The organism is Streptomyces sp. V2I9, from assembly GCF_030817475.1.
Taxonomy (GTDB): Bacteria; Actinomycetota; Actinomycetes; order Streptomycetales; family Streptomycetaceae; genus Streptomyces.
The window spans coordinates 1-56,848 of the sequence record NZ_JAUSZJ010000001.1 but is presented as its reverse complement, the minus strand read 5'-3'; the positions used below and the strand labels follow the sequence as shown (position 1 = coordinate 56,848).

Sequence of the window (56,848 nt, the reverse complement as noted above, 5' to 3'; positions counted from 1 at the left end):
CGTCGGCGAAGCGGACCGGCTGCCGTACCTGTCCGACCCAGTAGGCGGGGGTGTCGATCTGCCCCGGCGCGGTCGTCACGATCGGGATCTGCGGGGTGTGGTACGTCAACGACTCGGCGACCGTGGTGAATTCGTCGAGCATGGGTTCCATCAGGTGCGAGTGGAAGGCGTGGGAGACCGCCAGCCGCTTGACCCGGACCCCCTCCCCGCGCAGCCGCTCCTCCAGGACGGCGACGGCCGCGGCATCGCCGGAGACGGTCACCGAGGTGGGGCCGTTGACGGCGGCGAGGTCCACCCCGTCGGGAAGTACGAGGTCCTCCTCGGCCGTCTCCACGGCGAGCATCGCACCGCCCTCGGGCAGGGCGTCCATCAACCGCCCGCGCGCCGACACCAAGGTGCACGCGTCGTCCAGGGAGAGCACCCCGGCCACATGCGCGGCGGCCAGCTCACCGATCGAGTGCCCCACGAGCACGTCCGGGGTGACCCCCCAGGACTCCAGGAGGCGGAAGAGGGCCACTTCCAGGGCGAACAGGCCCGCCTGCGTGTAGACGGTCCGCCCCAGCAGACCGGCGTCGTCACCGAACACCACATCCCGCAACGGCCGTTCCAGGTCCACGCGGGCGCAGACAGCGTCGAACGCGTCCGCGAACACCCCGTACGCCTCGTACAACTCCCGGCCCATGCCCAGCCGTTGCGAGCCCTGGCCGGAGAACAGCAGGGCCAGGCCGCCGTGCACGACCTTGTCACACACCGTGTCCGGGGTGGGTTCGCCGAGGGCGAGGGCGGTCAGGGCGGCCGTGTGGGGGGCGAAGACCACGGCGCGGTGGGCCAGGTCGGCGCGGGTGGCGGCCAGGGAGTGCGCCAGGTCGGCGGGGTCCGCGTCCACTCCGGCGAGCAGGGCGGCCTGCCGGGCGAGTGCCTCGGGTGTAGCGCCGGACAGCGGGAGGGGCAGCGGGAGGTCCGGGCGCTCGCCTCGTGCGGCGGCGGGGGCGTCGGCCGGGTGCGGAGCCTGTTCCAGGATGGTGTGCGCGTTGGTGCCGCTGATCCCGAACGAGGAGACGCTGGCCCGGCGTGGCCGGGTCGTCCGCGGCCAGGTGCGGTTCTCGGTGAGCACTTCCACCGATCCGGAGGACCAGTCCACCTCCGGGGTCGGCTCGTCCGCGTGCAGCGTCGCCGGGAGGACCCCGTGCCGCACCGCCATGACGGCCTTGATGACGCCGGCGACGCCGGCGGCGGCCTGGGTGTGGCCGATGTTGGACTTCACCGAACCCAGATAGAGGGGTTCGGAGCGGTCCTTGCCGTACGTGGCGAGAAGCGCTTCCGCCTCGATCGGGTCGCCGAGCTTCGTGCCCGTGCCGTGCGCCTCCACCAGGTCGACGTCGGCCGCCTCCAGGCCGGCCGAGGCCAGCGCGGCGCGGATCACCCGCTGCTGGGAGGGGCCGTTGGGCGCGGTCAGGCCGTTGGAGGCGCCGTCGGAGTTGACGGCGCTGCCGCGGACCACGGCCAGGACCTCGTGCCCGTTGCGGACGGCGTCGGAGAGCCGCTCGATGAGCAGGACGCCGACGCCTTCTCCCCATCCGGCGCCGTCGGCGTCGGCGGAGAAGGCCTTGCAGCGGCCGTCGGCGGCCTGGCCGCGCTGCTTGCTGAACTCGGCGAAGACGGACGGTGTGGACAGGACGTTGACTCCGCCGACCAGGGCGAGGTCGCTCTCCTGGTACCGCAGCGACTGGCAGGCCAGGTGGAGGGCGACCAGGGACGACGAGCAGGCGGTGTCCACGGTGACGGCCGGGCCCTCCAGTCCGAAGGCGTAGGCGATCCGGCCGGACAGCACGCTGGGGGAACCGCCGGTGACGAGGTAGCCTTCGCCGGCCTCGGGGTCGCCCGCCAGCACGGTCAGGTAGTCCTGGCCGCCGGTGCCGGCGTACACCGCCGTGCGCGAGCCGGCCAGTGACCGGGGGTGGATGCCCGCGCGCTCCAGCACCTCCCAGGAGGCTTCGAGGAGCAGGCGCTGCTGGGGGTCCATGGCCAGTGCCTCGCGCGGCGAGATGCCGAACAGCTCGGCGTCGAAGTCGGTGGCGTCGGGGAGGAAGCCACCGGTGTGGGGGTAGTCGCCGCCGGGTGCGTGGAGGTCCCAGCCGCGGTCGGCGGGGAAGGGGCCCATGGCGTCGGTGCCGGATTCGACCAGCTGCCACAGGTCTTCCGGGGAGCGGACGCCGCCGGGGAAGCGGCAGGCCATGCCGACGATGACGACGGGGTCGTCGGTGACGGGGGCGGTGCCGTCGTGGGCGGGCGCCGTCGGGGCGGTGGCCTCGGGGGTTCCGTCGGCTGCGGCGCCGGTGATCTCGGTGGCCAGGAAGCGGGAGAGGGCCAGCGGGCTGGGGTGGTCGAAGACGACGGTCGCGGAGATGCGCAGCCCGGTGGTGAAGGTGAGGCGGTTGCGGAGTTCGACGGCGCCCGCCGAGGTGAGGCCGAGTTCGCCGAGCGCCCGTCCCGGCTCCACCTCGGAGCCCGATTCGTAGCCGAGCACCAGGGCCACCTGGTCGCGGACCAGGTCGAGCAGGAACCGGTTGCGCTCCGCCTCCGAGGCGCCCGCCAGCCGCTGGGCCGGTGGCAGGCTCTCCTGGTCGGCGGCGGGGTCCGGGGCGGGGTTCTGCTGCGCGGTCTGCCGGAGCCTGCGCACGTCGGGGAGTTCGTCGAGGAGGTGGCTGGGGTGGGTGGCGGTGAAGAACCAGGAGAAGACCTCCCAGCGGATGTCGGCGAGGGCGAGCGTGGTCTCGTCGCGTTCCAGCGCCGTACGCAGTCCCGCCAGGGCGAGTTCGGGCTCCATCCGGAAGATGCCGTGGCGCTCCAGGACGTCGCCGAAGTCGCCCTCCGCCATTCCGCCGCCCGCCCATGAGCCCCAGGCCACGGAGGTCGCGGCCAGGCCGCGGGAGCGGCGGTACTGCGCGAAGGCGTCGAGGAAGGCGTTGCCGGGGGCGTAGTTGCCCTCTCCTGCGGAGCCGAAGACGCCGGCGAGCGACGAGAAGAGGACGAAGGCCGACAGGTCCAGGTGCGCGGTGGCCCGGTGCAGGTTGAGGGCGCTGGCGGCCTTGGCGCGCAGGGCGGTCTCGACGCGGTCCGGTGTGAGTGAGTCCACGATGCTGGAGTCGACGACGCCTGCGGCGTGGAAGACGGAGGTCAGCGGCCGGTCGGCGGGCAGGTCCGCGAGGACGGCGGCCAGCGCGTCGTGATCGGCCGCGTCCACCGCGGCGATGGTGACCTCGGTGCCCGACTCCTCCAGTTCGGCGGCGAGTTCCGCCGCTCCGGGGGCGTCGGGGCCGCGCCGGCTGAGCAGCAGCAGGTGTTCGGCGCCGGAGGCGGCGAGCCAGCGGGCGACGTGGGCGCCGACGCCGCCGGTGCCGCCGGTGACGAGCACGGTGCCGGAGGGCTGCCACACCCGTCGGGGCGGGGTCGGCTCGGCGCGGCGCAGGCGGGGCACGAAGATCCCGGTGGCGCGTATCGCGGCCTGGTCCTCGTCGGTGCCGGCGAGGACGGCGGCGAGGCGGGCCAGGGCGCGCGGTTCGGGGGTGGCGGGCAGGTCGACCAGCCCGCCCCACTGGGTGTATTCGTGGGCGGCGACCCGGCCGAGCCCCCAGGTCAGGGCCTGTTCGGGGTGGGTGACGGTGTCTCCGGGGCCGGCGGCGACGGCGCCGGAGGTGGCGCACCACAGGCGCAGCGTCCCGCCGGTGTCGTGCACGGCGTGCAGCAGGGTGATGGTGGTGGCGAAGCCGGCCGGGGTGGCGGGGTGGCCGGGGGCGTGGCCGTCGGTGAGGAAGAGGAGTGAGAGCACGCCGTCGGCGCCGCGCAGCCGGTCGGCGAGGGTGCCGCGCTCGTCCTGGTGGGAGACGGGCAGCAGTTCGGGGGTGGCGCCGGCTTCGGTGAGGGCTTCGGTGACGGCGGTGACCAGCGGGTGTGCGTGGTGGTCCGGTGGTACGGCGATGGCCCAGCGGCCGTCGAGCCGTCCGGCGGGGAGTTGTGCGGGGGTCCAGGCGGTCAGGTAGCGCCAGTTCTCGATGCGGCTGCGTTCGCGGTCCCGCCGGTGCCAGGAGGAGAGCGCGGACAGCGCCTCCTCCAGTGGGGTCCGGCCGCTCACGTCGAGCATGCGCTGGAGGGCGGGCAGGTCCTCCTGCTCGACGGCGGACCAGAACCAGTCCTGTGAGGTGTCCGCGGCGGGTGGTTCGAATGTGATGGTGTCCAGCCAGTAGCGGCGGCGCTGGAAGGCGTAGGTGGGCAGTTCGACGCGGGTGCCGCCGCGGCCGGCGTAGAGCGCGGCCCAGTCGACGCGGACGCCGTGTACGGCTGCTTCGGCGACCGCGGTGAGCCAGCGCCGGACTCCGCCCTCGCCGCGGCGCAGGGTGCACAGGACGGAGGCGCTCAGGCCGAGGGCTTCGACGCTCTCGCCGATGCCCATGCTGAGGCCGGGGTGGGGGCTGATCTCCAGGAACAGGGTGCGCCCCTCGGTCAGCAGGGTGCGGGTGACGTCCTCGAACCGCACCGTGTTACGCAGATTGTCGAACCAGTACCGCGCGTCCAGCCCCGCCGTGTCCTCCCGCAGACCACTCACCGTCGAATAGAACGGCACCGACGAGGACACCGGCACCACCGGACCCAGATCCTCCAACAACCGCTCCCGGACCCGCTCCACCTGCACACAGTGCGAGGCATAGTCCACCGGCACACGACGCGCCCGGACCCCCTCCTCCACGCAGTACGCGAGCAACTCCTCCACCGCACCCGCATCACCGGACACCACCGTGGAACCCGGCCCGTTCACCGCCGCCACCGACAACCCCGCCCACCGCGCCACCAACTCCCGCGCCCGCGCCACCGGAACCGCCAGGGACACCATCCCCCCCAGCCCCGACAACTCCCCCGCGATCGCACGAGCCCGCAGCGCCACCACCCGCGCCCCGTCCTCCAACGACAGACCACCCGCCACCACCGCCGCAGCGATCTCCCCCTGCGAATGACCCACCACCGCCGCCGGCACCACACCCACCGACGCCCACAACCGCGCCAAAGACACCATCACCGCCCACAACACCGGCTGGACCACCTCCACCCGCTCCAGCTCCGCACCCTCCCCCCGCACCACCTCCAACAGGGAGAAATCCGTGAACGGCTCCAACGCCCGCCCACACTCCGCCATCGCCCCGGCGAACACCGGCTCCCGCTCCAACAACTCCCCCGCCATCCCCACCCACTGCGAACCCTGACCGGGAAAGACGAAGACGGTGCCGCCCTGTCCCGGTTCCTGGGTGCGGGTGATCACTTCCGCGGTCTCCCGGCCCTCGGCCAGCGCGGTCAGGCCGCGGAGGAACCCGGCGTGGTCCTCGGCCAGCACCACCGCGGAGTGCTCCAGCATCGCGCGGGTGGTGGCGCAGGAGAATCCGATGTCGAGGGGTGCCGGGCTGTTCTCCTCCCCGATCTCCTGGAGGTGGCTGAGCAGTTGCCCGGCCTGGCCGCGCAGTGCCTGCGGGGTGCGTCCGGACAGGATCCAGGGGAGGGCGGGGAGTTCGGGGCGTGCGGGTGCGTCGTCCGGTGCGGGGGTGGCGGTGGGCTCCGGTGCGCGGTATTCCTCCAGCACGACGTGGGCGTTGGTGCCGCTGACGCCGAAGGAGGACACCGCGGCCCGGCGGGGCTGCTGTCCGCCCGGCCACGGGCGGGCCTGCGTGAGCAGTTCGACGGCGCCGGAGGACCAGTCCACGTGGGGGGTGGGCTCCTGCGCGTGCAGGGTCTGCGGCATGACTCCGTGCCGCAGCGCCTGCACCATCTTGATCACACCGCCGGCACCGGCCGCGGCCTGGGTGTGCCCGATGTTCGACTTCAGCGACCCCAGCCACAGCGGCTTGCCGGCGGGCCGGTCCTGCCCGTAGGCGTTGAGCAGCGCCTGCGCCTCGATCGGGTCACCCAGCGTGGTACCGGTACCGTGCGCCTCCACCACGTCGATGTCGGCGGCGGTCAGCCGGGCCGAGGCGAGCGCGGCGCGGATGACGCGTTGCTGGGAGGGGCCGTTGGGGGCGGTCAGGCCGCTGGAGGCACCGTCCTGGTTGACCGCGGAGCCGCGCACCACGGCCAGGACGTCGTGGCCGTTGCGTACGGCGTCGGAGAGCCGCTCCACCAGCAGCACCCCCACGCCCTCGGCCCAGCCGGTGCCGTCGGCGTCCGCGGAGAAGGCCTTGCAGCGGCCGTCGGAGGCGAGGCCTCCGGACAGGGCGAAGTCGACGAAGGTGTTCGGGGTGACCATGACCGCGACGCCGCCGGCCAGGGCCAGTGAGCTCTCGCCGCTGCGCAGGGAGCGCATGGCCAGGTGCAGGGCCACCAGGGACGAGGAGCAGGCGGTGTCCACGGTCAGGGCGGGGCCCTCCAGCCCCAGGGTGTAGGCGACCCGGCCGGAGACGACGCTTCCGCTGTTGCCGGTGCCCAGGTGTCCGGCGACCTCGTCGGGGACGGACATGACGCGCGAGGCGTATTCGTTGTACATGACACCGGTGAAGACGCCGGTGCGGCTCCCGCGCAGGGACAGCGGGTCGATGCCGGCGCGTTCCACGGCTTCCCAGGAGGTCTCCAGCATCAGCCGCTGCTGGGGGTCCATGGCGAGCGCCTCGTGGGGCGAGATGTTGAACAGCGAGGGGTCGAAGTCGGCGACGCCGTCGAGGAAGCCTCCCTCGCGGGAGAATTCCGCCTCGGCGGCGATGCCGGTGGTGAAGGGCGACATGTCCCAGCCGCGGTCGGTGGGGAAGTCGCCCATCGCGTCGACGCCGTCGCGCACCAGGCGCCACAGTGCCTCGGGTGAGTCGACTCCGCCGGGGAAGCGGCAGGACATGCCGATGATGGCGATCGGCTCGTGCTCGGTGGACTCCGCGGCGCGGAGCCGCTGGCGTACCGAGGCGAGGTCGGTGGTGACCCTCTTCAGGTAGTCCCGCAGCTTGTCCTCGGTGGACACGGCACGTGCGCCGACTGTCTCGTCCGGCATCGCCTCAGGCTCCCAGTTCGTTGTCGATGAAGGCGAAGAGGTTGTCGTCGTCCGCCGTGTCGAGGTTTCCGGCGGCGGTGACGAGGCCCGAGTCGTCCGCGGTGTCGTGCCGGGCGAGCAGTGCGTGCAGCCGCGAGACCACGCGGCTGCGGGTCTCGTCGCCCGGGCCGGCCGCGGCGAGGGCGGCGTCGAGCCGGTCCAGGTCGGCCAGGAGTGCGGCGGGGCCGGTCTCGGTGTCCTCGACCACCAGGTGTTCCAGCAGGTGGTCGGCGAGGCGGTCGGCGTTCGGGTGGTCGAAGACCAGGGTGGTCGGCAGCCTGAGTCCGGTGGCGGCGCTGAGCTGGTTGCGGATCTCGACCGCGCTGAGTGAGCTGAACCCCAGGTCGGTGAAGCCGAGTTCGGGGTGGATGGCCTCGGCGGAGGCGTGTCCGAGGACTGCGGCCGCGTGGCCGCGGATCAGGTCGAGTACGACCTGTCGCCGCTCGGAGGGGTCGAGGGGGGCCAGGCGGGCGCTGAGCGAGGATGTGTCCGGCCGCTCTTCCCCGGCCGTCCGCCGGGCCGGCGGGGGGACGAGGGTGCGCAGCAGCGCGGGCACCGGAACGCTGCCCGCGTGGGCGCGCAGGGCGGTCAGGTCCAGGCGTGCCGCCACCACGTGGGAGCGGCCGGTGGTGAGGGCGGCGTCGAGCAGGGTGAGGCCGTCCTCGTCGGACAGAGCGGTTCCGCCGCCGGCCGCGTCCTCGCGTGCGGTGTCGGCGAGGTGGCCGGTCATGCCGGTGCTGGTGGCCCACATGCCCCAGGCGATGGAGAGGGCGTCGCGGCCGCGGGCGCGGAGCTGGGCGGCCAGTGCGTCCAGTGCCGCGTTGGCGGCGGCGTAGTTGGCCTGGCCGGGTGCTCCGAAGGTGCCGCTGACGGAGGAGAAGAACACGAACAGTTCGGCCCCGGCCAGTTTGCTCAGGTGGAGTGCCGCGTCGGTCTTGGGGCGCAGGACGGCCGCGGCGCGCTTGGGTGTCATCGACTCGAAGACACCGTCGTCCAGGACGCCTGCCGCGTGCACCACGGTGGCGATCCGGCGGCCGGTCAGCACCTCGGCGAGGCGGTCCTCGTCGGCCGCGTCGCAGGCGACGATCTCGGCCCGGGCGCCGAGAGCGGCGAGGTCGGCGGTGAGGTCGGCGGCTCCGGGGGCGTCCGGGCCGGAGCGGCTGAGCAGGAGCAGGTCGGTGACGCCGTGGGCGGTGGCGAGGTGCCGGGCGACCAGGCCGCCGAGTCCTCCGGTGCCGCCGGTGACCAGGACGGTTCCGGCGGGCAGTGCGGGCTCGCCCGCCGGCCGGGCGCGGACGAGGCGGGGCACCAGCAGGGAACCGCCGCGCAGGGCGGTCTCCGGCTCGCCGGGGACGAGTGCCTCGGCGAGGCCGGTGAGGTCGCCGTCGGTGTCGACGAGCACGAACCGGCCGGGGTGTTCGGAGTGTGCCGACCGGAGCAGTCCGCGGGCGGCCGCGCCGGGCAGGTCGGTGATGTCCTCACCGTCCCGTACGGCGACGGAGCCGCAGGTGAGGAGCGCGATGCGGGTCTCGTCGAAGCGCCGGTCCGCGAGGAGGGCCTGTGCCGGTTCGAGCACTTCGGCGACCCGGCGGTGCACCGCCTCGACGTCGTCGTCCGGTGTCGCCGCTCCGGAGAGGAGGACGACCTCGGGCACGTTCATGCCCGCGTCGACGTAGGCGATCAGCGCGGCGGTGTCGGCGTGCCACTCGACGGCGAAGTCCTCCTCGGCCAGGTGGTCGGCCGCGCCGAGGATGTCGCCGCCGACCACGGCCCAGGTGGCGGGGAACGGGCCGGGGGCGGCGGATGTCCAGTCGGTGGTGAACAGTGCGTCGCCGGGGCCGTTCGCGGAGGTCAGCTGGGCGGCGGAGACCGGACGGAGCTCCAGCGACTCGACATGGATCACCGGGGCGCCGGTGGTGGTGACGGCTTCCAGGCGTATGGACTCCCGCTCGGTGGAGCGGCTCAGCCGGACCCGCAGTTCGGTGCTGCCCGCCGTGTACGCGGTGACGCCCTGCCAGGCGAAGGGGATGTGTACGCCGTCGGCGCCGGGGAGGAGTCCTCCGGCTCCGATGGCGTGCAGGGCGGCGTCGAGGAGGGCGGGGTGCAGGGAGAATCCCTCGGCGCCGGTGCGGGCTTCGGAGGGGAGCGTGACCTCGGCGAACACCTCGTTGTCCCGCCGCCGGACGGAGCGCAGGCCCCGGAAGGCGGGGCCGTACCCGTAGCCGCTGTCGGCGGCGGGTTCGTAGAGCCCGGTCAGGTCGACCGGTTCGGTGTCCGCGGGGGGCCACGGGAGCGGTTGCGGGACGTGGTCGGCGGGGTCGGCGGCACGGACGGTGCCCCTGGCGTTGCGGGTCCAGGCTCCGTCGTCGCCCTCGATGCGGGAGTAGACGGTGAGGGCGCGGGTGCTCTGGTCGGGGGTGCTGTCCGCGACGACGACCTGCAGGACGACCGCCCGTCCCGTGGGCAGGGTGAGCGGGGTCTCCAGGGCGAGGTCGTCCAGATGCGGGCAGCCGGCCGACGCGCCGGCCCGGAGGGCGAGTTCGACCAGGGCGGTGCCGGGGAGCAGGGTGGTGCCCAGCAGGACGTGATCGGCGATCCACGGGTGGGTGTCCGCGGCGATGCGTCCGGTGAGCAGCACTCCGTCCGTGCCGGCGACCGGTACCGCCGCGCCGAGCATCGGGTGGTCGGCGCGGTCCAGGCCCATGGCGGAGACGTCGGCGGGCAGTGCCCGGCTCTCGGGCCAGAAGCGTTCTCGCTGGAAGGGGTAGGTGGGCAGGTCGACGCCGCTGCCGGTGCGGTCCTCCAGGACGGTGCGCCAGTCGACGGGGATGCCGTGCACGTGGGCCTCGGCCAGTGCGGTCGTCCACCGCCGGCGGCCGCCCTCGCCACGGCGCAGCGTGCCCAGCACCGCCCCGGAGCGGTCCGCGGCCTCCATGCTCTCCTGGACCCCGACCATCAGCACGGGATGGGCGCTGATCTCCAGGAACACCGACCGGCCCTCGGCCAGCAGGGCGTCCGTGGCGTCCGCGAACCGTACGGTGCCGCGCAGGTTGCCGTACCAGTACGCCGCGTCCAGTCCCGCGGTGTCCATCCGCTCCCCCGACACCGTCGAGTGGAACGGCACCGTCGAGGAGACCGGCGTGAGGGGGGCCAGCGCCTCCAGCAGCCGGTCCCGGACCCGTTCCACCTGTACCGAGTGGGACGCGTAGTCGATCGGCACCCGCCGGGCCCGGACTCCCGCGCCTTCGCAGTGCGCCAGCAGTCCTTCCACACCGGCCGGGTCGCCGGAGACGACGGTGGAACCGGGCCCGTTGACCGCTGCGACCGACAGACCGGGCCACTGCGCGATCAGCTGCTCAGCCGCCGGGGCCGGCAGCCCCAGCGACACCATCCCTCCCGATCCCACCAGCTCTTCGGCGATCACCCGCGCCCTGAGCGCGACCACCCGTGCCCCGTCCTCCAGCGACAGGCCGCCGGCGACGACCGCCGCGGCGATCTCTCCCAGCGAGTGGCCCACCACCGCCGAGGGCACTACGCCCACCGACGCCCAGAGCCGGGCCAGTGACACCATCACCGCCCACAGCACCGGCTGCTCCACCTCGGCCCGTTCCAGGCCCTCCCCGCTGCGCACCACGTCCAGCAGCGAGAAATCGGTGAACCGCCCGAGCGCTCTTCCGCACTCGGCCATCGCCTCGGCGAACACCGGCTCCCGTTCCAGCAGTTCCGCGCCCATCCCCGCCCACTGCGTCCCGTGGCCGGGGAACAGGAAGACGGGTGAGATCCGTGACCGGGCCGCTCCCCGCACCACGCCCGGATGCGGGACGCCCTGGGCCAACGCCCGCAGGGCGCCGGGACGGTCCGGTCCCAGCACCACGGCCCGGTGCTCCAGCACCGCCCGCCCGGTGGCCAGCTGCCAGGCGGCGTCGGCGGGGTCCGTGCCGTCCGCGACGGCTGCGAGCCTGGCGGCGGATTCCTGGAGGGCGGCCGCGTTCTTGGCGGACAGGATCCAGGGGAGTTCGGGGCGTGCGGGTGCGTCGTCCGGTGCGGGGGTGGCGGTGGGCTCCGGTGCGCGGTATTCCTCCAGCACGACGTGGGCGTTGGTGCCGCTGACGCCGAAGGAGGACACCGCGGCCCGGCGGGGCTGCTGTCCGCCCGGCCACGGGCGGGCCTGCGTGAGCAGTTCGACGGCGCCGGAGGACCAGTCCACGTGGGGGGTGGGCTCCTGCGCGTGCAGGGTCTGCGGCATGACTCCGTGCCGCAGCGCCTGCACCATCTTGATCACACCGCCGGCACCGGCCGCGGCCTGGGTGTGCCCGATGTTCGACTTCAGCGACCCCAGCCACAGCGGTTTGCCGGCGGGCCGGTCCTGCCCGTAGGCGTTGAGCAGCGCCTGCGCCTCGATCGGGTCACCCAGCGTGGTACCGGTACCGTGCGCCTCCACCACGTCCACCTGGTGCGGCTCCAGGCCGGCAGCGGCCAGCGCCGCGCCGATGACGCGTTCCTGGGAGGGGCCGTTGGGGGCGGTCAGGCCGTTGGACGCGCCGTCCTGGTTGACCGCGGAGCCGCGCACCACGGCCAGGACGTCGTGGCCGTTGCGTACGGCGTCGGAGAGCCGCTCCACCAGCAGCACCCCCACGCCCTCGGCCCACCCGGTGCCGTCGGCGTCCGCGGAGAACGAACGGCAGCGGCCGTCGGAGGCCAGGGCGCGCTGCCTGCTGAAGTCGATGAAGACGCCGGGGGTGGAGAGCACCGTGACGCCGCCCGCCAGCGCCATGTCGCACTCGCCGTTGCGCAGTGCCTGGCAGGCCAGGTGCAGGGTGACCAGGGAGGAGGAGCAGGCGGTGTCCACGGTCATGGCCGGACCCTCGAGTCCGAAGGTGTAGGACACCCGGCCGGCGAGCACGCTGCCCGAGGTGCCGGTGCCGAGGTAGCCCTCGACCCCTTCCGGCAGCACGGTCATGGTGGCGCCGTAGTCGTGGTACATGAGTCCGGCGAACACGCCGGTGGAGGTGCCGCGCAGGGAGCTCGGGTCGATTCCGGCCCGCTCGAAGGCCTCCCAGGAGGCTTCCAGCATCAGCCGCTGCTGCGGGTCCATCGCCAGCGCCTCGCGCGGCGAGATACCGAAGGGCACGGGGTCGAAGCGGTCCGCGTCGTGGACGAAACCGCCCTGGAGGACGTAGGACTTGCCGGCCGCGTCGGGGTCGGGGTCGTAGAGGGCGGTGGTGTCCCAGCCGCGGTTGCCGGGGAAGGGGCCGATGGCGTCGGAGCCCGTCGCCACCAGGTTCCACAGGTCCTCGGGGCTGTTGACTTCGCCGGGGTAGCGGCAGCTCATCGCGACGATGGCGATGGGCTCGTCGTCGGCGGCGCGGCGGGCGGCCCGCGCGGGCGCCGGGGTGTCCGCCGCCCCGGTCAGGCGGGGCAGCAGGTGGGCCACCAGGTCCTGCGGGGAGGGGTAGTCGAAGACGAGGGCCGCGGGCAGCCGCAGGCCGGTCACGGCGCCGAGCCGGTTGCGCAGTTCCACGGCGGTCAGCGAGTCGAAGCCCAGGTCCCTGAACGGCTTGTGGTCCTCGATCGGCTCCGCGCCGGTGTGACCGAGCACACCGGCGGCCTCCGAGCGCACCAACTCGGTGAGCAGTTCGGTGCGTTCGGCCTCGCCGAGACCGGCGAGGCGCTCGCCCAGCGGGGAGGCGGCACCGGGCACGGCACGCGCCGCCTCGGGCAGGACGCGGCGGGTGACCAGGCCCCGCAGCAGGGGTGCCACCGCGGCGGGGTCGCGGTCCGCGGCGTCCCGCAGTTCGGCGAGGTTCAGCCGGAGGGCGACCAGGTGCGGGGTGTCGCCCGTGCGGACGGCGTCCAGGACGGCCAGCGCCTCGTCGGTGGCGAGCGCGGAGCCGACCCGCCGGATCCTGGCCCGTCCCGTCTCGTCCAGCCCGGCGGAGATGCCGGAGGTCTCCGCCCACAGGCCCCAGCCGACGGAGACGGCGCCCGGCCTGCGGCGGGCGACGGCGTCCAGCACCGCGTTCGCCGCCGCGTAGCCGGCCTGGCCGGCGGAGCCGAAGGTCGCCGAGGCGGAGGAGAACAGCACGAACAGGGAGACGTCGCCGACCAGGTCGTCCAGGTGCAGCGCGGAGGCCGCCTTGGCGTCCAGCACCGCGTCGAGCCGGTCGGGGGTCAGGGAGGTGACCACGCCGTCGTCCACGATCCCGGCGGCGTGCACCACACCGGTCAGCGGCCGGTCGGCGGGGATGCCGGCGAGTACTTCGGCCAGCGCCTCGCGGTCGGCCGCGTCGCAGGCGAGGACACGGGCCCGCGCCCCCAGGGAGGCCAGCTCGGCGACCAGTTCGTCCGCGCCGGGCGCTCGGGGGCCGCGCCGGCTCACCAACAGCAGGTCACGGACGCCGTGTTCAGCGGCCAGGTGCCGGGCGACGCGGCCGCCGAGGACGCCGGTACCGCCGGTGATCAGTACCGTGCCGTGCGGCTGCGCCGGGTCCGGCACCGGCGGGGGAACGGTGGCGCGGACGAGACGGGGCGCGTACAGCGTGCCCTGGCGCAGGGCGAGTTGCGGCTCATCGGTGTCCGTCAGGCCGGTGACGGGGGTGCCGCCGTCGGACGGGTCCAGGTCGAGCAGGACGAACCGGCCCGGATGCTCGGTCTGCGCGCTGCGCACCAGACCCCACACCGCGGCGGCGGCCGGGTCGACCGGGGTGTCCCCGGCGGGCACGGCGCCTCGGGTGAGCAGGACGAGACGGGAGGCGGCGAAGCGCTCGTCGGCGAGCCAGGTCCGTAGGTACTCCAGGGCGCGGTGGGCGGCGCGGCGGACCGCGGCGGGCCCGTCGAGGGTGACCGGGTCGTCGGTGTCCTCGGGGTCGGTGCCGGCGTGGACGGCCACCAGGGCGGGGGGTTCGGCCAGGGCCGCCAGTCCCCTCGTGCCGGCGACGACCGTCCACGGGGTGGAGGGGCCGGAGGCGGGCAGGCGGGCCCAGTCGACGCGGAAGAGCGTGTCGGGGGGTGTCCGGCCGTCGGTGGGCATCGCCGGCCGCAGCACCAGGGACTCCACGGAGGCGACCGGCCGGCCCGCCGGGTCGGCGAGTTCGAGCGAGACGGCGTCCGTGCTCGTCGGGGTCAGGCGCACGCGCAGGGCGGTGGCGCCCCGGGCGTGCAGGGTGACGCCGGACCAGCTGAACGGCACCCGGACGGCCGGATCGTTCTGCGAGGGGCCGCTCAGGGCCGCGCAGTGCAGGGCGGCGTCGAAGAGGGCGGGGTGCAGGCCGAAGCCCCCGGTGTCCGGGGAGTTCGCACCGTCGGCCGCGGCGGGCAGCGCCACGTCGGCGTGGACCGCGCCGTCGGAGGCGCGCCAGGCGCCGCGCAGGCCCTGGAAGAGGGGCCCGTAGTCGAGGCCGGCGGCGGCCGCGGCGGCGTAGAAGTCGTCCAGTGCCACGGGCGGTGCGTCCTGCGGCGGCCACGGGGCCAGGGTTTCGCCCGCCGCCGGGCGTGCGGGGGTCAGGAGGCCGGTGGCGTGCCGGATCCAGCCGCCGTCCGCGCCCTCGGCTCCCTCGGCCTCGTCGGGCCGGGTGTAGAGGGCGATCTCGCGGGAGCCGTCCGCGCGCGGGGGGCCCACCTCCGCCTGGATGCGCAGTCCGCCCAGCTCGGGCAGTTCCACCGGGGTGCCCAGGGTCAGCTCGTCCACGACGGGGCAGCCGACCTGGCTGCCCGCGTGCAGGGCGAGGTCGACGAGCGCGGTGCCCGGGACGAGGACCGCACCGAGGACACGGTGGTCGCCGAGCCAGGGGTGGGTGGTGCGGGAGAGCCGGCCGGTGAGGACGAGGCCCCCGTCACCGGCCACCGAGACGAGCGCGCCCAGCAGCGGGTGTCCGGCGCCGCTGAGCCCGGCCGTCCTGAGGTCGGCCGGGCTGCTGGGGGCCGGCCAGTAGTGCTGTCGTTGGAAGGCGTAGGTGGGCAGGTCCACCCGGCGGGGGCTCCACGGCTCCAGGACGGCCGCCCAGTCGGGGTCGAGCCCCGCGACGTGCAGGCGTGCCACGGCCCGCAGCAGGGTGTCCGTCTGGTCGCGGCCGTTGCGCTGGAGGGGGACGGCGAGCGCGGTGTCGTCCGTGGCGCCGACCAGGGCGCAGAGGACCCCGTCGGGGCCCATCTCGACGTACCGGGTGACGCCCTGGCGGCCCAGTTCCCGGGCGGCGTCGGCGAACCGGACGGTGGAGCGGACCTGGCTGACCCAGTACTCCCAGGTCGTCGGGTCGCCGTCGAGGGCGACGGTGGAGACCATCGGGATCGTCGGCGGGTGGTAGGTGAGGTCGCGGGCGGTCGCGGCGAACGCGTCGAGCATGGGTTCCATCAGGTGCGAGTGGAAGGCGTGCGAGACCGCGAGCCGCTTGACCTTGCGGCCCTGGCCGCGCAGTTGTGCCTCCAGCGCGTCGATCGCGGCGGCGTCGCCCGAGACCGTCAGGGACGAGGGCCCGTTGACCGCCGCGAGGTCCACGCCGTCGGGCAGCTCGATGTCGCCCTCGGCCGCCTCGACGGCCAGCATCGCGCCGCCGGCGGGCAGTTCCTCCATCAGCCGGCCGCGGGCCGCGACCAGGCGGCAGGCGTCGTCCAGCGACAGGATGCCCGCGATGTGGGCGGCGGCCAGCTCGCCGATCGAGTGGCCCGCCAGGACGTCGGGGCGCAGGCCCCACGACTCGGCCAGGCGGAAGAGCGCGACCTCGACGGCGAACAGGGCCGGCTGGGTGTGGACGGTGCGGTCCAGCGCCGCGCCGTCCTCGAAGACGATCTCCTTCAGCGGCCTTTCGCCGCCGGTCTTCCGGCACACCGTGTCGAAGGTTTCGGCGAACACCGGGAAGGTGTCGTACAGGTCGCGCGCCATGCCCGCGTGCTGTGCGCCCTGTCCGGTGAACAGGAAGGCGGTCCGGCCGGGCCGTACGGCGCCGGTGAGCACGTCGGGCCCGGTGCGGCCCTCCTGGAGGGTCCGCAGGCCGGCCAGGGCGTCGGCCTGGCCGGTGGCCAGGACGATGCCGCGGTGGTCGTGGGACCGGCGGGTCGCGCCGAGCGAGTGGGCGAGGTCGATGAGTTCGGCGGCGGCCCCCGTCGCGTCGTCCAGGAAGGTGCGCAGCCGGGCGGCCTGCGCCGCCAGGGCCTGCGGGGTCCGGCCGGAGACCGGCAGCGGCACGGTGGCGGGGGCGGGCCGGCGGGGAGCGGGCTCCTCGGCGGGGGCGTCGGCGGGGGGTTCCTCCAGGATGACGTGGGCGTTGGTGCCGCTGATGCCGAAGGAGGAGACGGCGGCCCTGCGGGGGTGTTCACCGGGTTTCCACGGCTGCTCGCCGGTGAGCAGTTCGATGCGGCCGGAGGACCAGTCCACGTGCGGGGTGGGCACGTCGGCGTGCAGGGTGCGGGGCAGCACCCCGTGGTGCATCGCCAGCACCATCTTGATCACGCCGGCGGCCCCGGCGGCGGACTGGGTGTGGCCGATGTTGGACTTCAGCGAGCCGAGCCATAGCGGGCGGTCCCGGTCGCGGCCGTAGGTGGCCAGCAGTGCCTGGGCCTCGATGGGGTCGCCCAGCGTGGTGCCGGTGCCGTGCGCCTCGACGGCGTCGACCTGGTCGGGGGTCAGGCGGGCGTCCTCCAGCGCGGCGCGGATGACGCGTTCCTGGGCGGGGCCGCTGGGGGCGGTGAGGCCGTTGGAGGTTCCGTCCTGGTTGACCGCGCTGCCCCGCATCACCGCGAGCACCGGGTGGCCGTGGCGGCGGGCGTCGGAGAGCCGCTCGATGAGCAGGACGCCGACGCCCTCGCTCCAGCCGGTGCCGTCCGCGTCGGCGGAGAACGCCTTGCACCGGCCGTCGGAGGCCAGGCCGCCCTGCCGGCTGAACTCGTGGAAGGCGACCGGGTGCGGCATGACGGTGACCCCGCCGGCGAAGGCCATGGAGCAGTCACCGGCGCGGATGGACTGGGCGGCCAGGTGCAGGGCGGTCAGTGACGAGGAGCAGGCGGTGTCCACACTGACCGCGGGCCCGCGCAGGCCGAGCGTGTAGGCGATACGGCCGGAGAGGACGGAGGTGGCGCCGCCGGTGAGCTGGTAGCCCTCGGTGCCGGTGCCGGCCTGCATGTTGATGCCGTAGCCCTGCCCGCTGGCTCCGAGGAACACGCCCGTACGGGAGCCGCGCAGGGTGTCGGGGTGGATGCCGGCTCGCTCCATCGCCTCCCAGGCCGATTCCAGGACCAGCCGCTGCTGCGGGTCCATGGCCAGCGCCTCGCGCGGGTTGATGCCGAAGAACGCGGGGTCGAACATGCCCGCGTCGTGCAGGAAGCCGCCCCGGGACGCTTCGGGGGCCGCGGCGCCCTCGGCGCCGGCCAGCGGGCTGTCGTCCCAGCCTCGGTCGTCGGGGAACGGGGTGACGGCGTCCGTGCCGGAGGCGAGGAGCCGCCAGAGTTCCTCGGGCGAACGCACGCCGCCGGGCAGGGTGCAGGCCACCGACACGATGGCCATGGGCTCGTGCTCCTGCGACTCGGCCTCGCGCAACCGCCGGCGGGTGTCGTGCAGTTCGGCGATCGCGCGGCCGAGATAGTCACGGAGCTTGTGCTCGGTGGGGCTCTTGCTCGCTTCGGTCGTCATCGTGCTCTCCTGCGGGGTCCTTGGAGCGGCGGCGGTCACTTGAGTCCCAGATCCCTCTCGACCAAATCGAACAGTTCGTCGTCCGTGGCGTGTCCCAGCCGGTCGGCCAGGGCGGCGCTGTCAGCGGAGGCCGTACCGGTCCCGTTCCGGGTCGCGGCCAGGAGCGACTCCAGCCGCATCACGATCCGGACCCGGTCGAGGTCGTCGCCGGAACGGCGGGCGAGCGCCGCCTCGAGCCGGTCGAGTTCGTCCGTCGACGGCAGGTCGTCGACGGCGTCCCGCGGCATCAGCAGGTCCAACAGGTGTTCCGCCAGCGCGACGGGGGTCGGCTGGTCGAAGACGAGCGTGGCGGGCAGTGTCAGGCCGCTCGCGGTGGCCAGCCCGTCGCGCAGCGCCACAGCGGTCAGCGAGTCGGCGCCCAGGTCGCGGAAGGTGCGGTCCGGTTCGATGTCCTCCGCCCGCGTGTGGCCGAGCGCGACGGCGGCGTGGGTGCGGACCAGTTCCAGCGCCGCGCGTTCGCGCTCCACCGGGGACAGTCCGGCGAGCCGGGCGCGGAACCCGTCCTCGGCGGTGTCGGGAGCGGCCGCGGCCCCGGCGGGTCGCAGGGCCTGCACCTCGGGCAGTTCGGCGAGCAGCGGGCTGGGGCGCAGCGCGGTGAAGGAGGGTGCGAACCGCTCCCAGTCGACCTCGGCGGTCGCGGTGGAGGGTTCGCGGGCGTCGAGGGCCTGGCGCAGCGCGATCATGGCGGGGCCGGGCTGGAGGAGGGTGATGCCGCGGCGCAGCATCGGTTCCACGGCGGCCTGGTCGACCATGCCGCCGCCGTCCCAGGGTCCCCAGGCGACGGAGAGGACGGGGGCGCCCTCGCGGCTGCGCTGTTGGGCGAGCGCGTCGAGGTAGGCGTTGCCGGCGGCGTAGCCCCCGTGCTGGCCCACGCCCCACATCGCGGAGATGGAGGAGAAGTGGACGACGGCGTCCAGTGCGGTGGGGTCGAGCAGTTCGTCGAGGTGGCGGGCTCCGGCGACCTTGCCGCCGATCAGGTGGGCGAGGTCGGCGACGCCGGTGTCGGCGAGCGGGGCCAGTACGCCCAGGCCGGCGGTGTGCATGACGGTCCGGACGGTGGTGCCGTCGGCGGCCAGCGCGCCGAGTGCCCGGCCGACGTCGTCGCGGTCCTGGAGGTCGCAGGCGACGAGGGTGACGCGGGAGCCGAGGGCGGTGAGTTCTCCGGTGAGTTCGCGGGCGCCCGGGGCGTCGGGGCCGCGCCGGCTCATCAGGACGAGGTGTTCGGCTCCCTCGGTCGCCAGCCAGCGGGCGACGTGGCCGCCGATGGCGCCGGTGCCGCCGGTGACCAGCACCGTGCCGTTCGGTGTCCATCCCGTGCCGGGACGCGGGGGGACGGGGTCGGCGTGGCGCAGCCGGCGTCCGAGGGCGGCCGTGGCCCGGACGGCCACCTGGTCCTCGTCGTCGGTGCGGGTCAGGGTGGCCGCGAGCCGGGCGGCCAGGCGCGTGTCGTGGCCGAGGCCGTCGGCGGGCAGGTCGACCAGGCCGCCCCAGTGGCGGGGGTGTTCCAGTGCCGCGACGCGGCCCAGGCCCCAGACGGCGGCCTGGGCGGGGCTGGCCGGCGCCTCGTCCGCGTCCGCGCCGACGGCGCCGGCGGTGAGGGTCCACAGCGGGCCCGGTTCGACGTCGAGGGCGGCGTGCAGCAGGCAGAGGGTGCCGGCCAGGCCGGCGGTGATCACCGGGTGGTCGGGGTGCGGTGTCTCGTCCAGGGCGAGCAGGGAGACCACGCCGCGGAGTTGTTCGCCGGGGACGACGTAGTCGCGGAGCAGGTCTGCGAACTCCTCCGCGTCGGTGTGGGCGGGGTCGACGACGAGGAGGTCGACCTCGCCCTGCCGTTCGGTGAGCGCCGCGCGGCAGGCGTCGGCCGTCGCGGCGGCGGCGTCGGGGGCGACCAGGAGCCACCGCCCGGCGCAGGACACCAGGGCCGGCTCCTCCAGGGGCGTCCAGGCGATCCGGTACCGCCAGGCGCCGACGGCTTCGTGCTCGCGGGCGTCGCTGTGCCAGGCCGACAGGGCCGGCAGCAGCGGCTCCAGCGCCGCCGGGTCGAGGCCGGCGGTGGCGGCCAGGGACGCGACGTCGCCCTCGTCGACGGCCGCCCAGAAGCGGGACTCCGCCGGTGAGGCGGCGGGCGGCGGGGTCACGGTGGTGTCGGGGGCCGGGAGGTCGGGCCAGAAGCGGGTGCGCTGGAAGGGGTAGGTGGGCAGGTCGACGCGGTCGCCCGCGCCCGTCACCGCGGGCCAGTCGATCTCGGTCCCCCGTGTGTGGGCGCGGGCGATCATGCGGAGCACTGTCTCCGCCTCGTCCTGCTCCGGGCGCAGCGCGGGGGCGGCCACCAGGCTGTCGACCTGCTCCTGGGCGAGGGCGCAGAGCACTCCGGCGGGGCCCAGTTCCAGTGCGGTGCGTACTCCGGTGAGCTGGGCGAGGGCATCGGCGAAGCGGACCGGCTCACGGATCTGGCCGACCCAGTAGGCGGGGGTGGCCGGGTCGCCGGGGGCGGTGGTGAGGATCGGGATCTGCGGGGTGTGGTACGTCAACGACTCGGCGACCGTGGCGAATTCGGCCAGCATGGGTTCCATCAGGTGCGAGTGGAAGGCGTGGGAGACCGCCAGCCGCTTGACCCGGACCCCCTCCCCGCGCAGCCGCTCCTCCAGGACGGCGACGGCCGCGGCGTCGCCGGAGACCGTGACCGAGGTGGGGCCGTTGACGGCGGCGAGGTCCACCCCGTCGGGAAGTACGAGGTCCTCCTCGGCCGTCTCCACGGCGAGCATCGCACCGCCCTCGGGCAGGGCGTCCATCAACCGCCCGCGCGCCGACACCAAGGTGCACGCGTCGTCCAGGGAGAGCACCCCGGCCACGTGGGCGGCGGCGAGTTCACCGATCGAGTGCCCCACGAGCACGTCCGGGGTGACCCCCCAGGACTCCAGCAGGCGGAAGAGGGCCACTTCCAGGGCGAACAGGCCCGCCTGCGTGTAGACGGTCCGCCCCAGCAGACCGGCGTCGTCACCGAACACCACATCCCGCAACGGCCGTTCCAGGTCCACGCGGGCACAGACCGCGTCGAACGCGTCCGCGAACACCCCGTACGCCTCGTACAACTCCCGCCCCATGCCCAGCCGCTGCGAACCCTGGCCGGAGAACAGCAGGGCCAGGCGGCCGGATTCGGCGACGTCGCGGACGGTCAGGTGGCCGGCGTCGGCGAGGTCGGAGAGTGCGGCGAGCAGGGCCTCGCGGTCGTGTCCTACGGCCACGGCCCGGTGTTCCAGGTGGGCCCGGCCGTCCGCGAGGGAGACCGCCACGTCGAGGGGGTGGAGGCTGTCGTCGTGCGTGACCCGCTCGGCCAGCCGGGCGGCCTGCTCCCGCAGCGCCCGGGAGGTGCGGGCGGAGAGCGCCCACGGGATCAGGGGCGGGGCCGTCCGGGGTGCGGGGGTTTCGGGGCGGGCCGGGGCGGGGGCGTGCTCCAGCACCACGTGGGCGTTGGTGCCGCTGATGCCGAAGGCGGACACCCCCGCGCGGCGGGGGCGGTCCAGCTCCGGCCACGGGCGGGCGCTGGTGAGCAGTTCCACCGAGCCGGCCGTCCAGTCCACCTCGGGGGTGGGCTCGGACACGTGCAGGGTGCGGGGCAGCACGCCGTGCCGCAGGGCCATGACCGTCTTGATGATGCCGCCGACCCCGGCAGCGGCCTGGGTGTGCCCGATGTTGGACTTCAGCGACCCGAGCCACAGGGGCTGTTCGGCGGGCCGGTCCTGGCCGTAGGCGGCGAGCAGTGCCTGTGCCTCGATCGGGTCGCCCAGCCTCGTGCCGGTGCCGTGCGCCTCGACCAGGTCCACTTCGTGCGGCTCCACGCCGGCCGAGGCCAGCGCGGCACGGATCACCCGCTGCTGGGAAGGGCCGTTGGGTGCCGTCAGGCCGTTGGAGGCGCCGTCGGAGTTGACCGCGGAGCCGCGCACCACCGCCAGGACCTCGTGCCCGTTGCGCTGTGCTTCGGAGAGGCGTTCCACCAGCAGCAGCCCCACCCCCTCGCCCCAGCCGGTGCCGTCCGCGTCGGCGGAGAACGCCCGGCAGCGGCCGTCGGACGCCAGGCCGTCCTGGCGGGCGAACTCGGAGAAGATTCCGGGACTGGTCATCACCGCGACACCGCCGACGACGGCCATGGTGCACTCGCCGTCGCGCAGTGACTGCGCGGCGAGGTGCAGGGCGACCAGGGACGAGGAGCAGGCGGTGTCCACGGTCAGTGTCGGGCCCTCCAGCCCGAAGGCGTAGGCCACCCGGCCGGACAGGACGCTGCCCGACATTCCGGTGAGCAGGTGCCCTTCGGAGCCGGGGACGGCGATGCCCACTCCGTATCCGGAGGGTGAGGCGCCGATGAAGACGCCGGTGGGCGTCGAGCGCACGGCGTGCGGGCCCAGCCCGGCGCGCTCGAACAGTTCCCAGGAGGTCTCCAGGAGCAGCCGCTGCTGCGGGTCCATCGCCATGGCCTCGCGCGGCGAGATGCCGAACAGGCCGGCGTCGAAGGAGGTGGCGCTGTGGACGAAGCCGCCGACGCGGGTGTAGGGGTCGCCGGGGCCCGTGCCGTCGTCGGTGGGCCATCCGCGGTCGGACGGGAAGCCGCCGACCGCGTCGATGCCCTCGGTGACCAGCCGCCACAGTTCCTCCGGCGAGGAGGCGCCGCCGGGGTAGCGGCATGCCATGCCGACGATCGCCAGGGGCTCGTCGGACGCCTCGGCCGTCGTGGCCGTCCGCCGGTCGTCGCCGCTGACCAGCGACAGCACGTGGCGGGTGACGTCGGAGGGGGTCGGGTGGTCGAAGACCAGCGTCGTGGGCAGGCGCAGGTCGAGAGCGGCGGCCACCCGGTTGCGGACGGTCACGGCGCTGAGGGAGTCCACGCCCAGGTCCTTGAACGGGCGGTCGGCGTCGACCGGTTCGGAGTAGCCGAGGACCGCCGCGGTCTCCCGGCGGACCAGGTCGAGTACGGTGCGGGACCACTCCGACTGCGGCAGTCCGGCCAGCAGGGTCCGCACGGCCGCGGTTCCGTCCTCGGCGGCCGGTTCCCCGGCCAGGGCCTCGGCGGCCTCGGGCAGGGCCGAGAGGAGGGGGCTGGGCCGGCGGCTGGTGAAGGCGGGGGTGAAGCGTGCCCAGTCGATGTCCGCGACGACCACGCAGGTGGCATCGGTGTCGATCGCGTGCTCCAGCGCGGTGACGCACAGCCCCGGCGGCATGGGGCGCAGGCCGCGGCGCTTGAGGTACTCGTCGGCGCCGCCCCTGGCGGCCATGCCGATCTGGTCCCAGGAGCCCCAGGCCACGGCGGTGCCGGTCCGGCCGGCCGCCCGGCGGGCCGCGGCGAGGGCGTCGAGGTGGGCGTTGGCGGCGGCGTAGGCGGCCTGGCCGCCGCTCCCCCACACTCCGGCGATCGAGGAGAACAGCACGAACAGTTCGGCGTCGGGCAGGAGCGCGTCGAGGTGCTCGGCCCCGGCGGCCTTGGCCCGCAGTCCCTCGGCCAGGACGGGGACGGAGGTGGAGTCGAGCGGCAGGGCCGGGTCGGTTCCGGCCGCGTGCACCACTCCGGTGACCGGGTGCTCGGCCAGCAGGGCGGCCAGGGCGTCACGGTCGGCGGCATCGCACGCGAGGACGACCGCGGTGGCGCCCAGGGCGGCGAGTTCGGCGACCAGTTCGGCGGCGCCGGGCGCGTCGGGGCCTCTCCTGCTGCTCAGCACCAGTTTCCGGGTGCCCCGGCGGGCGAGCATACGGGCGGTCTCGGCACCCAGCGCACCGGTGCCACCGGTGATCAGCACCGCCTCGGGCGCCGCTCTTGCGGGCAGGGGGTCGGCGGCCGGTGCGTGGAGGAGGCGGCGCACGTAGACGCCTTCGGCCCGTACGGCGACCTGGTCCTCGGCGGCGGTGAGGACGGCGGCGAGGCGGGCCGTCGCCCGCGGCTCGGGTTCGGCGGGCAGGTCGATCAGTCCTCCCCACCGCTCGGGGTGTTCCAGCGCGGCCACCCGGCCCAGTCCCCAGAGGCGGGCGGCGGCGGGGTCGAGGATCCGGTCGGCGCGGTTCGTGGAGACGGCGCCGGTCGTGACGCACCACAGGGGGGCGGTGACCTCGGCGTCGGCCAGTGCCTGGACGGCCGTGAGGGTCGCGCCGAGGCCGACGGAGACCGCCCCGTCCTCGGGGTGTGCCCGGCGGTCGTCGGCGAGGAGCGACAGGACTCCGGTGACCGGTTCGGCTCCTTCGGCGGCCTGGCGCAGGAGTTCGCTGAGCCCCCACCGGTCGAGGGAGTCGTCGGGGACGGTGACGTCGACCGGTTCCGCGCCCGCCTGCCGCAGTGCCCGGGCGCAGCGTTCGGCGTGGCCGGGGTCGACGTTCCCGGTGTGCAGCAGGAGCCAGCGTCCGTCGAGGGCGGCGGCCGGGGCGCGGTCGGCGGGCTGCCAGGCGACGCGGTAGCGCCAGGAGTTCACGGTGGAGTGTTCTGCCCGGTCCCGGCGCCACACCGCGAGGGCCGGCAGGACGGTTTCCAGGCCGTCACCGGAGTCCAGGCGCAGGGTGTCGGAGACCTGCTCGTAGTCGAGCCGGTCGACGGCTTCCCAGAAGTCCGTCTCGGCCGGGTCGGTGTCCGTGGTGCCGCTCGTGTCGGGTACCGCCCCGGGCGGTTCGGTCATCCAGTAGTGGGTGTGCTGGAAGGCGTAGGTGGGCAGGTCGACGGGGTCGGCCTGCGGCAGCACCCGTGTCCAGTCGACGGGGGCTCCGTGTGTGTGGGCCTCGGCCAGCGCGGTCGCCCAGCGCCGCGGGCCGCCCTCGCCGCGGCGCAGGGTGCCCAGCACCGCCCCGGTACGGCCTGCGGCCTCCATGCTTTCCTGTACTCCGACAGCCAGCACCGGGTGGGGGCTGATCTCCAGGAACAGGGTGCGCCCCTCGGTCAGCAGGGTGCGGGTGACGTCCTCGAACCGCACCGTGTTACGCAGATTGTCGAACCAGTACCGCGCGTCCAGCCCCGCCGTGTCCTCCCGCAGACCACTCACCGTCGAATAGAACGGCACCGACGAGGACACCGGCACCACCGGACCCAGATCCTCCAACAACCGCTCCCGGACCCGCTCCACCTGCACACAGTGCGAGGCATAGTCCACCGGCACACGACGCGCCCGGACCCCCTCCTCCACGCAGTACGCGAGCAACTCCTCCACCGCACCCGCATCACCGGACACCACCGTGGAACCCGGCCCGTTCACCGCCGCCACCGACAACCCCGCCCACCGCGCCACCAACTCCCGCGCCCGCGCCACCGGAACCGCCAGGGACACCATCCCCCCCAGCCCCGACAACTCCCCCGCGATCGCACGAGCCCGCAGCGCCACCACCCGCGCCCCGTCCTCCAACGACAGACCACCCGCCACCACCGCCGCAGCGATCTCCCCCTGCGAATGACCCACCACCGCCGCCGGCACCACACCCACCGACGCCCACAACCGCGCCAAAGACACCATCACCGCCCACAACACCGGCTGGACCACCTCCACCCGCTCCAGCTCCGCACCCTCCCCCCGCACCACCTCCAACAGGGAGAAATCCGTGAACGGCTCCAACGCCCGCCCACACTCCGCCATCGCCCCGGCGAACACCGGCTCCCGCTCCAACAACTCCCCCGCCATCCCCACCCACTGCGAACCCTGACCGGGAAAGACGAAGACCGGGGGCTCGGCGGAACGGGCGGTGCCGAGCACCGCGTCCGGATGCGGAACGCCTTGCGCCAGCGCCCGCAGCGCTCCGGCGCGATCCGGCCCCAGCACCACCGCCCGGTGTTCCAACAGCGCGCGGGAGACCGCCAGGGTGCGGGCGACGCCCGCCGGGTCGTGGTCGTCGGCGACCTCGGCCAGCCGTTCGGCCTGTCCGCGCAGCGCCTCGGGGGTGCGGGCGGACAGGATCCAGGGCAGCACCGTGGTGTCGGCGATGCCCCGCGCGGGCGCGTCGGTGTCCCCGGCCCCTGCCTTGTATTCGTCCTCGTCCTCGTCCTCGGTGGGTGCGGCCGTGGCGTCGGCGCTCTCCAGGACGAGGTGAGCGTTGGTTCCGCTGATGCTGAAGGAGGAGACGCCCGCGTGGCGAGGGCGCTCGGGGTCCTGCGGCCAGGCGGTCGGGGCGGTCAGCAGCCGGACGTGGCCCCGGGACCAGTCGACATGCGGGGTGGGGTCGGTGGCGTGGAGGGTGGGGGGCAGCTCCTCGGCGCGCAGGGCCATCACCATCTTGATGAGGCCGGCGACACCGGACGCGGCCTGGGCGTGCCCGATGTTGGACTTGATCGACCCCAGCCACAGCGGCTTGTCGGCGGGCCGGTCCTGCCCGTAGGCGTTGAGCAGCGCCTGTGCCTCGATCGGGTCGCCCAGGGTGGTGCCGGTGCCGTGCGCCTCCACCGCGTCGATGTCGGCGGCGGCGAGCTGGGCGTTCTCCAGCGCGGCGCGGATGACGCGTTCCTGGGAGGGGCCGTTCGGTGCGGTCAGGCCGTTGGACGCGCCGTCCTGGTTGACCGCGGACCCCTTGATCACGGCGAGCACCCGGTCGCCGCGGCGGCGGGCGTCCGAGAGGCGGCGCAGCACGAGGACGCCGGCGCCCTCGGCCCAGCCGGTGCCGTCGGCGTCCGCGGAGAACGGCTTGCAGCGGCCGTCGGCCGCGAGCCCTCGTTGTCTGCTGAACTCGGTGAAGATGCCCGGGCTGACCATGACGGTGACACCGCCCGCGAGCGCCGTGTCGCACTCGCCGTTGCGCAGCGCCTGCACGGCGAGGTGGGTGGCGACCAGCGACGACGAGCAGGCCGTGTCCACGGTGACGGCGAGCCCTTCGAGGCCCAGGGCGTAGGCGACGCGGCCGGAGACGACGCTGGGCGCGCCGCCGGTGAGCAGATGGCCCTCGACGCCCTGCGGGAGGGCGCGCAGACCGCTGCCGTAGGCGGACGACGAGGAGCCGATGAAGACGCCGGTGCGGGTTCCGCGCAGGGACAGCGGGTCGATGCCGGCGCGTTCCAGGGCCTCCCAGGAGGTCTCCAGCATCAGCCGCTGCTGGGGGTCCATGGCGAGCGCCTCGTGGGGCGAGACGTTGAACAGGTCGGCGTCGAAGTCGCCCGCGTCGTGGAGGAATCCGCCCTCGCGCACGTAGGTGGTGCCGGCGGCGTCGGGGTCGTCGTCGTACACGACGGTGTCCCAGCCGCGGTCGAGGGGGAATCCGGAGATGCCGTCCCGGCCCTCGGAGACCAGGTGCCAGAGGTCCTCCGGGGAGTGCACGTCGCCGGGGTAGCGGCAGCCCATGCCGACGATCGCCACGGGTTCGCTCCCGCGCGCCTCGACCTCCCGCAGCTGGCGCCGGGTCTGCCGCAGATCCGCGGTGAGGCGCCTGAGGTAGTCGAGATACTTCTGATTGTCGGCCACTCGATGCCACCTTCTCCGGACCGGCAGTTCGCTTTTCGCGCCGGGAATCTCACGCCCATCACACGGGCCGCGTGACGCATAGTCTTTTCTGGTTTCCCGAGCCTTTTCGGGTTCCCGGAAAATCGCCCCAATACCAACAGCAAAAACCCTCACTGAGGCTACGAACGACCCCGAGCCGCCGACAACCCCTAAGCCCACCCCTAGGGGGGTGACGAGCCGTGAGGTCGCCCCGGGCGTCCGGGGGGCGGGCCGGTGCGCCGGGAATGACCGGCGCAAAGGAAGGGGGCCGTGCCGTTTCGACTACGCCACGCGGCCCGGACGGTGCGGGCCGGTCCGTGGCATCACGCGACGACTGCGGGAGGTATTCCGGGAACTGTTCGCGCAATACCTCCCGACGCACCGCACGCGGATGAACTCCGGCACCCGGCGGGTGGTGGGTCACGGACTCTCCAGCTCGTTGTCGATGAGCGCGAAGATGTTTTCCTCGGTGGCGGAATACAGATCGGCGTCCCGGCCCTCGTCCGCGGTGTCCGGGCCGTCGGGCTGATCCGCCCACCGGGCGAGCAGGGCGCTCATCCTGACGCGCAGCCGGGCACGGTCGCCGTCGGTCAGCTCTCCCGACGCGGCCTCCAGTTGGTCGAGTCCGGCCATCACGGCCTCCGCCGGGTCGTGAGCGGGCGGCACCAGGTCGGCTCCGAGCCGCTCGGCGAGCGCTTCGGGTGTCGGGTGGTCGAAGACGAGGGTGGCGGGCAGCCGGGTGCCGGTGGCCGCGCCGAGCCGGTTGCGCAGTTCCACGGCGGTCAGCGAGTCGAAGCCGAGGTCCTTGAACGCCCGGTCCCGTTCGACGGCGTCCGCTCCGGCGAAGCCGAGCACGGCGGCCGCCTCCGACCTCACCCAGTCCAGCAGCACCTGCGCCCGCTCGGCGGGGGGCAGGGCCCGCAGCCGGTCGGCGAAGCCGGCCTCCCGGACCGCGGCGGCGGTGCGCCGGCGGCCCCGTACCAGTCCGCGCAGCAGATGCGGTACGTCGGAGCGGCCGGCGAACCCGGTGACGTCGACGGCGCCGGGCACCACGGCCGGGTCGGGCCCGGTGAGGGCCTCGTCGAGCAGGGCGAGCCCTTCGTCGGCGGTGAGTACGGGCAGGCCGGAGCCGGCGGCCCGCCTGCGGTCGCCGTCGGTGAGCACGCCGAGCATGCCCGCGCCGACGTCCCACGGGCCCCACGCCAGGGACAGGGCGGGAAGTCCGCAGGTGTGGCGGTGGTGGGCCAGGGCGTCGAGGTAGGCGTTGGCCGCGGCGTACGAGGCCTGGCCGGGGCTGCCCAGGGTCGCGGAGACGGACGAAAAGAGCACGAACTCCTCGGCGTCGGGCACAAGTTGGTGCAGGGTGCGTGCCGCGGTGATCTTGGGTGCCAGCACCGGGGCGACACGGTCGGGTGTGAGGGCGGTGGCGACACCGTCGTCGAGGACGCCGGCGAGGTGGAAGACGGAGCTGATGCGTCGCCCCTTCACCGCCTGGGCCAGGGCGTGGGGGTCGGTGACGTCGCAGGCCACGATCTCGACGCGCGCTCCGGCCGTCTCGAGGTCCGCCGCCAGGGTGTCCGCGCCTTCGGCGTCCGGGCCCCGGCGGCTGAGGAGCAGCAGCCTGTCGGCGCCGCGCCGCTCCACCAGGTGCCGGGCGATCAGCGCGCCCAGCGCACCGGTACCCCCCGTGATCAGCGCCGTGCCGCCGGGCTCCACCGCGCGCGGCAGGGACAGCACGACCTTGCCCACATGCCGGGCCTGGCTCATGAAGCGGAACGCGTCGGGCGCCCGCCGTACGTCGAAGGTCCGTATCGGCGGCAGGGTGAGCGCTCCCCGCGCGAACAGGGCCAGCACCTCGTCCAGCATCTGTCCGATCCGCTCGGGACCGGCCTCGCTCAGATCGAACGCGCGGTAGGTCCGGCCCTCCACCGCGTCCGGGTCGCGGACGTCCGCCTTGCCCATCTCCACGAACCGTCCGCCCGGAGCCAGCAGGCGCACCGAGGCGTCGACGAACTCTCCGGCCAGCGCGTTCAGGACCACGTCCACCCCGCGGCCGCCCGTGCGCTCCGCGAAGATCTTCTCGAATTCCAGGTCCCGCGAGGAGGCGAGGTGCCCGGTGTCCAGTCCGGTCGCGTCCCACTTGCCGGGCGAGGCCGTGCCGTACACCTCGGCTCCCGCGTGCCGTGCGATCTGCACCGCCGCCATCCCGACCCCGCCGGCGGCCGCGTGCACCAGCACCGATTCCCCGGCCGACAGACCGCCGACGTCCAGCAGCCCGTAGTACGCCGTCACGAACGCGATCGGGACCGCGGCGCCCTGGACGAAGGACCATCCGGCCGGAACGGGGGCCAGCAGCCGCTCGTCGGCCACCGCCGACGGGCCCATCGCCCCGCTGAAGAACCCCAGCACCCGGTCCCCCACGGCCAGTTTCGAGACCCCCGGCCCGATTTCCACCACCACGCCGGCGGCCTCGCCTCCCAGCTCCACCTCTCCGGGGTACATGCCCAGTACGTTCAGCACGTCCCGGAAGTTCATGCCCGCCGCTCGTACCGCCACCCGTACCTGTCCTTCTTCCAGGGCGGCTTCCGTATCGGGTGCGGGCACCAGCCCCACACCCTCGACAGCGCCCCGCGAGACCACGCCCACCCGCCAGGGGCCCTCGGGCGCCCGCAGGGTGCGGTCCGCGGGCGAGGCCAGACGGGGGGTGTACAGCCGGCCGTCGCGGACGGCGAGTTCCGGTTCGTCCGCGCCGGGTGCGGCGAGCAGCGCCGTCCAGGGGTCGGCGTCGATGTCGACCATCAGCAGGCGGCCGGGGTTCTCCGACTGCACGCTGCGCAGCAGGCCGCGCACGGCGGCGCCCGCCAGGTCGGTCAGGTCCTCGCCGGGACCGGCGGCGACGGCGCCACGGGTGAGCACCACGAGGGTGGCGTCGGTGTCCTCGCGGGCCAGGAAGTCCTGGACGGTGGCGAGCATCGCGGTCACCCGCCTCTGCGCGTCGTCCCGGTCGTCGTCCGGTGCCGAGGTGACCAGCAGCAGGCCGGCCGAGGCGGAGGCGATGCCGGGCGCCCGTACGCAGTCGGCTCCCAGGGCCGAGAGCGCCTCGGCCGCGCCGTAGGGGTCGTCGCCCAGGACGGCCCAGGTGCCGGGGGTGCGTGCCGGGTCGGGCAGCGGGATCCAGTCGACCCGGTGCACCGGCCGCGCGGGGGTGGTCCTCGTCGCGGTGTCCTCGGCGAGGGGACGCAGCACGACGCGTCCGACGGATACGACGGTCTGCCCGCCGGGGTCGACGGCCAGCAGTTCCACGCCGTCGGCGCCGAGGGGTGAGACACGCACGCGGAGCGTGGTGGCGCCGGAGACGGTCAGTGCCACCTGCGACCAGGAGAACGGCAGTCCGGGGGGTCCGGCGGGGCCGTCGGACGCTTCCGCCCCCGCGGCGAGCGAGTGGAGCGCGGCGTCGAGCAGTGCCGGGTGCAGTCCGAAGCGTCCGGCGTCGGCGTGTGCCGTCTCGGGCAGTTCGACCTCGGCCCAGAGTTCCTGGCCCGTTCGCCAGACTCGGCGCAGGCCCTGGAAGGCGGGGCCGTACTCCAGGCCGGCCGCGGCCAGGGAGGGGTAGAGCTCGTCGGTCGGGACGGGCTGGGCGCCGGCCGGCGGCCAGGACAGTTCCGGCGCGGCCGCCGGGGCGGCGGTCCGCAGGGTGCCGGAGGCGTGCCGGGTCCACGGCTGCCCGATCCAGCCGGTGTCATCGCAGGTGCGGGAGTGGACGGTGATCTCCCGTCCCCCGTCCTCGCCCGGAGCGTCGACGGAGACCTGGATCTGGACGGATTCCTCGGCGGTCAGCACCAGCGGGGTGTGCAGGACCAGTTCGTCCAGGACGTCGCAGTCCGTCTGGTCGCCGGCGCGTACCGCGAGGTCGACGAAGGCGGTGCCGGGCACCACGATCCGGCCGTGCACGCGGTGTTCCGCGAGCCACGGGTGCGTCCGCGGGGAGATGCGTCCGGTGAACAGCAGGCCGCCGTCGTCGGCGAGTTCCACGCCGGCGGCGAGGATGGGGTGCCCGGTCTCCCCCAGTCCGGCGGAGACCACGTCGCCGGAGCGTGCCGAGGCCGAGGCGGAGGGCCAGTAGCGCTCGCGCGTGAAGGCGTAGGTGGGCAGCTGGACGCGCCGGCCGCCGGCGGGGGCGAGCAGGGCGGCCCGGTCCACCGCGACACCCCGCACATGCAGGGTTCCCACGGCGCGGAGCAGCGTTTCGGTCTCGTCGCGTCCGGTCCGCAGTGCCGGTACGGCCGTGCCCTGTTCCAGCAGCTCCGAGGCGGCCGCCGACAGCACTCCGTCCGGGCCCAGTTCCAGGGCTGTGCGTACTCCGGTGAGCCGGTTCACGGCGTCGGCGAAGCGGACCGGCTGCCGGACCTGTCCGACCCAGTAGGCGGGGGTGTCGATCTGCCCCGGCGCGGTCGTCTCGATCGGGACCTGCGGGGCGTGGTACGTCAACGACTCGGCGACCGTGGCGAATTCGGCCAGCATGGGTTCCATCAGGTGCGAGTGGAAGGCGTGGGAGACCGCCAGCCGCTTGACGCGTAGGCCTTGTGCCCGGAGTCGTTCCTCCAGGGCGGTGACGGCCGCGGCGTCCCCGGAGACCGTGACCGAGGCGGGTGCGTTGACGGCGGCGAGGTCCACCCCGTCGGGCAGTGTGAGGGCTTCCTCCGCCACCCCCACGGCGAGCATCGCCCCACCCTCCGGCAGGGCGTCCATCAACCGCCCGCGCGCCGACACCAGAGCACAGGCGTCGTCCAGGGACAGCACCCCGGCCACATGCGCGGCGGCTATCTCCCCCACCGAGTGCCCCACCAGCACATCCGGGGCCACCCCCCACGACTCCACCAGCCGGAACAACGCCACTTCCAGGGCGAACAGACCCGCCTGCGTGTAGACGGTCCGCCCCAGCAGACCGGCGTCGTCACCGAACACCACATCCCGCAGCGGCCGTTCGAGCTCCACGCGGGCACAGACCGCGTCGAACGCGTCCGCGAACACCCCGTACGCCTCGTACAACTCCCGGCCCATGCCCAGCCGCTGCGAACCCTGACCGGAGAACAGCACGGCCAGGGAGCTGTCTTCCTCGGCCCGTCCGACGACGGCGCCGGCGAGGTTCCGCAGCGCGGCGCCCGCGGTTTCGGTGTCGGCCGCCAGCACCACGGCACGGTGCTCCAGTGCTCCTCTGGTCGTTGCCAGCGAGTGGGCGACGTCGGCGATCCGGTGCTCTCCGAGGGCCGCTGCCAGCTTCTCCGCCTGTGCCGGAAGCGCGTCCGCCGTCCGGGCGGAGAGCAGCAGCGGGAGCAGCGGGGTGCTGCCGTCGCTCAACGGTGCCGGCGTTTCGGCGTGCTCGGTCGCCGCGACGGCCTCCAGCACCACGTGGGCGTTGGTGCCGCTGACGCCGAACGAGGAGACCCCGGCCCGGCGGGGCCGGCCGGTCTCCGGCCAGGGGCGTGACGTGGTCAGCAGTTCGACCGCGCCGGCCGACCAGTCCACCTGGGGGGTGGGGGCGTCGACGTGCAGTGTTTCCGGCAGGATGCCCCGGCGGATCGCCTCCACCATCTTGATCACACCCGCCACGCCGGCGGCGGCCTGGGTGTGGCCGATGTTGGACTTCAGGGAGCCCAGGTACAGGGGTTCGTCACGTTCCTGACCGTAGGTGGCCAGCAGCGCCTGGGCCTCGATCGGGTCGCCGAGTCTGGTGCCCGTGCCGTGCGCCTCCACCACGTCGATGTCGGCGGGCCGCAGGTCGGCGTCGGCCAGCGCCTTGCGGATGACGCGGCGCTGGGCAGGGCCGTTGGGGGCGGTGAGACCGTTGGAGGCGCCGTCCTGGTTGACCGCGCTGCCGCGCACCACCGCCAGGACCCGGTGCCCGTTGCGCCGGGCGTCCGAGAGGCGCTCCACCAGGAGCATGCCGACGCCCTCGCCCCAGCCGGTGCCGTCGGCGGCGGCGGCGAACGCCTTGCAGCGGCCGTCGGCCGCCAGCCCGAGCTGTCGGCTGAACTCCACGAAGGCGGTCGGTGTCGACATCACCGTGACCCCGCCGGCCAGGGCCATCGAGCACTCGCCGGCGCGCAGGGCGCGTACGGCCAGGTGCAGTGCCACCAGGGACGACGAGCACGCGGTGTCCACCGTGAGAGTGGGTCCCTCGAAGCCGAAGGTGTAGGCGACGCGGCCGGAGAGCACGGCAGCGGCGTTGCCGGCGCCCTGGTGCCCCTCGCTGACTTCGGGATCGGCGGCGAGCAGGACCGGATAGTCCTGCCCGTTGGTGCCCGCGAACACGGCGGTGTCGCTGCCGCGCAGTGCGGCGGGATCGATGCCGGCGTGCTCCAGGGCCTCCCAGGCGACCTGGAGCATCAGGCGCTGCTGCGGGTCGGTGGCCACCGCCTCGCGGGGTGAGATGCCGAAGAAACGGGCGTCGAACTCGGCGACGTCGCTGATGAATCCGCCCTCACGGACGTACGAGGTGCCCGCGCTGCCTTCGGGTTCGTAGAGGCGTGCGGTGTCCCAGCCCCGGTCCTCGGGGAAGTCGGTGATGCCGTCGCGGCCCTCGGCGACCACCTGCCACAGCTCGTCGGGGGAGGTGATGCCTCCCGGATAGCGGCAGGCCATGCCGACGATGGCGATGGGTTCGTCGGCGGCGGCGGTGGTGGCCACCGCTCCCCCGTCGCCGTCCACGTCCAGAACGAGGTCGTCGAGGTGGTCGGCCAGCGCGGCGGGGGTGGGATGGTCGAAGACGACGGTGGCAGGCAGGCTGAAGCCGGTGTCTTCGGCCAGGAGGTTGCGCAGTTCGACGGCGGTGAGCGAGTCGAAACCCAGGTCCCTGAAAGCCCTGCGGGGATCGATGGCGTCGGCGTCGTGGTGGCCCAGTACGGCGGCGACGCGGGCACGGACCGACGCGACCAGTTCACGGCGGCGCTCCTTGGCCCCGAGCGCGGCGAGGCGGGCCGCGAACGCGGACCCCCCCTCGGCGCCGGCCTGTGCGGCCGGTGCCGCAGCCCCGGCCTGCGGCGCGATGACGCGCAGGCCGTCGAAGAGCCGTTGCGGCCGGGCGGCGGTGAAGGTGGGAACGAAGCGCGCCCATTCCACGTCGGCGACGACGACGGAGACGTCCCCGCCGGCCACCGCCGCGCCCAGGGCGTCGAGTGCCTTCGCCGGGTCCATGGTGCGCAAGCCGCGCCGCCGCAGGTAGTCGGCGGTCTCCTGCGCGCCGGCCATGCCGCTGCCGTGCCACGGGCCCCAGGCCACCGAGGTGGCGGGCAGGCCCCGCGCGGCACGGCGGGAGGCGATGGCGTCCAGGGCGGCGTTGGCCGCCCCGTAGGCGCCCTGGCTGCCACTGCCCCAGATACCGGAGACCGATGAGAAGAGGACGAAGGCGTCGAGATCCGTGTCGCGGAGCGCGTCGTCGAGGTGGAGGGCTCCGGTGACCTTGGCGGCCAGCACGGTGGCGAAGTCGGCCTCACTCGCGTCATCGAGTGTTCCGAACTCCCCGCTGCCGGCGGCATGGATCACGGCGCTGGGCGGGTGCGCGGCCAGCAGTCCGTCGAGGGCGGCGCGGTCGCTGACGTCGCAGGCGGCGACCGTGACCTCGGCTCCCGCCGCGGTGAGTTCGGCGGTGAGTTCGCTCATGCCCGGGGCTTCGGCACCGCGCCGACCGGCCAGCACGAGGTGCGGGGCGCCGCGGCCGGCGAGCCATCGGGCGACGTGGGCGCCGAGCGCGCCGGTGCCGCCCGTGATCAGGGTGGTTCCGCGCGGCCGCCAGGGCTCGGCCGGGCGCACGGGCGCCGGGGCCAGTCTCCGGCCGAAGGCGCCACGGGCGCGGATGGCCACCTGGTCCTCGCCCGTGCCGGCGAGGACGGCGCTCAGTCTCCGGGCGGCATCCGCGTCGAGTTCTTCCGGGAGGTCGACGGCGCCGCCCCAGCGGTGCGGCTTCTCCAGCGCGGCCGCCCGGCCCAGCGCCCACAGCTGTGCCGCCCCGTGGTCGGCGGCGGGCTCGTCGGCAGCGGTCTCGACCGCGCCTCGGGTGAGTACCCATACCGGGGGGCCGTCCCCGCGCACCGCGGCGAGCAGTGCGGCCAGCCCGAGGGACAGCTCGGGGTGGGTGGCGTGCGGCCGGGGGTCGTAGGGGAGGATCAGCCCGTCGGCGTCCGGAGCGGGGGTGCTGCCGACGACGACGGTGGCGCCGTGGGCCCACAGCGCTTCGGCGCACCAGGCGGCCAGGTCGTGGTGGGGCGCATCGGGGTCCGCCAGTACCTGCCAGGTTCCGCGCAGTGCCGGCTGCCCGGCTTCCGGCAGGGGCCGCCAGGTGACCGCGTACCGCCAATCCGCGGGGTCCGTGCCTTCGGGGGAAGGCTGGACGGCCCAGTAGTGCTCACGCTGGAAGGCGTAGGTGGGCAGGTCCACGACGCGGCCGCCGAGACCTCCGTACACCGCGGCCCAGTCGAACCGCACTCCGGCGACGTGCGCTCCCGCGACCGCCGCGAACAGGGCACCCACCCCGTCACCGCCCGCACGCTGCACCGGCAGCACACTCACCTCGGCATGATCGGCCAGACAGATCCCCGCCTGCGCCGACAGCACCCCGTCCGGACCCAGCTCCAGAAACCCGGTGACCCCGCTTCCGTGAGCCGCACGCACCGCATCCGCGAAACGCACCGGCTCACGGACCTGACCCACCCAGTAGGCGGGGGTGTCGATCTGCCCCGGCGCGGTCGTCACGATCGGGACCTGCGGGGCGTGGTACGTCAACGACTCGGCGACCGTGGCGAATTCGGCCAGCATCGGTTCCATCAGGTGCGAGTGGAAGGCGTGGGAGACCGCCAACCGCTTGACCCGGACCCCCTCCCCGCGCAGCCGCTCCTCCAGCGCGGTGACGGCTTCCGTCCCGCCGGAGACGGTGACCGAGGCGGGTGCGTTGACGGCGGCGAGGTCCACCCCGTCGGGCAGTGTGAGGGCTTCCTCCGCCACTCCCACGGCGAGCATCGCCCCACCCTCCGGCAGAGCGTCCATCAGCCGCCCGCGCGCCGACACCAGAGCACAGGCGTCGTCCAGGGAGAGCACCCCGGCCACGTGGGCGGCGGCGAGTTCACCGATCGAGTGCCCCACGAGCACGTCCGGGGTGACCCCCCAGGACTCCAGCAGGCGGAAGAGGGCCACTTCCAGGGCGAACAGGCCCGCCTGCGTGTAGACGGTCCGCCCCAGCAGACCGGCGTCGTCACCGAACACCACATCCCGCAACGGCCGTTCGAGCTCCACACGGGCGCAGACAGCGTCGAACGCGTCCGCGAACACCCCGTACGCCTCGTACAACTCCCGGCCCATGCCCAGCCGCTGCGAACCCTGACCGGAGAACAGCAGCGCCAGCTTGCCCGAGCGGGCCTCCCCGCTCACCACCCCGGCAGCCGGCACACCGGCGGCCAACGAACCCAAACCGGCCAGGAGTTCATCCCGGCCGCCGCCCATCACCGCCCCCCGGTGCTCCAGCGCCGTCCGCGTCGTCGCCAGGGAGAACCCCACATCCACCGCAGACAGCTCCGGCCGCGCCACGAGATACCCGCGCAACCGCTCGGCCTGAGCACGCAACGACCGCTCGTCCCGCCCCGACAGCACCCACAGACCGGCCGACACCACCCCGTCCGGCCCCCCACCGGCCACCACGGCATCGGCATCGGGTTCCCCGGCCGGGACACCCTCCACGATCACATGGGCGTTGGTGCCACTGACGCCGAACGAGGAGACCCCGGCCCGGCGGGGTTCTCCGGAGTCGGGCCACGGCCGGTTCTCGGTCAGGAGTTCGACCGCACCCGAGAGCCAGTCGACGTGCGGGCTGGGCGCGTCGATGTGGAGGGTCCTGGGGAGCACGCCGTGGCGCATGGCCTGAACCATCTTGATCACTCCGGCCACGCCGGAAGCGGCCTGGGTGTGGCCGATGTTGGACTTCAGGGAGCCCAGGTAGAGGGGTTCGGTACGTTCCTGGCCGTAGGTGGCCAGGAGGGCCTGGGCCTCGATCGGGTCGCCCAGGGTCGTGCCGGTGCCGTGGCCTTCGACGGCGTCGACCTCGGCGGCGGAGAGCCGGGCGGCGGCCAGTGCGTCGAGGATGACGCGGCGCTGGGCGGGGCCGTTGGGGGCGGTGAGACCGTTGGAGGCGCCGTCGGAGTTGACCGCGCTGCCGCGCACCACGGCCAGGACCCGGTGCCCGTTGCGCCGGGCGTCCGAGAGGCGCTCCACCAGGAGCATGCCGACGCCTTCGGACCAGCCGGTGCCGTCGGCGGCGGCGGCGAACGCCTTGCAGCGGCCGTCACGGGCCAGACCGCGCTGGCGGCTGAACTCGACGAAGGCGGCCGGGGTGGCCATGACGGTGACTCCGCCGGCCAGGGCCATCGAGCACTCGCCGGCCTGGAGGGCGCGTACGGCCAGGTGCAGTGCCACCAGGGACGACGAGCACGCCGTGTCCACCGTGACCGCCGGCCCCTCGAAGCCGAAGCTGTAGGCCACCCGGCCGCAGAGCACGCTGGTCGCGGTACCGGTCAGCGCGTAGCCCGCCGCTTCCTCGGCGACGGGGACGCCGATGCCGTAGCCGGAGGTACCGGCTCCGACGTACACGCCGACGGGGCTGCCCTTGAGCGGCTTCGGGTCGATCCCGGCCTGCTCGAACGCCTCCCAGGAGGTTTCCAGGAGGAGGCGCTGTTGCGGGTCCATCGCGGCGGCCTCGCGGGGCGAGATGGAGAAGAAGTCCGCGTCGAAGCGTCCCGCGTCGTGGACGAAGCCGCCCTGCCGGGAGTACGAGGTGCCCTCGCCCCGCGAGTCCGGGTCGTACAGGGAGCCGAGGTCCCAGCCGCGGTCTGCGGGGAACTCGCTGATGCCGTCGCCTCCGGCGGACACCAGGTCCCAGAGCGACTCGGGCGAGTCGATACCGCCGGGCAGCCGGCAGGCCATCCCGACGATGGCGATCGGCTCGTGCCCGGCGACGACCAGCTCCTGGTTGCGGGTTTTGAGCCGTTCGTTCTCCTTGATCAGGGTGCGCAGGGCTTCGACGTAGCGTTCGTCGGCGGACGCCGTCATGGTCAGTGCTCCCCGTCGTTGGCTTCGACGAGCTTCAGCAGTGCCTCGCCGTCCAGTTCGTCCACCGCGTGTGCGGTCGGCGCTTCCACGTCGTCGGTCTTCTCCCCCGCCAGTCTCAGCAGGGGGGCGAGCAGTCCGGCCTCCCGGAGCCGGACCGTCGGCACGGCGGCGAGGGCGGCGCGGACGCGCTGTTCCTCGGTGGCCTCGCCCTCGTCGGCGTCCGGGGCGATACCGCACTCCTCGAGGAGGTGCTCGGCGAGTTCGGCGGGCGTCGGGTAGTCGAAGACCACCGTGGCGGTCAGCGACAGGCCGCTGACCGCGGTGAGCCGGTTGCGCATCTCCACGGAGGTGAGCGAGTCGAAGCCGAGGTCCCGGAAGGCCCGGTCGGGTTTGATGTCACCGCCGTGCTCGTGCCCGAGGACCAGAGCGGTCTGCGCGCGCACCAGTTCCAGGACCGTGTCGGCCCTCTCGTAGCGCGGCAGGGCGAGCAGGGCGGCGCGCAGGTCGCCGGGGGCTCCGGCCGGCTCCGCCCCGTCGGCGGCCGCGCCGTCCTCCAGTTCGGCCAGCAGGGAGCTGGGGCGGGTGGAGGTGAACGTGCGGGCGAAGACCGGCCAGTCGATGCCGGCGACGGTGACGGTGGGGGCCGGGTCGCCGACCGCGTCGGCCATGGCGGCGAGCGCCAGGTCCGGGTCCATCATCAGGACGCCCCGGCGGGCGAGTTCGCCGTCCGCGCCCTCGGCCATGCCCTCTCCGCCCCAGGCGCCGAAGGCGACGCAGGTCGCGGGCGCTCCGCGGGCCGCCCGCCGCAGGGCCAGGGTCTCCAAGCGGGCGTTGGCGGCGGCGTAGGCGGCCTGTCCGGCGCCGCCCCAGACGGCGGCGACCGATCCGAACAGCACGAAGGCGTCGAGGTCACCGCAGAGTGCGTCCAGGTTCTCGGCACCGGCGGCCTTTCCCGCCTGAGCCGCGGCCAGGTCCTCCTCCGTGAGGTCGGACAGCCTTCCCACTCCCCCGACGCCGGCGGCGTGCACCACGGCGTTCGGCGTGTGCTCGGCCAGCAGCGCGGCGACGGCGTCGCGGTCGGCGAAGTCGCAGGAGACCACCGTGGTCTCGGCTCCCAGCTCCGTCAGCTCCGTGACCAGTTCGGCAGCGCCCGGTGCGGTGGGGCCGCGCCGGCCGGCCAGTACCAGCCGTGTGGCGCCGGCGGCGGCGGCCCACCGGGCGACGCGGGAGCCGAGCGCACCCGTTCCGCCGGTGATCAGCAGCGTGCCCTGTGGGCGCCAGGGTGCGGTGGTGACCGCGGGGGCGGTGACCAGCCGGCGTGCGAGCGGTACGTCCCGGAGGGCGACCTGGTCCTCGGCGGTGACTCCGGAGAGGACCGCGACCAGTGCGGCGTCGCTGACGCCGGTCTCGGGCAGGTCGATCAACCCTCCCCACAGCGAGGGATGTTCCAGCGCGGCCACCCGGCCCAGCGCCCACAGGGCGTGGCCGCCCGCGGCGGGCGGTTCCTCGCCCGGAAGGGCCACGGCGCCACGGGTGGCGCACCACAGGCGGGTGTCCGTTGCGGCCAGTGTCTGGACGAGGGCCATTCCGGTGGCTACGGCGGTGCCCTCGGCCAGGCCGAGCAGGGACAGCACCCCCGCCCAGGGCCGGTCGGAGGCGGAGCGTTCCGCCAGGCGGCGGAGTTCGGCGCCCGCGTCGGCCGGGTCGACGAGGTGGACGATCGGGGTGCCGCCGCTGCGGCGGATCGCCTCGGCGCAGTCGGCGGCGGTCTCCTCGTGCTCGGGGTGTGCGAGCACGAGCCAGCCGCCCACGAGCACCTGGTCCACCGGTACGGAGACGGGCTTCCATTCCTCCCGGTAGCGCAGGTCTCGTGCGGAGTAGAGGCCGTGCCATGCGGCCAGTGCCGACAAGGTGTGGTCGAGCCGGTCCCGGTCCTCGCCCCGGTCGACGCCGAGCAGTTCGGCCACGGTGTCCGCGTCGCCGCCGCGCACCGCGGCCCAGAAGGCGTCGTCGGCGCCCTGGGTGCCGGTTCTGCCGGTGCCGGAGGCGGGCAGTGGCCAGTACCTCTGGTGGTGGAAGGCGTAGGTGGGCAGGTCCACGACGCGGCCGCCGAGACCTCCGTACACCGCGGCCCAGTCGAACCGCACTCCGGCGACGTGCGCGCCCGCGACCGCCGCGAACAGGGCACCCACCCCGTCACCGCCCGCACGCTGCACCGGCAGCACACTCACCTCGGCATCATCGGCCAGACAGATCCCCGCCTGCGCCGACAGCACCCCGTCCGGCCCCAGCTCCAGAAACCCGGTGACCCCGCTTCCGTGAGCCGCACGCACCGCATCCGCGAAACGCACCGGCTCACGGACCTGACCCACCCAGTAGGCGGGGGTGTCGATCTGCCCCGGCGCGGTCGTCACGATCGGGACCTGCGGGGCGTGGTACGTCAACGACTCGGCGACCGTGGTGAATTCGGCGAGCATGGGTTCCATCAGGTGCGAGTGGAAGGCGTGGGAGACCGCGAGCCGCTTGACCCGGACGCCCTCCCCGCGCAGCCGCTCCTCCAGGACGGCGACGGCCGCGGCGTCCCCGGAGACCGTGACCGAGGCGGGGCCGTTGACGGCGGCGAGGTCCACCCCGTCGGGCAGTGTGAGGGCTTCCTCCGCCACTCCCACGGCGAGCATCGCCCCACCCTCCGGCAGAGCGTCCATCAGCCGCCCGCGCGCCGACACCAGAGCACAGGCGTCGTCCAGGGAGAGCACCCCGGCCACATGCGCGGCGGCCAGCTCACCGATCGAGTGCCCCACGAGCACGTCCGGGGTGACCCCCCAGGACTCCAGCAGGCGGAAGAGGGCCACTTCCAGGGCGAACAGGCCCGCCTGCGTGTAGACGGTCCGCCCCAGCAGACCGGCGTCGTCACCGAACACCACATCCCGCAACGGCCGTTCCAGGTCCACACGGGCACAGACCGCGTCGAACGCGTCCGCGAACACCCCGTACACCTCGTACAACTCCCGCCCCATGCCCAGCCGCTGCGAACCCTGACCGGAGAACAGCAGCGCCAGCTTGCCCGAGCGGGCCTCCCCGCTCACCACCCCGGCAGCCGGCACACCGGCGGCCAACGAACCCAAACCGGCCAGGAGTTCATCCCGACCACCGCCCATCACCGCCCCCCGGTGCTCCAGCGCCGTCCGCGTCGTCGCCAGGGAGAACCCCACATCCACCGCAGACAGCTCCGGCCGCGCCACGAGATACCCGCGCAACCGCTCGGCCTGAGCACGCAACGACCGCTCGTCCCGCCCCGACAGCACCCACAGACCGGCCGACACCACCCCCTCCGGCCCCCCACCGGCCACCACGGCATCGGCATCGGGTTCCCCGGCCGGGACACCCTCCACGATCACATGGGCGTTGGTGCCACTGACGCCGAACGAGGAGACCCCGGCCCGGCGGGGCCGGCCGGTCTCCGGCCAGGGGCGTGACGTGGTCAGCAGTTCGACCGCGCCGGCCGACCAGTCCACCTGGGGGGTGGGGGCGTCGACGTGCAGTGTTTCCGGCAGGATGCCCCGGCGGATCGCCTCCACCATTTTGATCACGCCCGCCATTCCGGCGGCGGCCTGGGTGTGGCCGATGTTGGACTTGATCGAGCCGAGGTAGAGGGGTTCGGTACGTTCCTGGCCGTAGGTGGCCAGGAGGGCCTGGGCCTCGATCGGGTCGCCCAGGGTCGTGCCGGTGCCGTGGCCTTCGACGGCGTCGACCTCGGCGGGCAGGAGGGCGGCGCTCGCCAGGGCCTGGCGGATGACCCGTTGCTGGGCGGGGCCGTTGGGGGCGGTGAGGCCGCTCGATGCACCGTCGGAGTTGACCGCGCTGCCGCGCACCACGGCCAGGACCCGGTGCCCGTTGCGCCGGGCGTCCGAGAGGCGCTCCACCAGGAGGACGCCGACGCCCTCGCCCCAGCCGGTGCCGTCGGCGGCGGCGGCGAACGCCTTGCAGCGGCCGTCGGCGGCGCTGCCGTCCTCGAGGCCGAATCCCGCGAACATCATCGGTCCGGACATGACCGTGACCCCGCCGACCAGGGCGAGTTCGCACTCGCCGGCGCGCAGGGCCCGGGTGGCGAGGTGGAGCGCCACCAGGGACGAGGAGCAGGCCGTGTCGACGGTGACCGCGGGCCCCTGGAGTCCGAAGGTGTAGGCGATGCGGCCGGAGAGGACGCTGCCGGCGTTGGCGGTGCCCAGGTAGCCGTCGAGGGCTTCGGGATCGACCACCGAGGGGTAGTCGTGGTACATCACGCCGGCGAAGACGCCGGTGCGTCCGCCGCGCAGGGTGCGTACGTCGATGCCTGCCCGTTCGAACGCCTCCCAGGAGGCTTCGAGGAGCTGGCGCTGCTGCGGATCGGTGGCGGCGGCCTCTCTGGGGCTGATGCCGAACAGCCCGGCGTCGAAGTCGCCGACGTCGTGGACGAATCCGCCGCGTGGTGCGGCTGCTGTCCGGGCCGGGTCCCAGCCCCGGTCCGTGGGCAGCGGGCCGAGCGCGTCGGTGCCGGACTCGACCAGTTTCCAGAGGTCTTCCGGGGAGCGGACGCCGCCGGGGTAGCGGCAGGCCATGCCGATCACCGCGATCGGTTCGCGTGAGCGGTCCTCCAGTTCGCGTACGCGGCGGTTGGCGTCGCGCAGTTGCGTGGTGGCTCGCTTCAGGTAGGCGAGCAGTTTCTCCTGCTGGTCCGGGTCCGTGTCGCTCATGGTGTGCTGTTCGCGTCCTCTCACGGCGTGTCGAACTCGGTGTCGAGCAGGTCGAAGACCTCCTCGATCGAGGCGGAGTCCAGGTCGTCTTCCCGCCTGGTCTGCTCGCCGTTGCATCGGTCGGCCAGGGCCCGCAGCCGGGCCGCCACGCGGGCGCGGCCTTCCTCGTCGTCGACGCGTGCCAGGCCGGCTTCCAGGCGGGCCAGTTCGGCCAGCAGCCGGTCGGCCTCGCGTACCGGTTCGGGGGCCAGTTCGGTACGGAGATGGCGGGCGAGGTCGGCGCAGTTGGGGTGGTCGAAGACCAGGGTTGCGGGCAGGCGCAGTCCGGTGGCGGCGGCCAGCCGGTTGCGCAGTTCGACGCCGGTCAGGGAGTCCAGGCCGAGTTCCAGGAAGCCCCGTTCGGCGTCGACTTCGGCGGTGGTGGCGAAGCCGAGGGTGGCGGCCACCTGGCCTCGGACCAGGTCGAGCACGATGCGCCGCTGGTCGGCCTCGGTGGCCGCGGAGAGCGCGGTGCGCAGGGCGGTGGGGTCCGAGGTGCCGGTTTCCGTGCGCTGCTTCTGTCGGGGAACGAGCGTGCGGAACAGCGGGGGCACCTGGTCGCGTCCCCGCAGGGCCGCCGGCCGGAACGCCATGGGTACCACCAGTGGCCGGTCGGCGGCGCAGGCGGCCGAGAAGGCGGCCATGCCGTCGCGGGTGGTGAGTGTGCTCATGCCGGAGCGCGTCACGCGGCGCACGTCGGCGTCGGTGAGGGTGCCGGTCAGTCCGGTGCGTTCGGCCCACGGCCCCCAGGCCAGCGACACCGCGGGGAGCCCCAGGCGGCGGCGGTGCGCGGCGAAGGCGTCCAGGAACACGTTGGCCGCCGCGTAGTTGGCCTGGCCGGCGCCGCCGAGCACACCGGCCGCGGAGGAGAACAGGGCGAACGCGGTGAGTTCGGCGTCGCGGGTCAGTTCGTGGAGGTTGAGGGCTCCTCGTACCTTGGGTCCGAGCACGCGTGCGACGCTCTGCTCCGTCATGTGGGTGAGGACGCCGTCGTCCAGGACTGCGGCGGTGTGCACCACCGCGGTCAGCGGGTGGTCCGCGGGGATGCCGGCCAGGGTGGCGGCCAGTGCGTCGCGGTCGGCGACGTCGCAGGCGGCCACGGTCGCCCGGGCTCCCAGGCCCTCCAGTTCGGTGACCAGTTCGCCGGCTCCGGGGGCGGCCGGGCCGCTGCGGCTGATCAGCAGGAGGTGCCGCACTCCGTGGTGGCGCACCAGGTGCCGGGCGAGGGCGCTGCCGAGCGTGCCGGTGGCGCCGGTGACCAGGACGGTGCCGTCGGCCGTCTCCAGGCCGGTGCGCGGGGGTGACCCGTCGGCCGGTCCTTCGGGTACGGGCATCCTCACCAGCCGGGGTGCGAGGACCAGTCCGCCGCGTACGGCGACCTCGCTCTCGCCCGCGTCGAGTGCGGCGGCGGCGGCCCGGTGGACGAGGTCGGGGTCCGGGTCGGTCGCCGGGTCGAGGTCGACCAGCAGGAACCGGCCGGGGTGTTCGGCCTGCCCGGAGCGCAGCAGGCCGCGTACGGGGGCGTTGACCAGGTCCGTGAGGTCGTCGTCGGCTGTGGCGACGGCGCCGCGGGTGACCAGGACGAGGGGCTGTGCGGTGTGCTGTTCGTCGGTGATCCGGTCGTGGATCAGGGCGAGGGCACGGGTGACGGCCTCCTCCACGGCGCCGGCGGTGTCGGGTCCGGTGGCGGGGTCGAGGAAGGGTGCGAGGACGAGGTCGGCCTCGTCGGGTTTCGTGTCCCCGAACGCCCCGCCCGGCCAGGTGGCGTCCTCGACCAGGGCGACGCGGCCGGGCGCGGTGGCGGGGAGCGGCACCTCGGTTCCCCAGTCGACGTGCAGGAGGGTCTCGGCGGGGCTGTGGCGGACGGCGGCCAGTTCGGCGCCCGCCGGGCGGGCGACGAGGGCGCCCACGGCGCCGATCGGTGTTCCGGTGTCGTCGAAGAGTTCGAGGGCGACGCCGTCGTCGGACTCGGTGAGCCGTACGCGCAGGGTCGCGGTGCCGGTGGCGGGCAGGGTCACCTCCCGCCACATGAAGGGGAGGTCGGCGGTGCGGGCGGTGTCGGCGTCGTCGCGCAGGCGGCGCAGCAGGCCGATGCCGTGCAGGGCGGCGTCGAACAGCGCGGGGTGGAGGAGGAAGCCCCGGTCGGACAGGTCGTCGGGCAGGCGGACCTCGGCGAAGAGGGCGTCGTCGCGGTGCCAGGCTCCGGTGAGTGCCCGGAAGGCGGGGCCGTAGCTGTAGCCGGCGTCCGCGATGGCGTCGTAGAAGCCGGTGAGTTCGACGGGTTCGGCGCCCGGCGGCGGCCAGGCGGTGAGCGGGTGGGCGGTGGGCGCGGGGGTGTCGGGGGCCAGGGTGCCGGTGGCGTGGCGGACCCACGGGGCGTCCGCGAGGTCGGCGTCGCGTGCGTGGACGGAGACCTCACGGCGGCCGGTGTCGGTGGGGGCGCCGACGGTGAGCTGTACCTCCACGGCGTGGTTCTCGCCCAGCACCAGGGGTGCGCCCAGGGCGAGTTCCTCCAGTACCGGGGCCTGTGTCCGGGTGCCGGCGTGCAGGGCCATCTCCACGAAGGCGGTGCCCGGCAGCAGGACGGCGCCCAGGACGGCGTGGTCGGCGAGCCAGGGGTGGGTGCGCAGGGAGAGCCGGCCGGTGAAGACGGTGTGAGTGCCGTCGGCGAGGGTCAGTGCGGCGGTGAGCAGCGGGTGGCCGGTGTTGTTCAGGCCTGCCGCGCCGAGGTCGCCGGTGCCCGGAGGGGCGGTGTCGAGCCAGTACCGCTCGCGCTGGAAGGCGTACACCGGCAGCGGGACGGTCCGTACCGGGAGGCCGGTGAGGGGGGTGGTGAGTTCGGCGGGGCCTCCGTGGGTGTGGAGTTCGGCGGCGGAGAGGAGGAAGCGTTCCATGCCGCCGTGGTCGCGGCGGAGCGTGCCGAGCACGGTGACCTCGCCGGGGCCGAGGTCGGGGAGGTCGTCGAGGATCTCGCCGAGCGAGGGGGCGAGGACGGGGTGCGGGCCGATCTCCACCAGGAAGCGGGCGCCGTGTTCGATCAGTCCGCGTACGCCCCGGTCGAGGTCGACGGGTGTGGCGAGGTTCTGCTGCCAGTAGGCGGCGTCGAGGAGTTCGCCGTCCGTGCGTTCGCCGGTGACCGTGGAGTGGAAGGGGACGCTGCCCGTCCCGGGGCTGAGGTCGGTGAGGAGTTCTGCCAGTTCGCGGGCGGCGGGTTCCACCTGGGCGCAGTGGGAGGGGAAGCGGACCCGGATGCGCTTGGCGCGGACGCCGCCCTTCTCGCAGGTGGTGAGGAAGTCGTCCAGGGCTTCGCTCTCGCCGGCGACGACGGTCCAGGCGGGGCTGTTGATCCCGGCCACGGACAGGCGGGTGCCCCAGGGTTCCAGCAGTTCGGGGAGCTGGTCCGCGGGCAGGGCCACGGAGGCCATGCCGCCGACGCCGTCCAGCGGGAGGAGCACCTTGCCGCGCAGGGCGACGATCCGGGCCGCTTCGGCGCGTGAGAGGGCGCCGGAGACGTAGGCGGCGGCGATCTCGCCCTGCGAGTGGCCCAGGACCATGTCGGGTTCGACGCCGTGGGCCCGCCAGAGGGCGACGAGTGCCGCGGTCACACCGAACAGCACGACCGGTGCCACGTCGATCCGGTCCAGCGGCGGGGCGCCCTCGGCGCCGCGCAGTACGTCGATGAGCGACCAGTCGACGTGGTGGGTGAATTCCTCGGCGCACGCGTACAGCTCGGCGGCGAAGACTTCGGAGGTCTCCATGAGTTCGAGGGCCATACCCTCCCACTGGCCGCCCTGGCCGGGGAAGACGAAGGCGACCTTGCCGGGTCGTGCGGTGCCCTGGACGAGGTGGGGTGCGGCCTCGCCGCGGGTGAGGGCCAGGAGCGCGGCGCGGCGGTCGGCGGCGTCGGCGGCGACCACGGCTGCGCGGTGTCCGAGCAGGGCGCGGGTGGTGGTCAGGGAGTGGGCGATGTCCGCGGGGTGGGCGGCGGGCGCGGTGTCCAGGTGTTCCAGGAGCCGCAGGGCCTGGCCGCGCAGCGCTTCCGCGGTGCGGGCGGACAGCGTCCAGGGTGCCACCACGCCGTCGAGCTCGGGGGCCCGGTCGGGCCCGGGGGCGGGCTGCGGGTCGGGGGCGGGTCGGGGGTCCTCGGCGGGGGCGGGCCGGGGGACGTACTGCTCCAGCACCAGGTGGGCGTTGGTGCCGCTGCCGCCGAAGGAGGACACGCCGGCCCGCCGGGGGCGCCCGTCGGTGTCGGGCCAGGGGGTGGTGCGGGTGAGGAGTTCGACCGCTCCCGCCGTCCAGTCGACGTGCGGGGTCGGCTCGTCGATGTGCAGGGTCGCGGGCAGGATCCCTTCGCGCAGCGCCATGACGGTCTTGATGACGCCTCCGACGCCGGCCGCGGACTGGGTGTGGCCGATGTTGGACTTGACGGAGCCGAGCAGCAGCGGCCGGTCCTCGGGGCGGTTCTGGCCGTAGGTCGCCAGGATGGACTGGGCCTCGATGGGGTCGCCGAGGGTGGTGCCGGTGCCGTGCGCCTCGACGGTGTCGATGTCGGCGGGTTCCAGACGGGAGTTGGCGAGCGCCTGGCGGATGACCTTCTGCTGGGCGCGGCCGCTGGGGGCGGTCAGGCCGTTGGAGGCGCCGTCCTGGTTGACGGCGGTGCCGCGGATCAGTGCGAGGACGGGGTGTCCCTTGCGCAGCGCGTCCGAGAGGCGCTCCACCAGGATCACGCCGACGCCCTCGCCCCAGCCGGTGCCGTCGGCGGCGGCGGCGAAGGGTTTGCACCGGCCGTCGGCGGCCAGGCCGCGCTGGCGGCTGAACTCGGTGAAGGAGGCGGGGGTGGCCAGGACGGCGGCGCCGCCGGCGACCGCCATGTCGCATTCGTTGTTGCGCAGTGCCTGGCAGGCCAGGTGGATGGCCACGGCGGAGGACGAGCAGGCCGTGTCGACGGTGGCGGCGGGCCCTTCGAGGCCGAAGGTGTAGGAGATGCGGCCGGAGGCGCCGGCGGTGCCGGTGCCGGCGAGGAAGAAGCCCTCGGCCCCGTTGCCCGGCTGCTGGGCGCCGATGCCGTAGCCGACGAACGAGGCGCCGACGAAGACGCCCGTCGGGCTGCCCCGCAGGGACGACGGGTCGATCGTGGCCCGTTCCATCGCCTCCCAGGTCGCCTCCAGCAGCAGCCGGTGCTGCGGGTCGGTGGCGACCGCCTCGCGGGGGCTGATGCCGAAGAGGGCCGCGTCGAAGTGGGAGGCGTCGTCGAGGAATCCGCCCTCGTCGACGTAGGAGGTGCCGGGGTGGTCGGCGTCGGGGTGGAAGAGGTTGTCCAGGTCCCAGCCGCGGTCCTGCGGGAAGGGGCCCATGGCGTCGGTGCCCTCCAGCACGACCCGCCACAGGTCCTCGGGCGAGTTCACGCCGCCGGCGTACCGGCAGCTCATGCCGATCACGGCCAGCGGTTCGTCGTCGGCGGCGCCGACGGTCCGGGCCGTGGCGCCCCCGTCCGCGTCCTGCTCGCCGAGGATTTCGAGGAGCAGGTGGTCGGCCAGGTCGGCGGGGGTGGGGTGGTCGAACACCAGGGTCGGCGGCAGCTTGCGGCCGGTGGCGGCCTGCAGGCGGTTGCGCACGTCGACGGCCATGAGCGAGTCGAAGCCCAGGTCCCGGAAGGCGCGGCGGGCCTCGATCGCGGTGGAGTCGGCGTAGCCGAGTGCGGCGGCGGCGTGCTCGGTGACGAGTGCGAGCAGGCGCTGGGTCCGCTGCGGTCCGGTCAGTCCGACGAGCTCGTCGTGGAGTTCGTCGGGCTCGCCGGGGCGGTCGGCCGGGGTGTCGGGGGCCGTGAGTGCGGCCCGGACCTCGGGGATGTCCATGATCAGCTGGCGGGCGCGGGCGGCCGTGTAGCCGGGTGCGAAGCGTTCCCAGTCGATGTCGGCGACGGTCAGGCAGGTCTCGTCGGCGTCCAGGGCCTGGTCGAGCGCTTCGAGGGCGAGGCGCGGGTCCATCGCGTGCAGTCCGCGCCGGCCGAGTTCGGCGGCGGCCCGCCCGTCGTCGGCCATGCCGCCCTCGGCCCAGCCGCCCCAGGCGACGGCGGTGGCCGCCAGGCCCCGGGCCCGGCGGTCGCGGGCCAGGGCGTCGAGTACGGCGTTGCCCGCCGCGTAGGCGGCCTGGCCCGCGCCGCCCCAGACGCCCGCGCCGGAGGAGAAGAGCACGAACGTGCCGGCGTCGCCGGCCAGTTCGTCCAGGTGCCGGGCGCCTTCGGTCTTGGCGGCGGTCACCGCGGCGAGTTCGCTCTCCTGGCAGTCGGCGAGCGCGGTCGCCTGCGCCACACCGGCGGCGTGGATCACGGTGTCGGCGGGGTGTTCGGCGAGCAGCGCGGCGAGCTGGTCGCGGTCGGTGACGTCGCATGCGGCGACGATCGTCTCGACGCCTCGTGCGGTGAGTTCGTCGGCCAGTTCCCGGGCGCCGGGGGTGTCGGGGCCGCGGCGGCCGGTGAGGACGAGTTTGCGTGCGCCCCGGGCGGCCATGTGGTGGGCGAGGTGGCGTCCGATGCCGCCGGTGCCGCCGGTGATCAGCACGGTGGAGCCGGGCTGCCAGGAGCGGACCGGGGTGCTCTGCGGGGCCCGGACCATGCGGCGTGCGAACACTCCGGCGGGGCGGATCGCGAGCTGGTCCTCGGTGCCGGAGGTCTCGGGGTCCCGGGGCAGGTGGGCGAGCAGCCGCACGAGCTTGTTCAGGGCCCGGTCGTCGGGCTGTTCCGGGAGGTCGACGAGGCTGCCCCAGCAGTCGGGCCGCTCCAGGGAGGACACCAGGCCCAGCCCCCAGGTGGCGGCCTGGGCGGTGTCCCGTACGGGGTCCGTGCGGCCGACGGAGACGGCGCCGCTGGTGACCAGGTGGAGCGGGAGGGGGGCCGGGCGGGCGGTGACGGTGCGCAGCAGGGCGAGGTTGCCGGCGGTGCCGAGGGTGATGCCCGGGTGGAGGGGGTGCGGGCGGGAGTCGAGGGCGAGGAGGGAGATCACTCCGGACAGCGGCCGGTCTTCGGAGGGTTCGGCGGGCGGTTCGGTGGTGACGTGGGCCGTGCCGCCGGCCTGGTTCACCAGCGTGGCGAGCCGGCCGGCCAGTTCCTGCTGTTCGGGGCCGGTGACGATCGCCCAGGTGCCGGTCGGCTCGGGCCGGGCGGGGCCGGTGAGGGGGGTGTGCTTCCACTCCACCCGGTAGCGCCAGCCGTCGACGGTGGACCGGTCGTGGGAGCGGCGCCGCCATGCGGCGAGGGCGGGCAGTGCGGGGGCGAGGGCGTCGGTGCCCAGGGACTCGGCGAGCGCCCGGGCATCACCGTCCTCGACCGCCGTCCAGAACCGGTTCTCCTCGGGTGTGGCGCCCCGGTCGGGGCCCGCGGTCTCCGCCGGGAGGGGCTCCCACCAGTAGCGGTCCCGCTGGAAGGGGTAGGTGGGCAGGTCGACGGTGGTGCCGCGGGAGGCCCAGGAGGGGGCGGCGCCGCGGGTGAACGCTTCGGCGAGCGAGACGGAGAACCGCTCCAGCCCGCCCTCCTGGCGGCGCAGCGAGGCCAGCAGTACGGGGTCGGGGGCGCCGGTGTCCTCCGCGGTCTCCTGTACGGCCCCGGCGAGTGCCGGGTGGGGGCTGCACTCGACGAAGACGCCGTACCCGTCGGCGAGCAGGGCGCGGGTGGCGGGGGCGAACTGCACGGTCTGGCGCATGTTGCGGTACCAGTACTCCGCGTCCAGCCCGGTGGTGTCGAGGAGTCCGCCGGTGACGGTGGAGTAGAAGGGGATGCGGGAGGGGCGGGGCCGTACGGGTGCCAGCGCCGCGAGGGCCTCCTCGCGCAGCGGGTCGACGACGGCGGAGTGGGCCGCGCCCTTGATCCGGAGCTTGCGGAAGCGTATGCCGCGGGTTTCCAGGTCGGCGAGGAATGCGTCCAGCGGTGCTTCGTCGCCGGCGACGGAGACGGACGAGACGCCGTTGACGGCGGCGATGTTGAGGGTGTCGCCCCAGGGTTCCAGCCGTTCGAGGGCTTCCTGGGCGGGGAGCGAGACGGAGGCCACCGCTCCCTGGCCGACGACCCGCGACAGCAGGCGGCTGCGCTGGGTGACGACCAGTGCGGCGTCCTCCAGGGTCAGCGCGCCGGCGAGGTGGGCGGCGGCGATCTCGCCCTGCGAGTGCCCGACGACCGCCTCCGGTTCGACGCCGTGCTCGCGCCACAGGGCGGCGAGCGCGACCATCGTTGCGAACAGGACGGGCTGGATGACCTCGACCCGTTCCATGTTCCCGGCGCCGGGCAGGCCGCGCAGGGTGTCCTCGACCGACCAGTCGAGGTGTTCCTGAAGTGCCAGGGCGCAGGTCCGCAGCGTGTTCCGGAAGGTCGCGGACTGCTCCAGCAGCAGGTCGGCCATGCCGGGCCATTGCGAGCCCTGGCCGGGGAGGACGAACGCCACCCGGCCGGTGCGGCCCGCCGTTCCCGTCACCAGTCCCGGTGTGGGGGTGCCTTCGGCGAACGCGGTCAGCTGGGCGTGGTGGTCGGGGCCGAGGAGGACGGCGCGGTGTTCGAAGCGGGAGCGGGTGGTGGCCAGGGAGTGGGCGACGTCGTGGCCGGCGAGGCCGGGTTCGGCGTCGAGTCGGGCGGCGAGCCGCCGGGCCTGCTCGCGCAGGGCGGTGGGGGTGCGGGCGGAGAGCAGCCAGGGCAGGGCGGCTTCCGGGCCGGTGCGGGTCGCGGACGGTTCCGGAGCCGGGTCCGGGGCGGGGGCGGGTTCCGGGAGGGCCTGTTCGAGGACGGTGTGGGCGTTGGTGCCGCTCATGCCGAACGAGGAGACGGCGGCCCGGCGCGGTCGTCCCGCGTCCGCCCACGGCACCGGTGCGGTCAGCAGCCGGACCCCGCTGCCCTCCCAGTCCACGTGGTGGGTGGGTTCGGTGATGTGCAGGGAGCGCGGCAGCATGCCGTGGCGCAGGGCCATGACCATCTTGATGATCCCGGCGACGCCGGCGGCCGACTGGGTGTGGCCGATGTTGGACTTCAGCGACCCCAGCCACAGGGGCTGTGCGTCGTCGCGGCCGCGCCCGTAGGTGGCCATCAGGGCCTGGACCTCGATGGGGTCGCCGAGTTCCGTGCCGGTGCCGTGGGCCTCGACGGCGTCCACGTCGGTGGGCTCCAGGCCCGCGTCGGCGAGCGCCGCGCGGATGACCCGCTGCTGGGCGGGGCCGTGGGGGGCGGTCAGCCCGTTGGACGCGCCGTCCTGGTTGACCGCGCTGCCGCGCACCACGGCCAGGACCTCGTGGCCGTTGCGTCGGGCGTCGGAGAGCCGCTCGACCAGGAGCATGCCGACGCCTTCGCCCCATCCGGTGCCTTCGGCGTCGGAGGAGAAGGCGCGGCAGCGGCCGCCGGGCGCGAGCGCGCCGCCCTGGGCGGCGTCGGTGAACATGCCCGGTACCGACATGATGGTGGCGCCGCCGGCCAGTGCCATCGTGCACTCGCCGCGGCGCAGGGCGCCGATGGCCAGGTGCAGGGCGACCAGCGACGACGAGCAGGCGGTGTCCACGGTCACCGCCGGTCCTTCGAGGCCGAAGGTGTAGGCCAGCCGGCCGGAGATGACGCTCGTGGCGGTGCCGGTGAGGACGTGGGGGCGGGAGCCTTCGGGTACGTCGAACCGGCCCAGGCCGTAGCCGGAGGTGGCGGTGCCGATGTAGACGCCGGTGGAGGTGGCGCGCAGTTCCGCCGGGTCGACGCCGGCCCGTTCGAAGGCTTCCCAGGAGGTTTCCAGCAGCAGCCGCTGCTGGGGGTCCATGGCCAGGGCCTCGCGGGGGCTGATGCCGAAGAAGGCCGGGTCGAAGCCGGCGGCGTCGTGGAGGAAGCCGCCTTCGAAGGTGTGCCGGTTCCCGGTCTCCCCGGTGTCGTCGTAGATGTGTGCGAGGTCCCAGGCCCGGTCGGTAGGGAAGTCTCCGACGGCGTCCCGCTCCTGGGCGACGAGCCGCCACAGTGCCTCGGGGGTGTCGGCCCCGCCGGGGAAGCGGCAGGCCATGCCGACGATCGCGATGGGGTCGCCGGCGGTCTCCGTGCGGGTGGTGGGCCCGGTGGGTGCGGGGGCGGCGAGGTCGCCGAGGAGTTCGGTGACGAGGTGGGTGGCGAGGGCGTGGGGGGTCGGGTGGTCGAAGACGAGGGTGGCGGGCAGTCTGCGGCCGGCGGCCCGGCCGATGCTGTTGCGCAGTTCCACCGAGGTCAGCGAGTCGAAGCCGAGGTCCTTGAACGGTCGGGTCGGGTCGACCGCGTCCGGTGAGGTGAAGCCGAGCACCGAGGCGACCTGGCCGCGTACCAGTTCCAGGGTGGTGCGGAGCCGGTCCTCGGCGGGCAGCCTCTGCAGCCGTTCGGCGAGGCCGCCGGGGGTGACGGAGCGGTCGGCGACCCGGCGTGCGGGTCGGACCAGTGTCTGGAGCAGGGGGGGCAGGGGTGCCGGGGAGGCGGCGAGGCGGGCGGTGTCCAGCACGGTGGGGAGCAGCGCCGCGTCGGGCAGTTCCAGGGCGGTGTCCAGCAGGCCGAGGCCGCGCTCGGGGTCCAGTGGGGGGAATCCGGAGCGGCTGATGCGGGCGGTCCCGGATGCGGTGAGGGCCTCGGCCATGCCGCCGGCGCCGGCCCAGGGGCCCCAGGCGAGGGACAGGGCGGGCAGTCCGCGGGCGTGCCGGTGGCGGGCGAGGGCGTCCAGGTAGGCGTTGGCGGCGGCGTAGTTGCCCTGGCCGGGGCTGCCGAGGGTCCCGGACATCGAGGAGTACAGGACGAACGCGGCCAGGTCGGTGCCGGCCGTCGCCTCGTGCAGGGCGGCGGCGGCGGTCTTGGGTGCGAGGACGGTCCCGAGCCGGTCGTGGGTGAGGGACTCGACCAGGCCGTCGTCGAGGGTGCCGGCCGCGTGGACCACGGCGGTGAGCGGGTGGTGCGGCGGGACGTGGGCGAGGAGGGCTTTCAGTGCGGCGGGGTCGGTGACGTCGCAGGCCGCGAGGGTGACCTCGGCTCCCAGGGCGGTCAGTTCGGCGGTCAGTTCGGCGGCGCCCTCGGCCTGTGCTCCGCGCCGTCCGGCCAGCAGCAGGTGGCGCACGCCGTGTTCGGTGACCAGGTGGCGGGCGGTGAGGGCGCCGAGCGCTCCGGTGCCGCCGGTGACCAGCACCGTGCCGTTGGCGTCCCAGGCGGCGGGTACGGACAGGACGACCTTGCCCACGTGGCGGGCCTGGCTCACGAAACGGAACGCGTCCGGTGCCCGCCGTACGTCGAAGGCCCGTACCGGTGGCAGCACCAGTGTTCCCGCCGCGAAGAGCCCCAGGACCTCGGCCAGGATCTCCCCGATGCGTTCGGGTCCTGCCTCCTGGAGGTCGAACGCCCGGTAGTGGCGTCCGTCGAACGCGTCGGCCTCCCGGATGTCCGCCTTGCCCATCTCCACGAACCGTCCGCCCGGCGCCAGCAGGCGTGCCGAGGCGTCCACGAACTCTCCGGCCAGCGCGTTGAGGACGACGTCGAGTCCGCGCCCGCCGGTCCGCTCCCGGAACTCCTCCTCGAATCCGACATCCCGTGAGGAGGCGAGATGGCCGGTGTCCAGGCCGGTGGCTTCCCATTTGCCGGGCGACGCCGTTCCGTACACCTCCGCGCCCAGGTGGCGGGCCAGCTGCACCGCCGCCATCCCGACACCGCCGGCCGCCGCGTGGACCAGCACCTTCTCGCCGGCCGACAGCCCTGCCAGGTCCACCAGTCCGTAGTACGCGGTCACGAAGGCGATCGGTACCGCCGCCGCCTGGGCGAAGGTCCATCCGTGCGGGACCCGCGCCAGCAGCCGCTCGTCGGTGACCGCGAGCGGGCCCATCGCGCCGTCGAAGAACCCCGTCACCCGGTCGCCCACCGCCAGGCGGGACACTCCGGGGCCCACCTCGGCGACCACGCCGGCGGCTTCGCCTCCCACCAGCACCTCGCCCGGGTACATGCCCAGGACGTTCAGGACGTCGCGGAAGTTCACCCCCGCCGCGCGCACCGTCACCCGTACCTGGCCGGGCCGCAGTTCCGCCGCCGCGTCCGGTGCCGGGAGCAGCGTCATGTTCTCCACCGCGCCGCGCTCGGTCACTCCCACGCGCCAGGCCCCGCCGGGAGGCGGCACGAGGCCGTGGTCCTCCCTCGTCAGCCGGGCCGCGAGCACGGTGTCCGCGCGTACGGCGGTCTGCGGGTCGCCGGACATGACGGCGAGGTCGAGTGCGTGGGCGTCGTTCCCGGGCCGGGTGTCCAGGTCGACCAGGATGATCCGGCCGGGGTGCTCCGCCTGTGCCGAGCGCACCAGTCCGCCGATGGCGGCCCCTGCCACGTCGGGCAGGGTGTCGGCGGGGTCGGCCTGGGCCGCGCCCCGGGTGGCGACGATCAGGCTGGTGTCCGCGTAGCGTTCGTCGCCGAGCCAGGCTTGCAGGTGTCCCAGGAGTTCGGTGGTGCGGGTGAGGACGGCGCGGGCGTCGGTGGGGGTGTGGGCGTCCGGGCAGGCGGACAGCACCAGATGGGTGGGGGCCGGGCCGTCGCCGGCGAGGTCGTCGAGGGTGCCCGTCCGGTCGACGAGCGGTTCGCCGCCTCCGAACTGTGCGATCTCGCCGGGTCCGGGTCCGGCTGCCGGGAGGGGGGTCCACTCCAGGCGGTAGAGGTCCTCGGGGTGGGGGGTCTCGTCGGTGAGGGCCGGTGCGGGCCGGGTGACGACCCGCTCCACGGTGATGACGGGGCTGCCGGCCGGGTCGACCGCCTGTACGCGGACGCCGTCGCCGTCGCCGGCGGGTGAGATCCGGGCGCGCAGGAGGGTCGCTCCGGATGCCCAGAGCGTCACCCCGGACCAGGAGAAGGGCAGGCCGGTGCCGGTGCCGTCGCTGTGGGCGGCGGCGGACTGGAGTGCGGCGTCGAGCAGGGCCGGGTGCAGTCCGAAGCCCGTGGCGGCGCTTTCGGGCAGGGTGAGTTCGGCGAAGACGTCCTGGCCGCGTGTCCATGCGGCGCGGACGCCGCGGAACAGGTCGCCGTACTCCAGGCCGCCGGCCGCGAGCCGTTCGTAGAGTGCGGCCGGGTCGGTGGGGGTGGCGTCCCGGGGTGGCCAGGTGGCGGCGAGTTCGGGGTCCTCGGTGACGGTCCGGGGCCGGGGGGTGAGGACGCCGGTGGCGTTGCGGGTCCACGGGCGGTCCGGCCAGCCGTCGAGGGCCGTGCCGTCCTCGCGCCGGGAGTGCACGGTGAGGGTCCGTCGGCCCTCGTCGTCGGCCGCCCCGACGGTCAGCTGCACCTGTACGGTGCCGTCCTCGGGCACGGTCAGCGGCGTCTCCAGGACCAGTTCGTCCAGCTGGTCGGTCCCGGCTTGTTCACCGGCCCGGATCGCGAGGTCCACGAACGCGGTGCCGGGCACGACGATCCGGCCGTGCACCCGGTGCTCCGTGAGCCAGGGGTGGGTGGCCGGCGAGATCCGGGCGGTGAAGAGGTATCCGTCGTCCTCCGCGAGGGAGGTGCCCGCGCCCAGCAGCGGGTGGTCGGTGACGCCGAGGCCGGCGGAGGCGACATCGCCCGCCCAGGAGATGCCGGAGGGCCAGTGGTGGTCGGCGGCGAAGGCGTAGGCGGGCAGGGCGATGCGCCGGCCGGCGCGGAGCGCGAACACGGCGGACCGGTCGATTCGGGCGCCGCGTGCGTGGATGGCGGCGAGGGCACGCTGCAGGGTGGTGTGCTCGCCGTGGCCGGAGCGCAGGGCGGGGAGGGCCCTCGCGTCGTCGGTGAGGTGCGGGACGAGGGCGCTGAGCACGCCGTCCGGGCCGAGTTCGAGGAACACGCCGGCTCCGGCGTCGTGGGCCTGGCGTACCG

6 protein-coding genes are annotated in these 56,848 nt (G+C 74.6%); all 6 read right to left on the bottom strand.

The genetic code is table 11. From position 1 onward, the window contains the following. The coding region (locus QFZ71_RS00030) for a type I polyketide synthase (RefSeq protein WP_307666165.1) at positions 1–7,015 on the bottom strand (7,015 nt) is incomplete at its 3' end. 4 nt (positions 7,016–7,019) lie between these two features. Next, on the bottom strand, positions 7,020–17,612 hold the full coding sequence (locus QFZ71_RS00025) for a type I polyketide synthase (protein WP_373465063.1): 10,593 nt from the start codon (positions 17,610–17,612) through the stop codon (positions 7,020–7,022). 98 nt (positions 17,613–17,710) lie between these two features. Continuing rightward, a complete protein-coding gene (locus QFZ71_RS00020) occupies positions 17,711–27,139 on the bottom strand; it encodes a type I polyketide synthase (protein ID WP_307666162.1) in 9,429 nt (3,142 codons plus the stop codon). Between the two features lie 438 nt (positions 27,140–27,577). Further along, positions 27,578–38,200: an SDR family NAD(P)-dependent oxidoreductase gene (locus QFZ71_RS00015; RefSeq protein ID WP_373465062.1), complete on the bottom strand. Its 10,623-nt coding sequence runs from the start codon at positions 38,198–38,200 to the stop codon at positions 27,578–27,580. A 50-nt stretch (positions 38,201–38,250) separates the two neighbouring features. Next, complete coding sequence (locus tag QFZ71_RS00010) at positions 38,251–43,005, bottom strand: type I polyketide synthase (RefSeq protein WP_373465061.1); 4,755 nt, start codon at positions 43,003–43,005, stop codon at positions 38,251–38,253. Beyond that, the gene (locus QFZ71_RS00005) at positions 43,002–56,816 is read right to left on the bottom strand and encodes a type I polyketide synthase (RefSeq protein ID WP_307666159.1); all 13,815 of its coding nucleotides are present in this window, start codon (positions 56,814–56,816) and stop codon (positions 43,002–43,004) included. Before QFZ71_RS00005 ends, QFZ71_RS00010 begins: the two co-directional genes overlap by 4 nt. Between the last annotated feature and the right edge of the window lie 32 nt (positions 56,817–56,848).